57 protein-coding genes, 1 tRNA gene and 12 pseudogenes (1 of these 70 cut by a window edge) are annotated in these 57,671 nt (G+C 42.7%); 53 read left to right on the plus strand and 17 right to left on the minus strand.

Going from position 1 to position 57,671, the window contains the following annotated elements:
* Window positions 1-246 precede the first annotated feature (246 nt).
* From ACOBWA_RS03185 to ACOBWA_RS03200, 4 genes and pseudogenes are all read left to right on the plus strand, one after another.
* Window positions 247-1,076: pseudogene (locus tag ACOBWA_RS03185) on the plus strand (p-hydroxycinnamoyl CoA hydratase/lyase).
* Between the two features lie 160 nt (window positions 1,077-1,236).
* A pseudogene (locus ACOBWA_RS03190) lies at window positions 1,237-2,685 on the plus strand (aldehyde dehydrogenase).
* Window positions 2,686-2,743: 58 nt separating this feature from the next.
* A complete protein-coding gene (locus tag ACOBWA_RS03195) occupies window positions 2,744-4,639 on the plus strand; it encodes a feruloyl-CoA synthase (protein WP_102092392.1) in 1,896 nt (631 codons plus the stop codon).
* 99 nt (window positions 4,640-4,738) lie between these two features.
* Window positions 4,739-5,194: a MarR family winged helix-turn-helix transcriptional regulator gene (locus ACOBWA_RS03200; RefSeq protein ID WP_102092393.1), complete on the plus strand. Its 456-nt coding sequence runs from the start codon at window positions 4,739-4,741 to the stop codon at window positions 5,192-5,194.
* Window positions 5,195-5,394: 200 nt separating this feature from the next.
* Here ACOBWA_RS03200 and ACOBWA_RS03205 read toward each other — a convergent pair whose 3' ends face one another.
* Window positions 5,395-6,444, minus strand: a complete 1,050-nt coding sequence (locus ACOBWA_RS03205; protein WP_102092394.1) for a hypothetical protein — start codon at window positions 6,442-6,444, stop codon at window positions 5,395-5,397.
* A 688-nt stretch (window positions 6,445-7,132) separates the two neighbouring features.
* Here ACOBWA_RS03205 and ACOBWA_RS03210 point away from each other — a divergent pair.
* The 6 genes and pseudogenes from ACOBWA_RS03210 (at window position 7,133) to ACOBWA_RS03235 (ending at window position 16,439) form a co-directional block, all read left to right on the plus strand.
* Window positions 7,133-8,161 (plus strand): TRAP transporter substrate-binding protein, encoded by a 1,029-nt coding sequence (locus ACOBWA_RS03210; RefSeq protein ID WP_228707158.1) that lies wholly within the window; start codon window positions 7,133-7,135, stop codon window positions 8,159-8,161.
* Between the two features lie 63 nt (window positions 8,162-8,224).
* Window positions 8,225-10,025: pseudogene (locus tag ACOBWA_RS03215) on the plus strand (acyl-CoA dehydrogenase C-terminal domain-containing protein).
* A gap of 831 nt (window positions 10,026-10,856) precedes the next feature.
* Window positions 10,857-13,181 carry a hypothetical protein gene (locus tag ACOBWA_RS03220; protein ID WP_420230206.1) on the plus strand — a complete coding sequence of 775 codons (2,325 nt, stop codon included), beginning with the start codon at window positions 10,857-10,859 and terminating at the stop codon, window positions 13,179-13,181.
* On the plus strand, window positions 13,174-13,920 hold the full coding sequence (locus ACOBWA_RS03225) for a hypothetical protein (protein WP_420230207.1): 747 nt from the start codon (window positions 13,174-13,176) through the stop codon (window positions 13,918-13,920). The genes ACOBWA_RS03220 and ACOBWA_RS03225 overlap by 8 nt, the downstream gene beginning before the upstream one ends.
* Window positions 13,921-14,167: 247 nt before the next feature.
* Window positions 14,168-14,701, plus strand: coding sequence for a hypothetical protein (locus ACOBWA_RS03230; protein ID WP_420230208.1), 534 nt, complete (start codon window positions 14,168-14,170; stop codon window positions 14,699-14,701).
* A gap of 154 nt (window positions 14,702-14,855) precedes the next feature.
* Window positions 14,856-16,439, plus strand: coding sequence for a tyrosine-type recombinase/integrase (locus ACOBWA_RS03235; protein WP_420230209.1), 1,584 nt, complete (start codon window positions 14,856-14,858; stop codon window positions 16,437-16,439).
* Window positions 16,440-16,669: 230 nt separating this feature from the next.
* Here the strand turns inward: ACOBWA_RS03235 and ACOBWA_RS03240 are convergent, their stop codons facing one another.
* The 12 genes and pseudogenes from ACOBWA_RS03240 to ACOBWA_RS03295 all read right to left on the minus strand — a co-directional run bounded on the left by ACOBWA_RS03240 (window position 16,670) and on the right by ACOBWA_RS03295 (window position 24,378).
* Complete coding sequence (locus ACOBWA_RS03240; protein ID WP_102092400.1) at window positions 16,670-17,155, minus strand: aminotransferase class V-fold PLP-dependent enzyme; 486 nt, start codon at window positions 17,153-17,155, stop codon at window positions 16,670-16,672.
* Entirely contained in the window at window positions 17,156-17,569 is a 414-nt protein-coding gene (locus ACOBWA_RS03245) for a DDE-type integrase/transposase/recombinase (RefSeq protein WP_238052297.1), read from the minus strand.
* Between the two features lie 285 nt (window positions 17,570-17,854).
* Window positions 17,855-18,136 (minus strand): transposase, encoded by a 282-nt coding sequence (locus ACOBWA_RS03250; RefSeq protein WP_420230210.1) that lies wholly within the window; start codon window positions 18,134-18,136, stop codon window positions 17,855-17,857.
* A 67-nt stretch (window positions 18,137-18,203) separates the two neighbouring features.
* A pseudogene (locus tag ACOBWA_RS03255) lies at window positions 18,204-18,629 on the minus strand (transposase); the annotation flags it as partial.
* Between the two features lie 95 nt (window positions 18,630-18,724).
* The gene (locus tag ACOBWA_RS03260; protein WP_420230211.1) at window positions 18,725-19,447 is read right to left on the minus strand and encodes a tyrosine-type recombinase/integrase; all 723 of its coding nucleotides are present in this window, start codon (window positions 19,445-19,447) and stop codon (window positions 18,725-18,727) included.
* A gap of 13 nt (window positions 19,448-19,460) precedes the next feature.
* Entirely contained in the window at window positions 19,461-19,628 is a 168-nt protein-coding gene (locus ACOBWA_RS03265) for a phage integrase central domain-containing protein (protein ID WP_420230710.1), read from the minus strand.
* Window positions 19,625-19,945 carry an Arm DNA-binding domain-containing protein gene (locus ACOBWA_RS03270; RefSeq protein ID WP_420230212.1) on the minus strand — a complete coding sequence of 107 codons (321 nt, stop codon included), beginning with the start codon at window positions 19,943-19,945 and terminating at the stop codon, window positions 19,625-19,627. Before ACOBWA_RS03270 ends, ACOBWA_RS03265 begins: the two co-directional genes overlap by 4 nt.
* A gap of 169 nt (window positions 19,946-20,114) precedes the next feature.
* Window positions 20,115-20,191: transfer RNA gene (locus ACOBWA_RS03275), tRNA-Pro, on the minus strand.
* A 179-nt stretch (window positions 20,192-20,370) separates the two neighbouring features.
* Window positions 20,371-21,831: an Asp-tRNA(Asn)/Glu-tRNA(Gln) amidotransferase subunit GatB gene (gene gatB, locus ACOBWA_RS03280; protein WP_420230213.1), complete on the minus strand. Its 1,461-nt coding sequence runs from the start codon at window positions 21,829-21,831 to the stop codon at window positions 20,371-20,373.
* Window positions 21,831-23,327 (minus strand): Asp-tRNA(Asn)/Glu-tRNA(Gln) amidotransferase subunit GatA, encoded by a 1,497-nt coding sequence (gatA, locus tag ACOBWA_RS03285; RefSeq protein ID WP_420230214.1) that lies wholly within the window; start codon window positions 23,325-23,327, stop codon window positions 21,831-21,833. The genes gatB and gatA overlap by 1 nt, the downstream gene beginning before the upstream one ends.
* An 81-nt stretch (window positions 23,328-23,408) precedes the next feature.
* On the minus strand, window positions 23,409-23,723 hold the full coding sequence (gene gatC / locus ACOBWA_RS03290) for an Asp-tRNA(Asn)/Glu-tRNA(Gln) amidotransferase subunit GatC (RefSeq protein WP_057758683.1): 315 nt from the start codon (window positions 23,721-23,723) through the stop codon (window positions 23,409-23,411).
* A gap of 532 nt (window positions 23,724-24,255) precedes the next feature.
* Window positions 24,256-24,378 (minus strand): hypothetical protein, encoded by a 123-nt coding sequence (locus tag ACOBWA_RS03295; protein ID WP_420230215.1) that lies wholly within the window; start codon window positions 24,376-24,378, stop codon window positions 24,256-24,258.
* Window positions 24,379-24,412: 34 nt separating this feature from the next.
* On the opposite strand from ACOBWA_RS03295, the pseudogene ACOBWA_RS03300 reads away from it, so the two are divergent.
* From ACOBWA_RS03300 to rplQ, 33 genes and pseudogenes are all read left to right on the plus strand, one after another.
* A pseudogene (locus ACOBWA_RS03300) lies at window positions 24,413-25,440 on the plus strand (rod shape-determining protein).
* A 313-nt stretch (window positions 25,441-25,753) separates the two neighbouring features.
* Window positions 25,754-26,614, plus strand: coding sequence for a rod shape-determining protein MreC (gene mreC / locus ACOBWA_RS03305; RefSeq protein ID WP_420230216.1), 861 nt, complete (start codon window positions 25,754-25,756; stop codon window positions 26,612-26,614).
* Between the two features lie 141 nt (window positions 26,615-26,755).
* Window positions 26,756-27,241, plus strand: a complete 486-nt coding sequence (gene mreD, locus ACOBWA_RS03310; RefSeq protein ID WP_057758689.1) for a rod shape-determining protein MreD — start codon at window positions 26,756-26,758, stop codon at window positions 27,239-27,241.
* Window positions 27,242-27,346: 105 nt separating this feature from the next.
* Window positions 27,347-28,030, plus strand: a complete 684-nt coding sequence (locus ACOBWA_RS03315; protein WP_180952609.1) for a Maf family protein — start codon at window positions 27,347-27,349, stop codon at window positions 28,028-28,030.
* A 120-nt stretch (window positions 28,031-28,150) separates the two neighbouring features.
* A pseudogene (locus tag ACOBWA_RS03320) lies at window positions 28,151-29,751 on the plus strand (Rne/Rng family ribonuclease).
* Between the two features lie 409 nt (window positions 29,752-30,160).
* Entirely contained in the window at window positions 30,161-30,472 is a 312-nt protein-coding gene (rpsJ, locus tag ACOBWA_RS03325; protein ID WP_010196670.1) for a 30S ribosomal protein S10, read from the plus strand.
* 49 nt (window positions 30,473-30,521) lie between these two features.
* Entirely contained in the window at window positions 30,522-31,160 is a 639-nt protein-coding gene (gene rplC / locus ACOBWA_RS03330; protein WP_057758696.1) for a 50S ribosomal protein L3, read from the plus strand.
* Window positions 31,161-31,174: 14 nt separating this feature from the next.
* A pseudogene (gene rplD / locus ACOBWA_RS03335) lies at window positions 31,175-31,776 on the plus strand (50S ribosomal protein L4).
* Complete coding sequence (gene rplW, locus ACOBWA_RS03340; RefSeq protein ID WP_057758700.1) at window positions 31,773-32,123, plus strand: 50S ribosomal protein L23; 351 nt, start codon at window positions 31,773-31,775, stop codon at window positions 32,121-32,123. Before rplD ends, rplW begins: the two are co-directional and overlap by 4 nt.
* 11 nt (window positions 32,124-32,134) lie before the next feature.
* Complete coding sequence (rplB, locus tag ACOBWA_RS03345) at window positions 32,135-32,962, plus strand: 50S ribosomal protein L2 (protein ID WP_057758702.1); 828 nt, start codon at window positions 32,135-32,137, stop codon at window positions 32,960-32,962.
* 12 nt (window positions 32,963-32,974) lie between these two features.
* Window positions 32,975-33,249, plus strand: a pseudogene (gene rpsS / locus ACOBWA_RS03350) (30S ribosomal protein S19).
* A gap of 10 nt (window positions 33,250-33,259) precedes the next feature.
* Entirely contained in the window at window positions 33,260-33,589 is a 330-nt protein-coding gene (gene rplV / locus ACOBWA_RS03355) for a 50S ribosomal protein L22 (protein WP_021813373.1), read from the plus strand.
* 3 nt (window positions 33,590-33,592) lie between these two features.
* Window positions 33,593-34,315: a 30S ribosomal protein S3 gene (gene rpsC, locus ACOBWA_RS03360; protein WP_057758704.1), complete on the plus strand. Its 723-nt coding sequence runs from the start codon at window positions 33,593-33,595 to the stop codon at window positions 34,313-34,315.
* Window positions 34,316-34,318: 3 nt separating this feature from the next.
* Window positions 34,319-34,732, plus strand: a complete 414-nt coding sequence (gene rplP, locus ACOBWA_RS03365) for a 50S ribosomal protein L16 (RefSeq protein WP_010196693.1) — start codon at window positions 34,319-34,321, stop codon at window positions 34,730-34,732.
* On the plus strand, window positions 34,732-34,929 hold the full coding sequence (gene rpmC / locus ACOBWA_RS03370) for a 50S ribosomal protein L29 (protein ID WP_102094164.1): 198 nt from the start codon (window positions 34,732-34,734) through the stop codon (window positions 34,927-34,929). Before rplP ends, rpmC begins: the two co-directional genes overlap by 1 nt.
* Window positions 34,926-35,201, plus strand: a complete 276-nt coding sequence (rpsQ, locus tag ACOBWA_RS03375; protein WP_102094163.1) for a 30S ribosomal protein S17 — start codon at window positions 34,926-34,928, stop codon at window positions 35,199-35,201. The genes rpmC and rpsQ overlap by 4 nt, the downstream gene beginning before the upstream one ends.
* A gap of 183 nt (window positions 35,202-35,384) precedes the next feature.
* A pseudogene (rplN, locus tag ACOBWA_RS03380) lies at window positions 35,385-35,752 on the plus strand (50S ribosomal protein L14).
* Between the two features lie 8 nt (window positions 35,753-35,760).
* Window positions 35,761-36,078, plus strand: a complete 318-nt coding sequence (gene rplX, locus ACOBWA_RS03385) for a 50S ribosomal protein L24 (protein WP_101204866.1) — start codon at window positions 35,761-35,763, stop codon at window positions 36,076-36,078.
* Between the two features lie 21 nt (window positions 36,079-36,099).
* Entirely contained in the window at window positions 36,100-36,636 is a 537-nt protein-coding gene (gene rplE / locus ACOBWA_RS03390; protein ID WP_101204865.1) for a 50S ribosomal protein L5, read from the plus strand.
* A gap of 12 nt (window positions 36,637-36,648) precedes the next feature.
* The gene (gene rpsN, locus ACOBWA_RS03395; RefSeq protein ID WP_010196705.1) at window positions 36,649-36,954 is read left to right on the plus strand and encodes a 30S ribosomal protein S14; all 306 of its coding nucleotides are present in this window, start codon (window positions 36,649-36,651) and stop codon (window positions 36,952-36,954) included.
* 11 nt (window positions 36,955-36,965) lie between these two features.
* A complete protein-coding gene (gene rpsH / locus ACOBWA_RS03400; protein ID WP_101204864.1) occupies window positions 36,966-37,364 on the plus strand; it encodes a 30S ribosomal protein S8 in 399 nt (132 codons plus the stop codon).
* Between the two features lie 175 nt (window positions 37,365-37,539).
* On the plus strand, window positions 37,540-38,073 hold the full coding sequence (gene rplF / locus ACOBWA_RS03405) for a 50S ribosomal protein L6 (protein ID WP_057758710.1): 534 nt from the start codon (window positions 37,540-37,542) through the stop codon (window positions 38,071-38,073).
* 11 nt (window positions 38,074-38,084) lie between these two features.
* Window positions 38,085-38,435, plus strand: coding sequence for a 50S ribosomal protein L18 (gene rplR / locus ACOBWA_RS03410; RefSeq protein WP_057758713.1), 351 nt, complete (start codon window positions 38,085-38,087; stop codon window positions 38,433-38,435).
* Window positions 38,436-38,437: 2 nt separating this feature from the next.
* Window positions 38,438-38,953: a 30S ribosomal protein S5 gene (gene rpsE / locus ACOBWA_RS03415; protein WP_057758716.1), complete on the plus strand. Its 516-nt coding sequence runs from the start codon at window positions 38,438-38,440 to the stop codon at window positions 38,951-38,953.
* Window positions 38,954-38,981: 28 nt separating this feature from the next.
* Window positions 38,982-39,152: a 50S ribosomal protein L30 gene (gene rpmD, locus ACOBWA_RS03420; RefSeq protein ID WP_420230217.1), complete on the plus strand. Its 171-nt coding sequence runs from the start codon at window positions 38,982-38,984 to the stop codon at window positions 39,150-39,152.
* Complete coding sequence (gene rplO / locus ACOBWA_RS03425) at window positions 39,152-39,592, plus strand: 50S ribosomal protein L15 (RefSeq protein WP_057758719.1); 441 nt, start codon at window positions 39,152-39,154, stop codon at window positions 39,590-39,592. Before rpmD ends, rplO begins: the two co-directional genes overlap by 1 nt.
* A 19-nt stretch (window positions 39,593-39,611) precedes the next feature.
* Window positions 39,612-40,942, plus strand: a pseudogene (gene secY, locus ACOBWA_RS03430) (preprotein translocase subunit SecY).
* A 31-nt stretch (window positions 40,943-40,973) separates the two neighbouring features.
* Window positions 40,974-41,090, plus strand: coding sequence for a 50S ribosomal protein L36 (rpmJ, locus tag ACOBWA_RS03435; protein WP_010196721.1), 117 nt, complete (start codon window positions 40,974-40,976; stop codon window positions 41,088-41,090).
* Window positions 41,091-41,337: 247 nt separating this feature from the next.
* On the plus strand, window positions 41,338-41,694 hold the full coding sequence (gene rpsM / locus ACOBWA_RS03440; protein ID WP_021813384.1) for a 30S ribosomal protein S13: 357 nt from the start codon (window positions 41,338-41,340) through the stop codon (window positions 41,692-41,694).
* A gap of 20 nt (window positions 41,695-41,714) precedes the next feature.
* Window positions 41,715-42,104: a 30S ribosomal protein S11 gene (gene rpsK / locus ACOBWA_RS03445; protein WP_010196728.1), complete on the plus strand. Its 390-nt coding sequence runs from the start codon at window positions 41,715-41,717 to the stop codon at window positions 42,102-42,104.
* 48 nt (window positions 42,105-42,152) lie between these two features.
* Window positions 42,153-42,793, plus strand: a pseudogene (rpsD, locus tag ACOBWA_RS03450) (30S ribosomal protein S4).
* A gap of 80 nt (window positions 42,794-42,873) precedes the next feature.
* Window positions 42,874-43,881 carry a DNA-directed RNA polymerase subunit alpha gene (locus ACOBWA_RS03455; protein WP_021813386.1) on the plus strand — a complete coding sequence of 336 codons (1,008 nt, stop codon included), beginning with the start codon at window positions 42,874-42,876 and terminating at the stop codon, window positions 43,879-43,881.
* A 19-nt stretch (window positions 43,882-43,900) separates the two neighbouring features.
* Complete coding sequence (gene rplQ, locus ACOBWA_RS03460; RefSeq protein ID WP_021813387.1) at window positions 43,901-44,260, plus strand: 50S ribosomal protein L17; 360 nt, start codon at window positions 43,901-43,903, stop codon at window positions 44,258-44,260.
* A 128-nt stretch (window positions 44,261-44,388) separates the two neighbouring features.
* Here the strand turns inward: rplQ and ACOBWA_RS03465 are convergent, their stop codons facing one another.
* Both ACOBWA_RS03465 and ACOBWA_RS03470 read right to left on the minus strand, forming a co-directional pair.
* On the minus strand, window positions 44,389-45,009 hold the full coding sequence (locus ACOBWA_RS03465) for an L-threonylcarbamoyladenylate synthase (RefSeq protein ID WP_420230218.1): 621 nt from the start codon (window positions 45,007-45,009) through the stop codon (window positions 44,389-44,391).
* A gap of 232 nt (window positions 45,010-45,241) precedes the next feature.
* Entirely contained in the window at window positions 45,242-45,985 is a 744-nt protein-coding gene (locus ACOBWA_RS03470; protein WP_420230219.1) for an elongation factor P hydroxylase, read from the minus strand.
* 180 nt (window positions 45,986-46,165) lie between these two features.
* On the opposite strand from ACOBWA_RS03470, the gene ACOBWA_RS03475 reads away from it, so the two are divergent.
* The 6 genes from ACOBWA_RS03475 (at window position 46,166) to lysM (ending at window position 50,676) form a co-directional block, all read left to right on the plus strand.
* Window positions 46,166-46,759, plus strand: a complete 594-nt coding sequence (locus ACOBWA_RS03475; RefSeq protein WP_420230220.1) for a YceD family protein — start codon at window positions 46,166-46,168, stop codon at window positions 46,757-46,759.
* Between the two features lie 318 nt (window positions 46,760-47,077).
* Window positions 47,078-47,260 carry a 50S ribosomal protein L32 gene (gene rpmF, locus ACOBWA_RS03480; protein ID WP_057758809.1) on the plus strand — a complete coding sequence of 61 codons (183 nt, stop codon included), beginning with the start codon at window positions 47,078-47,080 and terminating at the stop codon, window positions 47,258-47,260.
* 507 nt (window positions 47,261-47,767) lie between these two features.
* Window positions 47,768-48,652, plus strand: a complete 885-nt coding sequence (fabD, locus tag ACOBWA_RS03485) for an ACP S-malonyltransferase (protein ID WP_420230221.1) — start codon at window positions 47,768-47,770, stop codon at window positions 48,650-48,652.
* Window positions 48,649-49,377: a 3-oxoacyl-ACP reductase FabG gene (gene fabG / locus ACOBWA_RS03490; protein ID WP_057758813.1), complete on the plus strand. Its 729-nt coding sequence runs from the start codon at window positions 48,649-48,651 to the stop codon at window positions 49,375-49,377. The genes fabD and fabG overlap by 4 nt, the downstream gene beginning before the upstream one ends.
* 270 nt (window positions 49,378-49,647) lie before the next feature.
* Window positions 49,648-49,884, plus strand: a complete 237-nt coding sequence (acpP, locus tag ACOBWA_RS03495) for an acyl carrier protein (protein ID WP_057758815.1) — start codon at window positions 49,648-49,650, stop codon at window positions 49,882-49,884.
* A 282-nt stretch (window positions 49,885-50,166) separates the two neighbouring features.
* Window positions 50,167-50,676: a peptidoglycan-binding protein LysM gene (lysM, locus tag ACOBWA_RS03500; RefSeq protein WP_057758817.1), complete on the plus strand. Its 510-nt coding sequence runs from the start codon at window positions 50,167-50,169 to the stop codon at window positions 50,674-50,676.
* Between the two features lie 153 nt (window positions 50,677-50,829).
* Here the strand turns inward: lysM and queG are convergent.
* A pseudogene (gene queG / locus ACOBWA_RS03505) lies at window positions 50,830-51,986 on the minus strand (tRNA epoxyqueuosine(34) reductase QueG).
* 244 nt (window positions 51,987-52,230) lie between these two features.
* Here queG and ACOBWA_RS03510 point away from each other — a divergent pair.
* Together ACOBWA_RS03510 and ACOBWA_RS03515 are read left to right on the plus strand one after the other, a co-directional pair.
* Window positions 52,231-53,139, plus strand: coding sequence for an NAD(P)H-hydrate epimerase (locus tag ACOBWA_RS03510; protein ID WP_420230222.1), 909 nt, complete (start codon window positions 52,231-52,233; stop codon window positions 53,137-53,139).
* Window positions 53,140-53,153: 14 nt separating this feature from the next.
* The gene (locus ACOBWA_RS03515) at window positions 53,154-54,053 is read left to right on the plus strand and encodes an NAD(P)H-hydrate dehydratase (protein ID WP_420230223.1); all 900 of its coding nucleotides are present in this window, start codon (window positions 53,154-53,156) and stop codon (window positions 54,051-54,053) included.
* Window positions 54,054-54,075: 22 nt separating this feature from the next.
* On the opposite strand, the gene ACOBWA_RS03520 is transcribed toward ACOBWA_RS03515, so the two are convergent.
* Entirely contained in the window at window positions 54,076-54,573 is a 498-nt protein-coding gene (locus tag ACOBWA_RS03520) for a DUF4124 domain-containing protein (RefSeq protein WP_420230224.1), read from the minus strand.
* 974 nt (window positions 54,574-55,547) lie between these two features.
* Here ACOBWA_RS03520 and ACOBWA_RS03525 point away from each other — a divergent pair.
* Together ACOBWA_RS03525 and ilvN are read left to right on the plus strand one after the other, a co-directional pair.
* Entirely contained in the window at window positions 55,548-57,260 is a 1,713-nt protein-coding gene (locus ACOBWA_RS03525; RefSeq protein WP_197411831.1) for an acetolactate synthase 3 large subunit, read from the plus strand.
* Window positions 57,260-57,671, plus strand: the 5' portion of a protein-coding gene (gene ilvN / locus ACOBWA_RS03530; RefSeq protein WP_057758828.1) for an acetolactate synthase small subunit. It continues 86 nt past the right edge of the window; the window shows 412 of its 498 coding nt (coding positions 1-412); its start codon is at window positions 57,260-57,262; the stop codon falls past the right edge of the window. The genes ACOBWA_RS03525 and ilvN overlap by 1 nt, the downstream gene beginning before the upstream one ends.

Consider the following 57,671-nt stretch of genomic DNA (forward strand, 5'->3'; position numbering starts at 1 on the left):
GTGATAAGTATTATCGCTTCATATAGATATTTATCAAAAATAAAGTATTCAAACATCAAATTCCTGTTAGAAATAGCTTTACATGTTATCAACTTTATTGATAATATTGAGTCGAGATCAGCAGCACGTTATCAGTGACTATCTAAGCTAGTCTTAGTTGCCTGCTCAAGAATTGACGTTGATTCTTTGAATAATATTTATCTATATACCATCAGGAAAGTAACAATACACATCATGGAGCACACTATGTCAGATTATAAAAACCGCTGGACAACCGTCAAAGTAGAAGTGACCGAAAATATTGCTTGGGTGACTTTCAATCGTCCAGATCAGCGCAACTGCATGAGCCCAACGCTCAACCGAGAAATGATCGACATACTAGAAACGCTAGAGCAAGACCCAGAAGCAGGGGTGGTAGTAATCACCGGCGAAGGCAGTGCATGGACCGCTGGGATGGATCTAAAGAATACTTCCGTGAGACAGATGGCCAGCCTGAGATTGTGCAAGAAAGAACGCGCAGAGACGCTTGCCGCTGGCAGTGGCAACTGCTGCGCATGTACAGCAAACCGACCATTGCTATGGTTAATGGCTGGTGTTTCGGTGGTGCTTTCTCGCCGCTGGTGGCCTGTGATCTGGCCTATTGTGCTGATGAAGCGACCTTTGGTCTGTCAGAGGTGAACTGGGGTATTCCACCGGGTAATCTAGTCAGTAAAGCGATGGCGGATACGGTGGGCCACCGCGAATCGTTGTATTACATTATGACGGGCGAACCGTTTAAAGGTAAAAAAGCGGCAGAGATGGGTCTGGTTAATAAAAGTGTCCCACTTGACGAGCTAAAGGCCGAAGTAGAGAAAGTAGCAAAAGTGCTACTCGCAAAAAACCCAGTCGTGCTGCGCTATGCAAAAAATGGCTTTAAGCGCTGTCGTGAGCTGACATGGGATCAAAATGAAGACTATCTCTACGCCAAGATTGATCAGTGCGCTATGCGTGATCCAGAAAATGGACGCGCTGAAGGTATGCGTCAGTTCCTTGACGAAAAAAGCATTAAGCCTGGGCTACAAACGTACAAGCGGTAAGCGTCTTGCAGTTATAGACTTGTGAAATAACCGATTAAAAATACAATAGTTTTTTTGCTGTAAAGCCCTTCTATAACAGGGCTTTCAGTATTTTATTAAATAAAAAATGAAAGATAAAATCTAAATAGCGTCTACTTCTATCTGGAAAAGGAACTCCAATATGTATCACGTCCAAATGATTATTAATGGTAAATCATGCCCCGCAACCGACAACAGTACCTTTGACCATATTGGCTCAACTACTGGTGACGTTGTCACCAAAGCAGCTGCTGGAAAGGCTGATGATGCAAATAAAGCGATTGAGGCCGCCGCCGCCTGCTTTTCCAATGTGGTCAGCGCTACCACCGAGTGAAAAAGAATACGGTTACTAAAAGCTGCCGATTTACTTGCCTCACGGGCAGAGGAGTTTATCGATATCGGCATGACTGAAATGGGGTCAAGTGGTGCATGGTACGATTTCAATGTGCAGGTAGCTGCCAATATGCTGCGTGATGCAGCAGGAATGGTCACTCAAATTCAAGGTGATATTATTCCGAGCGATGCCGAAGGCCGTATGGCGATGGCTTGGCGTGTACCTTGCGGCGTAGTGGTAGGAATGGCGCCTTGGAACGCGCCTATCATATTGGCGACGCGGGCTCTTGCCATGCCGTTGGCTTGTGGAAATACAGTAGTGCTTAAAGCCTCTGAAAACTGTCCTGCTACCCATGAGCTATTGATCCAAACGCTAAATGAGGCAGGTTTGGGTGAAGGGGTTGTTAATTTGGTGACGCATAGTAGCGAAGATGCACCAAGCGTTGTGACGGCTCTGATCGCCCACCCAGCCGTCAAGCGTATCAACTTCACAGGTTCAACGCATGTCGGAAAAATCATTGCCAAACAATGTGCCGAGTATCTAAAACCAGTCATCCTAGAGTTGGGAGGAAAAGCGCCCGTTATTGTCTGTGAAGATGCAGATCTCGAAGAAGCCGCCAATGCTATTGCTTTTGGTGCTTTTTTTAATCAAGGTCAAATCTGTATGAGTACAGAGCGTGTTTTGGTCAATGAGAAAGTTGCGGACAAACTGATTGAGTATCTTAAATTAAAGATTGATGGTTTTGTTACTGGTTTGCCAACAGACCAAGTACATATTGCCCATGTGATAAGTCAGCAAGCCGCTGATCGTATCAAGGCTCTGGTAAAAGACGCAGAAGATAAAGGCGCTAATGCCATTACTGATTACACTTTTAACGGTACGGCTGTTAGCCCAATCCTGTTAGAGCATATCTCTCCAGAAATGCAGCTTTATACGGAAGAGTCTTTTGGTCCTGTCTGTACCTTAGAGCGAGTAGCAGACGATGATGAAGCAATCATGAAAGCCAATGCCTCAGAGTTTGGGCTGTCTGCTGCTATCTTTAGCAAAGATATTGGACGCGCTATGAATCTTGCCAAACGCATTGAAAGCGGCATATGTCATATCAATTCTGCCACTGTAGACGATGAAGCACCTATGCCATTCGGCGGTGTCAAATCTAGCGGCTATGGGCGTTTTGGTAGCAAAGCTTCAATCAGCGAATTTACTGAACTTCGCTGGGTTACCATGCGTAGTACGCCAAAACATTATCCGATTTGATGTAAGGAAAAACAAAGTACGAAAAGGAAGCAAATAATTAGAAATAAAGGAATATTTCATGACCCAATTTACCTATCACAGCTATCCAGAACGTGCCGTTGCTGTCGGTAGCAGCGATGCTGTCGTTCATCAAAAGTATGATTCAGAAGGCGATATTCACTACATAAACGCTACAACACCGCTGGACGATTATCCCGATTTTTTATTTGATAAATTATACGAATATGCCAAAAAATATCCCGATAGAGTACTGATTGCACGACGTGAGCTAAATGTCGCCACCAATGAGCGTGGCGATTGGGTCAAACTGACCTACAGCGATGTGTTAAAAAAGGCGCGTAGCATTGCTCAGGCATTACTTGAATATGATCTCTCAGAAGAGCGCCCATTGATGATCTTATCTGAGAACTCAATTGAGGTGTTCTTACTCATGTGCGGTGCGATGCTGGCAAATGTGCCTTATGCCTTGGTCGTACCTGCCTATTCATTGGTGGCCAAAAACCCCGATAAGTTGCAGTACGTGATCGACAAGCTCACGCCAGCTCTGTTTTATGCGGGTGATGGCAAAGGGTTTTTGCGTCAGCTCAAGGCTTGTGGTCAGATGGACAAACCGATCATCACATCGACGGGCAATATTGATGGCGAGCCGTGCCTGAATCTGAATGATTTGCTAGCAACTGAGGCGACGGATGCGGTTGAGCAAACCCATAAGCAAATGTCAGCAGACAGCATTGTCAAGTTCCTCTTTACCTCAGGCTCCACAGGCAACCCAAAAGTTGTGCCCACGACCCACCGTATGCTGTGCAGTAATCAGCAAATGCTCAAGCAAGGACTATGTCTGACAGAAGAAGATCCGCTGGTATTAGTCGATTGGCTCAGCTGGCATCATACCTTTGGTGGCAGTCACAACCTTGGCATTGCATTATATAATGGCGGGACGTTTTATATTGATGATGGTCGTCCTGTTGCCGGTAAGTTTGATGAGACCATTCGCAATCTTAAAGAAATCTCTCCCAGTAAGTACTTTAACGTACCCGTTGGGTGGTCGATGCTTGCCAATGCCTTAGAAGAAGATGAGGCACTGCGCGATAACTTTTTCAAAAAGGTCGATTTGTACTTTTTTGGCGGTGCCAGTTTATCGGCAGAGCTGTGGCAACAGCTGGGCGATATCAGCTATCAACACTGCGGCGAAAGAATCCGCATTATGTCGGGCATCGGTATGACAGAGACCTCACCGTCTTGTACCTTTACCACGGGTCTATCAAACGACACGCCAAGCTTTTTGGGCGTGCCTGCAGCAGGTGTTGAAATCAAACTGGTACCGATAAAGGACAAAATAGAGCTGCGTATCAAAGGCCCCCATGTGATGCCAGGGTATTGGCGGCATGATACTGGCACATCCAAGGCAGCAGACAGTTTTGATGACGAAGGATTTTACTGCAGCGGTGATGGCGTACTGCCTTACAACCCTAACGATCTTTCAGAGGGTTTGGTCTATGATGGCCGTATCGCTGAGGATTTTAAATTAACCACAGGAACTTTTGTCAACGTGGGCGAACTGCGTAACCGTATGGTATTAAAAGGTATGGAGCTGATCGAAGATGTGGTATTGACGGGTGAAGGAAAAAGTGAAATTGGGGCTTTTGTGTTTGTAAAAGAAAAAGTGGCACGTAAATTAACCGAGCTGCATGATACTGAACTTAAGCAGGTGCTAGAGCATGATCGATTGCAGGCATGGTTTAGCGACTTCATGAGTACCATCAATGACGGCTATGAAGCCAGCTCAAAAATAATTGCCCGTATCTATTTGATGGAAACTCCGCCCAATGTGGTTGAAGGTGAGAAAACCGACAAAGGCACTCTCAATCAACGAAAACTGCGCAATAATAGAGTGAAAGAAACGGATAAATTATACGGAGACAAAGCAGATAAATTGAGGTTTTTGGCCAAATAGCTTAACATGACACGCTAGAGTGTGCCTTCAATCTGAACGAAAGTGCCTAAATGAGGACACGCTCTAGAGTACCTAATACTGTCGAGCAAGGAAAATCCATTGAATAACATACAGTCAAGCAAGCCTACTGGCAATGCGCCAACCGTTAGCTATAGCGTTGGTAAGCTCGACAAGCTCGTTAGTCAACAGCTCAGTGAATTACTCTCAGAGTTGGATGTCAGTTTGCCCCAATTCACCATGCTATCAAACCTTCATCTGCATGGTGAAATGGCAAATGCCAAACTGGCTTCACGATCATTTATCAGTCCGCAAGCCTCTAATCAAATCATCAAAACGATGGAAGAGAAGGGGTGGATCAGTAAAAGTGACGATCCCAATCATGGACGTATTTTACTGATCGGTCTCACGCTAGATGGGCAAGCAGTGTACGAGCGATGTAAGGCAAAAGCGATGGGTTTTGAAAATAAGATGCTCGCGGGGCTGCCTGCTGAGAATGTTATGATGCTAAAAGCCACCATACAGAGATTGATTGCGAACTTAAAACAAGACGCCTAGAGCGTGTCCCTAATTCAAACGTTTATCACCATTTTTAAATAGGGATACCTCTCAAAACAAACTCAAAAGTATAAGCAAACCTATAAATAAAACCGATACGTTTATGACAACGTATCGGTTTTATTTTGGGCTAATAACTATGTGGCTAATAACTATGTGGCTATGCGGTTTAGCAGCGTGTGGTTTAAAAGAATGACCGCTTAGAATTTATATTTGGCCATCACCTCGACTTCTTGACCTTTTAAGCGCCATGGTAGGGTGGTATCGCTGCGATCGCGCCATTCAATACCAACATCAAGATCCGGTAAGTAGGTATAAATAAGGTTGGCACTTTTTATATCGATTGAGTTGTCCGCCTCATCATCCACATTGACCTCACCATAGCGCATGTTACCGCGCAATTTTGGCGTAAAAGTATGGCTATAGCCGACGCTAAATCCCGTTTGCGAGACCAGCTTACCATTCTCGGCATCACAGTTGACACTGACTGGGGTGAGCGCCCCTGTCGTACACACGCCTGAGTATACTCCCATACCTTTGCCAGTATAGACACTACCATGTAGCGCCCCATTGCCTATCTTGTACTTACCTGCTAATGACGCACCAATACCGATGTCTGAATCCGACTCATCTTCAATACTCGTACCCGCTTCACGGCCAGTCACGGCGGCAGTGTAGCCAAAATCAGCAATATTGTCGCTATAGCTGACCACCATATCGGGTAAGTTGGCATCGTCATAGATAGGATCTTGCGCGGTCACTCGTAGTCCGTCATTCACATAATGAAATGTCAGGTCTGGACGAACATAAAGCCCACTACCCGCGATGGTACCAAAGCCTGTGCCATAGAAATCAAGCTGTTCTGTGAGGCGCGGGGCAACAGCAAAAAACTGACCGCTCCAGGTCTTACCTACCGTAAATTTGTCATATTGCATAAAAGCATGGCGTAGCCTTAATTCAGGCGTACCGCTATCATAGCCTGTAAAATCGCCATAAAAATCGCCTTCAATAAAGCCGGTCAGTTTTTTGTCATCCACGAGTGTAGTGGCTTTGAGATTGATCCTTGATTCTCTGATATTGCCTTCAAAATCAGAATCTTTGTCATCAGGCGAAATAAACATCCCTTCGGCTTTAACATAACCGCCGATGCTTAGCGTGGTATCACCTGTCGTGACAACATCTATTGCTTGTACGTGGTTACATAGGGATAAGGTGGATACCGCAAACAATACCGTTTTTAGATTACGCATATACTTCACACTCCGTGTTTATTTTAAAACCAAAGTCACGCGTGCCAAAAATCACGCGCGCTATTCGCTACTGCTTAGTGCTTATAGCGACTTTAGCCTATAAAAAATAGTGCAGATCATGTCATCTGGCACTAACCAATTCCTTTTGTTTTCTGCCTTTATGCGCTAACCACAGCTCTTCAACGCTCGCTCATATGACATCACGACAGGAAACAAAACCTTATTGTTCGCCGTATGATGATAGCGGTGTATGACACGTACTACTGAGCGCGTAGTAAACCTCCTTATGACTGATAAGAACAATGCAGCTGTTTACCAGTTATTAAGTTTGTGTTAACTCGTATTACAATATAGCAACTTATCTGAATAATTGTCAAGCTTCTTTATAAAATTGTTTGACATATTTATACGTTAAACCGTATTATGTACCAATAATAAAGGATTTATAAGTTTTTAGATTAATTATTAAAATTATATTATAAAGAAGGTTTATAATATTATGAGTGGTTACGTAGTAATTAAGGCTCAAATGAGAGGGTAGATTTGGGTTATCCGCTTTGTAATACAAGAAACAAATATGATGTCGCCCTCACTCTATTAATCAAAGGATTTGATCATGTCTAGCGATAACGCGCATTTCAGAAATACTCGTACTAAGGCTACTCTCAATTTACGCCACGGCCTTTCTATGTTGGCATTATCACTGGTATTACCACTGAGTCTGACGGCGTGCAGCAGTGGCTCAGAAGCCAAAAATGGCGGCGCGGATGAGGTGGTAGTCTTGCGTATGTCACATTTCATGCCTGCACCATCGGCCATGAATGCGGAGATATTTGAACCTTGGGCCAAAAAAATCGAAGAAGAATCCAATGGTCGTATCAAAATCGAGAATTTTCCTGGATCTACACTCACCAAACCCTCTGATACGTATGAGGCTGTGGTAAACGGTAGGGTAGATATCGGCATACAGTTGCAGGGTTACACTAGTGGCCGCTTTCCATTGTCACAAATCGCTGAATTACCAGGTCTATCAAACTCAGGGTCTCAGATGAGCTGTCTGATGCAGACGTTGTATGACAACGGGACTATCGCAAGCGAGTATGAAGATTCTCATGTCATATCGCTTTACGGTCTTGGACCTGGCGTACTTCATAGCACTAAATTGATTGCCAAACCTGACGACATGAAAGGCCTACGTATACGCCGCCCCTCTGCCGTGGCTGGTGACATCATAGAAAGTATGGGCGCCGCGCCAGTCGGGTTACCTGCGACCGATATCTATACCTCTTTACAGCGTGGGGTCATCGATGGGTTGAGCTTGCCTTGGGATGGCGTACCCATATTTCGTGTGAATGAGCTGGTCGACAATCACACCAATATTCCGCTTTATTCCTCTAGCGTGGTCATCAATATGAATAAAGACAAGTACGATTCACTATCACCTGACTTGCAAAAAGTTATTGATGATAACTCTGGCATGGTATTTGCGAAAAAAGTGGGGGACATGCTGACTGAAGACGATAGGGAAGCTCTGCAAGCTGCCAAAGATGCGGGTAATACTATTGTTGATATTCCTGATCCACTCAATGACCCAGCATGGTCAGGTCTTTTAAAGCAAGGCACGCAAAAATACCTCAATTCTGTAAATCAAAATGGGGTCGATGCCGATGCAGTATATGAGAAGGTAAAAGCGGCTAGTGAAGCCTGTAAGGTGTAAAAATGCTTGAGTAGATCATTACGCCCCATTATTTGATGTTAGGTTTTATCAGAAGGAATATTTATGCATATCTATAATGCCCCGCTACAAGACATACGTTTTTTATTGACGGATGTTTTTGATGCCCCATCATTTTGGCAGGTCAACAAAAGCCTGAACCATATTGAGATGGATACTGTGGATATCGTGCTTGAAGCATTGTCCAAGTTCACCAAAAATGTATTGCTGCCTTTGAATCGCAGCGGCGATGAAGAAGGGGTTAGTTTTTCGTATGATGAAGAAGGCTATGGCGCAGTCAGTACGCCGACGGGTTTTAAACAGGCTTATGATCAGTATAAAGAGGCCGGCTGGGTTGGCCTAGGGGCAACGCCAGAGTATGGCGGGCAAGGGTTTCCTAAAATGGTATCGATGTTTCAAGAAGAGATGATGTTTAGTACTAATCAAGCGTTCGCGCTTTACCCCAACCTTGCGTTGGGTGCAGGCCTGTGCTTACTGAAGTCAGCTTCCGAGGTACAAAAAGACATGTATCTGGAGAAAATATACGCTGGCGAATGGGCAGGCACGATGTGTTTAACGGAAGCACATGCGGGGACCGATTTGGGACTGATCAAAACCAAAGCGGTTCCTAATGAAGATGGCAGCTACGACATCACTGGCAGCAAGATTTTTGTGACCGGTGGTGATCATGACTTGACAGAAAACATCATTCATTTGGTATTGGCAAAAACACCCAATGCCCCTGCAGGCTCGAAGGGTATTTCTTTATTTATTGTACCCAAATATTTGCTTGAAGAAGATGGTTGTGGTGACTATCAAATTGGGGCACGAAACGCCGCTTCGGTTGGTGCTGTCGAGCATAAAATGGGCGTCAAAGGCTCAGCAACGTGCGTGCTCAATTTTGATCAGGCCAAAGGCTGGATGGTCGGTGAAGAATATACAGGACTTGCCTCTATGTTTCTGGTGATGAACTACGAGCGTCTAGCTATCGGTATGCAAGGCATTGCCGTCACAGAATTGGCGTATCAAAATGCAGCGGCCTACGCCAACGATCGACTGCAGTCACGTAGTGATTCAGGGATAAAAACCCTGATAAATCAGCAGACGCCTTGATCCATCACGCCGATATACGCCGCATGCTGCTCAATGCTAAATCTCATGCTGAAGTGTCGCGCTGCTTTGCGATGTATGTTGCCAAACAATTGGACATTGCAAAATACAGTCATGATAAGCAACTGATCGACACGGCCAATGCGCGTGTTGCATTATTGACCCCGATTACCAAAGCCTTTTTAAGTGATAAAGGATTTGAGGCAACGGTTGACTGCCAGCAAGTATTTGGCGGGCATGGTTATATCTGTGATTGGGGGATGGAGCAAATCGTACGCGATGCGCGCATTGCTCAAATTTACGAAGGGGCAAACGGTATTCAGGGGTTAGACTTACTGGGGCGCAAAGTTGCCAAAGATGGTGGTGCCATGCTGTTTGATTTTTAACTGAAATACGCCGTTTTATTGCCAATATGTCAGGGGAACATGGCATAAAGCAAGCCACACTGACGGCGGCTGATGACCTTGAGCGCATGACCAATACATTATTAGGTAATATGGATGAGCGGAGCGATGATGTGAATGGCTGTGCGGTCAATTATCTACACGCCACTGGGTATCTGTGTTTTGCCTATATGTATGCCATGATGGTGGCGTCCAGCCAGTATAAGAAAGAGGTATTTTATGCCAATAAGCTTAAATTGGCAGACTATTTTATCGACCATGTTTTACCGCGAATGCAAACGCATATAGAGATGGCTCAATCAGGTAGCCAATCTATGATGGCGTTTGATCTAGAATATTTTAGTCATGCATAAATAAAATATTAGGGCGTGTCCCTAATCTGAAAAAGCAAACTTAAAGTATTCAAACCCCGAGTTTAACCTTCGCACCTAACAAAAACATAAAATGTAATAACCTCTTAAAGCTATATTTTTTATAGTATTAAGGGGTTTTTTGTGTCTTAAATTATATTAACTATTTAATAATATTGATTATTTTACGATATTAAGCACCACAACACTAAAGCGTTTGACACCTAAGTGATTATTGGCTAACATGAATTATATTCACTATTATTATAAATATAATGAAAAATAATAAACTTAAGGTTGGGCAAAAACTTGCTAATCCTAGTAAGGATGATTTGTATGTACATCCGTATGCTAGATCCGCTTTATGTGTTTGGCAGAGATTGAGACCTAAAACGACTTATATCAATATGAAGTTTTTGGATAATTTCTACCGTCCACCACTGCGCTTGGTTGATGGAGGGGCAGTGCTTTTTATTTCTTTAATGATTTCCAAAGAGTCGATCAGGTCTTAAGGCTTGAGAATAATAGTGATTACCCATGTTTAATAATCCCTGAAAGTATTAAAGATCTTCAAAATCTCGCATGGATGGAAGTTATAGACTTGATATTCCTGAAAGATATTCACCATCCTGATTTGTTTGAAGCGCTTAAAAGTATTGCACCTCAAAGTGTTATATTTCAGCTAATGGGAATTAGACATCTGACTGTAAAGGAATATTGCCATTTTGCAGGTATTAGCCAGAGTAGTTATGAATATCGCCAATGTAAGTTTGCGATAGAAGAGCGAGTTCTAGGTATACCCCAAAGTATGAGCTGGTTGGGTGGTGCGCCCTAATGAATATCAAGCAGTTTGATAACAGTGAATTACAGAGGGTTTTAGATCATCTAGTGCCACTAGATTCACCGTATTGTATAAAAGTACAAAACCTGATTATTAATATTTTTTATATTAATCCAGGCTTTTGCCTACATATTGGTGAGCAGGCCAACATAGATATGCCAGTATTTGCATTATCTGAATGTGAAGCTATTGTCGCTATGGTAATCAAAGAGAAAAAGATTGAAGATTGGGCAGTCACTTATATGCTGATCTTGTTTTACCAGAGGTATGGCCAAGTACCTCCTGGTAATGAAGCATGGCAGTTTATGAGTGCATATCTGCAAATAATCATTATGATTGCTATACGTAAGGATGAGCACTCTGCCAAAGTTAATCAGCTAAGTGTGCGTCTAAGGATGGGCTTAAAAGATAATAATCCACAATCTGAGATTGTTAAAAAACTGATTAACATCCATGCTCAACATGTTTCACTGACGAAGGCGCTAGCGCTGTTACGTCAATATGAAGCACAGATAAGGAATGATGAAGAGTCAGGCAAAGTGGTTAATCAAAAGTTGGCTGGAAAAATTGGTCAAATAAGACTTGCCTATGAAGTGGTTGCAGAGAACAAAGCGTTTGTAGGTAAAACCTATACCAACTCACAAAACAATGAGCTTAGTAAAGCACATTCTAATAAGCGATACCTTGATAGTACTGATGAACCATTAAGAGCAACATTATTTGGCAGACCCCATAAAAATGATAACGTGGCGGACGCTGAAAATATTACTGATGATGACCCGCCTGCGCTTTTAGATAATGATTTTAAACCTTCTAGGACAACCGCTAAATCTTCAGAGTTGCAGCAATGGAAGCTAAAAAACAATTATCGACATGCCCGCTGTAATCAGTTTCATTTTCCTACCAATCTACGTCAACTAAGTCTACTGAGCTATCAGATGCTATTTGCTCGGGTGTGGCAGCTTTTTATTATTGTCAGTTATAGGCAGCGTCAGGTTTATGCCGTTATATTGCTATCAATTCTAAGTGGTCGGAAGATCCAAGACGTGATTTATGAGCTAGAGCTGGATAAAAGTCAGCGCAAGTGGTTGGGTTATGAGAGCGGTTTGGCTGCTGATAGTTATGCTATGAGTAACACTATTAATGTAACTTCGAATCGTAGAAGTCACTTATTGCCGCATCGTCAGAGTCATGATAATGAATTTAAATTACCTCTGCCAGCTAGACTGCAAGCAGTTATTGAAAATAGATTTTTGATAGATAGCAATGAGGTCTCTGAAGTGCTGGCAAGTTTAAAAATGCAACTGGACTTACCAGCATTATCGAATCAGCATATTGATGCTTGTTTATATACAGTCATAAAGAATGAGCTCCACGAGCCATTACATGCGGACATGATTACTGGGGTTGATGTTAAACACAGCTCGCCTTTGTATTACACCAGTATTGAAACGAGAAGCTTAGAGAAGACCTACTACAGCGCTATACAGCTATTGACCGAATACTGTACTGCGGACAGCCAAGGTGAGCTGCGACAGCTTAGTATGTCTAGCACGAAAAGTAATCGGTATAAAAAATATGTCGGTAGTGACATGACTTTAAATACTGATATCTGTCAAAAGTTTTTTGATGAGCTTGCTGAAGCAGTTGAGAGCTTTAACGGTCGATTAAAGCGGAATATCAACATACGGCAGGACCGTTATATTGAGCAGTTTAATGCTTATGGCGTCTGGCTATGGCACATCATCTTTATTCAGACTGGGATTAGACCTGTAAAGCATGCGCCTGGGCTTTTAAATCAGTTTGATTTTGGGCAGGGGCTGTTATGGGTGTCGGATAAAGAAGAGCGTCATGGACAAGGGCAGGGAAGGCTTATTCCTCTTAGTGATTTCTTAATCACAGCGATTCAGAATTATATTGAATATATCAAGCAATTTGCGGTCATGCATAATTCTATATATCCCAATGATCAATTTCCTATAAATAAAATTTCGAACTCTAGTCAGCCACTTATTCAGCTATTTAGTCAAAACCCCAAAGGGTTTACTGGTATTACGCCTAGTAAAATTCGCTACCAGATAAAATATTTTTTTAGTCATCAAGATAACTGGCTAAGACATCAATTACGCTCACTACTCACGAATAGGGCTCCTGAGCATTTGATCTGCGCCTTATATGGTCATGAACATCCGGATCAAGAGGCTATGCATCCAATGTCGTCATTATCTATTAATGAGCTAAAAGAATTATCCGCTGACTTAGATAAAGTTGCAGTTGAGCTCAACCTACGACAAGTTGAGGTGAATATATATGGATAATACCGTTGCTCATCAGTTAAGAGAAGAAAACAGAAGCAAGAGTCATGAAGCTATCAAAAATGAGGCAAAATTTTTGATAGCTTCGTATGTTAATGACAATCAGATACCCACAGGAACAGACCTAACTGAATACTATCAAACCATTGGTAGCATACTTGAGGTGCGTTTTGATACGGCACATAGCTATTACTTAGCCAGACAAAGGTTTTTAGAATACATAAGGACTTACAACAAAGCTCATGAACTGAGTTTGGATGAACCAGTTGTGCCAGTCATATCAGAGCGTGATTATTTAACAATATCTTATGATTGGATGATAAATGGTGCTCAAGTAAGCCTTGCTAGCCAGCAAATGATTGAAGTGTGGCAACGAAAAAGAAGGTTCTCAAACAATGATTTGATTGAGTCAGTGCTCTACTGTAGCGTGATGTATGGGGGATTGAATGACATAGATGTGTTAAAAGCACTGTATCAATGGCTCTTAGGCGAACGTGAGATATATCAATTGCAGCTACCAGCAACTGATGAATTACCAGATTCAGGTATCAGCAGTGAGAGTTTGGCGCTAATCTTGCTAAGTATTAATGATGATAATTACGGTTGTTCTTACACGCAAGGATATACCTCAGAGGATATGTCTGCTACAAGCTTACAGCGCTATGTAGAGTACATACCTGATGATATGACACTTTGCTTTTTATATGCGCTAAAAGATAAAAACTTAAAAAAGAAGGTGTGAAATCGTTTGAAATCATTGTTGATGATATTTGTAAGAAGCTAAAACTACAGAATAAAGATAAAAGTAAACCACATTTATCACACTTAATAAAATATGCTGACTATCATTGGCGGCAGATGAAGGGAGGCGATATAGATACTGCGCTGGCTATGGTTAGACAAGGCAAGATTAAAACGACGGGCTTAACCACAAATAAGCTTATTAGTTATAATCAAGAGGTGTTCAAATCAAACCCACAGCCGCTTACTTGGTCAGAGTTATTTATAGCAAGTTATCCAGAATCAGACAAAAAAGTACCAATAGTAGGGAGTATCCAAGCTTTAGCAAGAATCTCATTAAAGAGGTTCAAGACGCCCTTAAAGGCAGTAAAGTATCCGCTATTATACAAGTAGAGCTGTTACAGCAGGAGTTAACCCAACCCAACGCCATGCGTCTTTTAGGATGGGTAAAGGGCTTATTGAAAGATAGCAATAACAGGTTAGATACCATCAGTAAATATTTGGGATGTATTGGCCGTGATTGGCTAATGCTAACAATGGATGAGAATCTTGATGAATGGTCTGGTGAGGACTTTGAAGCTTTATATGAGGAAATCATTCAAAGTAAGATTAAGGATGGAAGAAAGCAATCTATCTTGCACAAGGATACAGACTTTAATGAAGACAACCTAGATAAAGATGATGATTTAGGTAGTCTTTTAGACGATGAGTTAAATAAAAGTATTATCAACGGCTCAACTAGTGAGCCTGTACAGAAAAAACAAAGTTTCATGTTTATATAAGCTTAAAGATACTCAAAAATTTACTTACGGCAGACTACGAGCTTTCCATGATTATCAGCGAGAGCGCTATAATGCGCCATTTGTGTATTTTCCATGGGGTAATAAACGCCAAGTGGTAAATGCGAACATGATATCACCTCGGATATATCATGCAATGAAAGAGTATCTGATCAACTCGGATTTAGACGATGAACAGAAAAACCTTTGCTTAGTAGTGTTAAGTCTTGCGTATCGAACAGGGTTGCGAATTAAAGAACTTATCGGTGTTAAAGTTCGTGATATAGCTGACATCTATATTGATGAGCATGGACAACGAATAGATCAGCCACAAATATGGTTAAGACCAAATCGCTATCGGAGATTGAAAAGTAGTAGTGCAAACCGGCTTATACCGGTTGATTGCTTACTTAAGCAAGACGAGCTGGAGCAATTTATTCAGCTATATCATCAGCAGAAAAGACTGAAGCGACGTTACTTGTTTTCTCAAGGATCAGGTGATCAGCCGTTACCCAGTGTATTTTTTAGCAATCTCATGAAGTTAATTTGGGATAGGTTGCTAGGAGAGCACGACTTCACATTTCATAGCTTTAGACATACTGCTATTAGTCAGCTGGCATTAGTACTACGTGAATCTCCATTGGCACAGGTGATGACGGATTATAATAATGACCAGTGCGAAAAAATAGTGAAAGGAATTCTTGGTTATCGCAAAGAGCAGGGCGCGTGGTTTGGGTTGGCAAGTTTTTCAGGGCATTTAACATGTGACACGACATTTGAGCATTACATTCATACTGCTCACTTGCTGGCAGGGGAACAGCTCAGCAGAGCGTGCTTGCAGCTACCTATAACTGTTTTAGAGTTAATAACAGATCTAGATTACTCTGCTATCTATAGACAAGACAAAACTGCTTATGATGCAACGACAAAGACGGTGCATCTAAATAAAATAAGACCATATTTACTTAAGAGGATAGCTTCCAATAAAGTACCATTACTCAATAATATAGATGAATCTGAAAACAATGCTAGCCAGCAACTGTTAAACGATAATTTGAATGGATTTAAAGAGTCAAATACGAATTCAATTTTTATTCACCCCAAATATGCGGACGTCATAGGTTGTTTAGAGGAGTTGCAAAAATTAAGTATCAACTCTCGAGATGAGCTGTTACCTGAGATTGCTATTAGACATGGTATAAGTCTAAATGAATCTAAATCTTTATATCAGCTTGCTAGCGAGCTGTTTGATGATGACAGATTATTACTAGGTAGGCCTAAAGGTAGTAAAAATCAAGAAGTAATAATTAGAGCATTAGATAGAGCTTATCAGATGTCTATAAAGGATCCTGAGAAGTTGAGAGTGTTTATTGAGATATTTGCACATAAACATAACTTAAATAACTCATCGATTCATTTTGGTATTAAGGAGGCCCAGCTGGAGATGCTACAGAGTTTTATGCTAGTAGGGTGTCAGCTTATTGATTCATCACATTGGCAGGTTAGGGCATATAGCGAGCAAGCTGTAAGCGATGTTAAAAAAGACTTGAGTCTGAACAGCTCAATACTTGTCGGTGCTCGTGAGAGTTTTCATGGCTATGAGGTAAGGGTAGTACAGAAAAAACGTAAACACTCTGACAAAAACTTGGCTACCACTGATCACTATTATGCATCATCGGGGGTGCTCAAGTACTTAGGATATTTGTTGATGGTGTTAGTAACTAACCTGAATTCGGGATAAGCTAGTTTTTAAGTTATTGATATTATTTGCATAATCGATATCTGAGCTTAGAAAGTCATGCTTATGACAGTTGTTTATAGGGAAGCTTGCCTTCAAAGAGTTAGCTGATCTTCAAGAGTGATAGGAAGTATCAATACTATCAGTAGCTTAATGGATCTCTTATCCCGAACTGGGGTTAACTAACTAAGAGGAGGAGCCCATCTCAGATTCTGGTAGAACCCCAACATTAATTATAAAGTCATTTTATTTACTTTATGCGCAGTACTAACAATCATATTTGCTGCTTGTGTAATTTCTGCTTCAGTAGTCATACGACCCACACAAATTCGTAATGTCGTTTCAGCTTTTTCTTTATTTATACCTATTGCTTTTAAAAGTGGAGGGTATTCCCGATTCAGCCCATCACAAGCTGAGCTAAGAGAAAAGGCAAGATGGGGTTGTAGGTTGTTCAATAACTGAACACTATCTACACCTGATATTGCAAGATACAAGTTTCCTGGATGGCGGCTCTCAGCATCTCCAATAACTTCAACATCAAGTTTCTTGCTTAAGTTTTCGAGGAGTATTTGGCGTAGCTGCTTGAGCGACTCAGCTTCTACCTCTTTATTCTCGCACATTATCTCAGCCGCTTTTTGAAAGCCGACTATTAAAGGAGTAGCCAGAGTTCCAGCTCGTAGTCCATCTTGCTGTCCGCCACCCACAATTGTAGTGGTCAACTAATTTAGGACACCTGAACGGCTCATACTTTGCGTCATGCCCTCACAACTGGCAACGGATTCAGCAAATGTCTTACTGGTGTAATGGGTTCCCTGATCGGAATGAAACAGCACGCCACTGGGTTTGAGCCTAGTGTGATACGCCATCTGTAGGGCTTTAGCGGTCAGCACGCTATCAGGGGAATCTGATACAGCAAAGCCCACCACACGCCGAGCATATAAATCTAAAACAACGGCTAGGTAGCACCAGCCACCCTTGATACGAATGTAAGTCACATCCCCCGTCCAGACTTGATTGGGCGCTGTTGGGCTAAAGTTGCGAGCTAGGATATTGTCATGCGTTTTATGCGCCTCGTCAGCGTGCTTGTATTTGTGCGTCTTCAATTGACAGCTTTTAAGCCTCATCTGCGCCATAAGTTTACCTACCATATAGCGTGATAGCGTGATAGCTTGATGTTATGTTCATTCATTATTATGGCGGCAATGCTGCGAGCGCCTGCTGAGCGCTTTGAGTCGTTAAATATTTGACGAATTAATGCCTTGTGCTTGACGGTTTCAAGACTGATGGGCTTGGGCTGCATGCCATAGTAGTAACTGCTTTTTATCACGCCAAACAGTTTGCACAGAAGACTTTTATTAACATGCTTGTCTTGCTCTGCAAGCTGACTGATTAGCGATAGCCGTTCAGGCTGTCCAAGGCTAGCAGAGCGGAAGCCTTTTTAAGATGTTACGCTCCATAGTCAGCCGCTTAACTTGTTTGCGCAATTCTTGAAGCTCGCGCTGCTCATCCGTTAAGGCGTTGCCGACTTTAGGTGCTTGGCCAGTCATTTCTTGACGGTACTGACTCAGCCATTTCTGTAGAGTGGATTTACCTATTCCTAAAGAATCGGCCACGTCAGGTATTTTACGCTTATGATCAACGACTAAGCTGATGGCTTCTAATTTGAATTCTCGGGTATATTGATTGCGTTTGGTGGTCATACTATTTTCCTTCTTTGGGTTAGTATAAACCTCTTATGCGCTGTCCAAGTTTATTATGCCACTACACAGTGACTCTTGAGACAAGAGAGCTTGATATATCAACGTCGTAGATGTCTTTGATGGTTTCAACAATTTCAGTGGTGGTTTGACCCTTGGCATAAAACATGATTATTTTATCATCAAGGCCACTAATACGGGTTTGATGCTTACGCCCTAATGCAGGCTCAAAGCTGCTATCGCGGTCTCTTGGGGTAGATATCTCAAGATCGCCTGTGTCACTGCGGACGGTCTTTTTAGTGTGCCCATTGCGCTTATTGGGTTTATCAGCTTTCTCATGCTTAGGATAGCCAAGATGATCTTCCATCTCAGCTTCGAGAGCGGTATCTATAAAGGATTGTATGAGTTGCTTTTGGAAGTCTTTGATGTCATCGAAGCTGCTCATGCTGCTGGCCATTTGCTCGGCCAGTTTTTTAATGTCAGATTGAGTAGTCATTGCTTATTCTCCTGTTGGGAGATTATAAGCTGTTACACAGTTTTTAGGAAAGGCTCAATATTTTTGTTTACTTAAACACATATGTCTCAACCATCTTACACTTTTGAACAATCTATCCTATCTTCAGTCTTGCCAGCAAACGCATCATCAATATAATTAGCCCATTGATGCATCATGTCGGTACGATAAGGCAAGTGTTGAGCTCCATTGTAGGCTTTGCTTATTTTGTTTTCTTTTTCATGTGCCAGCTGTAGCTCTATAGCTTCGTGCATAAACTCTTGTTCATGTAAGGTAGTGCTGGCAAGTCCGCGAAATCCGTGCCCTGTCATTCTGCCTTTATAGCCCATGCGCCATAGGGCAGTAATAAAAGCATTGGTACTGTATGGCTTACGCGTCGATGGATTAAAGAAGACATACTTGTCCGAAAAGCCTAGCGTCTTGATTTGCTCTAAGATCGCCATTGTTTGCGGTGTAAGCGGCACTAAATGCGGTCTATCCATTTTCATTTTATCGGCAGGTATGCGCCATAACTTGTCTTTATAGTCTATTTCGCTCCATTCCATAAAGCGTAATTCCTGCGTTCTCACAAACGTATAGCACATAAACCATAGGCCTAGCTTTACCAGTACATCACCATCATAGGCGTTAATGTCTTGTAATAGCTTTGGTAATTGCTGGCTGGTGATGCGACTATGGTGCTTTACCTTATGCGGTTTTAGTGCTTCAGTTAGGTCGTCGGCTGGGTTGAGGTTGGTTAAGCCCTCACGTATGGCTTGTTTAAAGATTTGCCCTGTTTGACGTATTGCGCGTCTTGCCATATCACTAGCGCCCCTAGCTTCGATAGCTTTTACCAATAGCCAAAACATCAGGCGCAGTTATCTCATTTATATTCATATGACCAATGACGGGCTTAATGTCGCGCTGATATTGTGAGTAGTCACGGCTATGGGTAGTAGGTGCTATATGTGCTTTACGGTCATTATGCCAACACTGAGCTATCGTATCGAAAGCCTTTGATCCGTCATTTTCTGCTCGTGTTTTTTCTTATCGTCTTTTGGGTTAATGCCATCAACTATTAATCTTTTGATCTCAAGATTGCGCTGGCGTGCACTTTGTAGGCTCATTACTGGATAAGTACCGATAGTAAGGGTTTGCTGTTTGCCTTGCCAGCGGTAGGCGCTGATCCATGACTTAACGCCTGTATAACGCACCCATAATTGTAACCCTTGACCATCACTATGTTTATCAGGTCGTTTTGAGTCTATCGCTTTTTGGGTAGGCTTAAGATTTTTTATCTGTGTATTATTTAGACTCATGTTGGTATTATCGTTGGTATCGTATGACACCAACGATAATACCAACATTTTAGACGGATTACCACGTTCTATAACGGATAACAAATGCCTTTAAAAAAGGCTGATTCAGCTAAATGGCTTGCAAATAAAAGGGCAGACGGTCAATGACGGTCTGCCCTAATATTGTGTTTGGTCGGAACGGCAGGATTTGAACCTGCGACCACTACACCCCCAGTGTAGTGCGCTACCAGACTGCGCTACGCCCCGAGTGACTGACTATTTTACGCAAAATTATGTATATTGCAAGGGCTATTTATAGCAGCCAAACTCTACAATATTATTCTGCATAGCATAGTCAGTATAATCGCTTAGCAGCCAATATTAACCCAATAATTCTTTTAGAATTTGGTTCACTTGCTGTGGGTTAGCACTACCGCGACTGGCTTTCATGACCTGACCGACCAGACCGTTAAAGGCTTTTTCTTTACCGCCGCGATATTCTTCGACCATCGATTCATTTTTTGCGATGACTTCTTCGACCATCGCTTTGATAGCGCCAGTATCGGTTTCTTGCTTGAGGCCTTTGTCTTTGATGATTTTATCTGCTGCATCATCGCCATCGCCGCCTTCGCGCTCATATAGGGCACTAAAGACTTTTTGGCCAATTTGCCAGATAGCGTGTCATCTTTGATACGCTTGAGCATGCCAGCCAATTGTTTGGCGCTGATAGGAGAGTCGATGATATCTGTGTCATCTTTGTTTAGCGCGCCGAGCAAGTCACCCATGACCCAGTTACCAGCCATTTTAGCATCTTGTTGACCGATTTCAGCCACTACATCTTCGAAGTAATCAGCAATTTGACGACTACCAGTCAAGATACGAGCGTCGTATTCTGACAGACCAAGCGCTTCTTCAAAGCGTGCACGACGAGCGACTGGTAGCTCTGGCATCGCTGCTTTGATCGCATCAACCGTATGCTGCTCGATACGGACAGGCAGCAGGTCAGGATCAGGGAAGTAGCGATAGTCGTTGGCGTCTTCTTTGGTACGCATGGTACGCGTTTCATCACGCTCTGGATCATATAGCATCGTTGCTTGTACGACTTTGCCACCGTCCTCTAAGATATCGATTTGACGTTCGATTTCACGATTGATAGCACGTTCGATAAAGCGGAACGAGTTTAGGTTCTTTAGCTCAGTACGCGTACCGAGATCAGCGCCTGGTTTGCGCACAGAGACGTTACAGTCACAGCGGAATGAGCCTTCAGCCATTACTGCGTCTGAGATACCTAGCCAAGTGACTAGCTGGTGGATGGCTTTGATGTAGGCAAGAGCTTCGTGGGCTGAGCGCATATCCGGCTCAGAGACGATTTCGATTAGTGGCGTACCTGCACGGTTAAGATCTACACCCGTCATACCATCGACAGCATCGTGGACAGATTTACCTGCATCTTCTTCTAGGTGCGCGCGGGTGATGCCCATACGTTTAGGGTATTCGTTCTTTTCGCCTTCGTTGACCACGACATCGATATAGCCAACGCCTACGATAGGATTGGCCATCTGGGTGATTTGATAGCCTTTAGGCAAATCAGGGTAAAAGTAGTTTTTACGATCAAACGTATTAAACAGACCCAGCTCAGCATTGACACCGATACCGAATTTTAGCGCGCGATCGACCACACCAGCATTTAGTACGGGTAATACGCCAGGCAAACCTAGATCGACGATACTTGCTTGGCTGTTTGGCTCATGACCAAAGTCAGTCGGCGCACTTGAGAAAATCTTACTTTCCGTATTTAGCTGGCAGTGAATCTCGATACCGATGACCACTTCATAGCCATCGACAAATAGCTCTTTACGCACGGCGTGCTCGCGAACGGCATTATTATCAGTAGTAGCTGTACTCATTATACCGTCTCCTTTGCGATGGTAGAGTGTTGTAGGTGATGGTCGGTATGCTGCTGGAACAGGTGCGCAGTCGTGAGCAATTGACTCTCTTGCCAGTGTTTACCAATTAATTGCAGACCAATAGGTAGGCCTTCAGTCGTCAAACCTACTGGCTGACTGAGCGCAGGTAGACCCGCTAGGTTGACCGCGATGGTATAAACGTCGCCTAAATACATCGTCGCAGGATCAAGGTTATCAGTAAGCTTGTAAGCCGCGGTCGGTGCGGTTGGGCTAGCAATCACATCACAGCTAGCAAAGGCTTCATCGAAGTCTTTGACGATTAGGCGGCGGATTTTTTGTGCTTTAGTATAGTAAGCATCGAAGTAACCAGCAGATAACGCATAAGTCCCTGTCAAGATACGGCGCTGTACTTCAGGGCCAAAGCCTTCAGAACGTGAGCGTGTATATAGATCAATCAGGTCGGTTGGGTTTTCACAGCGATAGCCAAAGCGTACGCCATCGAAACGTGATAGGTTCGATGACGCTTCAGCAGGTGCTAGCATGTAGTAAGTGGCAAGCGTGATCTCAGGATCAGTGATGTTCACTTCTACAATCGTTGCGCCCAGCTCTTCGTATTTCTTGAGCGCGGCACGTGCTGCTTGCTCGACTTCGCTATCAAGCCCTGCACCGAAGTATTCTTTGGCAACACCGATACGCAAGCCCGCAAATGGCTTATCACCAGCAGCAGCTTGGGCATCATTGATGTCTTGTACGTAGTCAGGCATCTCGTATTTGATAGAAGTTGCATCGCGTGGATCGTGACCAATCATTGGTTGGAGCAGATAGGCGCAATCTTTAGCGCTGCGTCCCATGCTACCAGCTTGATCCAAACTTGAAGCGTAGGCAATCATACCAAAACGTGACACACGGCCATAAGTAGGTTTGATACCTGTTAGGCCACAGAATGAGGCAGGCTGACGAATAGAGCCACCCGTATCACTACCGGTAGCAACAGGGACAAAACCAGCGGCAACGGCGGCAGCACTACCACCTGACGAGCCACCAGGGACGCGCTCTAGGTTCCAAGGGTTCTGTACCGTACCGTAGTAAGAGCTACTGTTGTCTGAGCCCATCGCAAACTCATCCATATTGAGTTTACCTAAGCTAATCATGCCAGCTTTGTCGATGTTAGAAACGATAGTCGCGTCATATGGTGAGACAAAGTTATGTAGCATCTTTGAGCCACAAGTGGTCAGTACGCCTTGGGTACAAAAGATGTCTTTGTGCGCCATCGGTACACCGAGTAGTGGACGCTGATCGCCTTGTGCGCGCATCTCGTCTGCCGCTTTAGCTTGTGCGCGTGCTGTCTCAGAGGTATGAGTGATAAAGCTGTTGATCTTGCTGTCTAGCGCATCGATACGCTTGATGTAGTGTTCGGTTAATTCCGCGCTGCTAAATTGTTTGTTTTGCAAGCCAGTAATGAGCTGCTCGGTACTTAATAAATGAAGTTCAGACATAAGGTGTCGTCCGTCAAAATGTTAATAGCATAAAATAAAATGAGATAATGGCAAATGCGTGATTGTATTATTCAGCCACTATTATTCAATCACCTGAGGCACTAGATATAAGCCTTCTTCTACGGCAGGCGCGACTGACTGATTGCGCTCACGATTGATGTCGTGTTTTGCCACATCAGCACGCAGTTCTTGGCAAGCCTCGTGGATGTTGGCTAATGGCTTGATGTCTGTCGTATCAACGTTAGATAGCGTATTCATCAGTTTTAATACTTTACTGATATCATCAGCATAGCTATCGGCTGTACTTTCATCGACACCTAAGCGGGCAAGGTTGGCAACTTCTAAGATTTCTTCACGGCTGACGTTGCTGTCAGACGTTGCTGGCTGCTGAGACATAGTTTCTCCAGTTAAGGACAGTTTTTGTTAGAGTAGTTGATTACGAAAAGGAAAATACGTAAGCGTTAAAATAGAAACAATTAAAATAGAAACAAATAGTAAGTGGGCTTATTATAAAGCATCTGACTCAAGTTTACAGAGTATGACGCTTGATTGATGCACAATCTCAACCAAGAGGCTGAATTGATAAAGACGTAATATTAAATAAGATATGGTGCTAGCCGAGCCATAATGCCAATTAAGACACAATGATTTACAGAGAATTGCAAAACTGACCCCCTAATTCATCATTGTTCCTCAATTGCTCTCCAATTAGCTTCTAAAATACGTTACAGTATGCATCTGCTATTAAGCAAAACATTCATCTGCCTGTAGAGCCTTGTTAGTTATCAGATTAAATGATGTTTCATTGAGTTGAATGATAGTCACTACTATTTCAAACTTTGTAACAACTTTTGGCGTCTAAGACAAAAATCCTTACTTACTGATGCAAATATCTATGTTTTTTTGAGCTAAATCGGTATAATTTAGCTCAGTTTTTCATTTCATCATTATTGTTTGGATTTTGACTTGTTGGGATGATTAACTGTTGCCACAAGTAATGTTTAACGACGACCTGCTCAACACTGACGAGTAACACCTCAGTCAATCTCATTCGCCTCATTCGTAAGACGCTGGATATATTAGTCATGAACCTGTTTGGATTTTTATCAAATAATATCGCTATCGACCTCGGTACTGCGAACACCCTAATTTTTATTCCTAATAAAGGCGTCGTGCTTGACGAGCCTACGGTGGTCGCGTTACGAAGCAATCGTACTCAGAACCCGACCGTCGCCGCTGCTGGTATCGATGCCAAGCAGATGCTAGGTCGTACGCCTGCGAACATCACAGCGATTCGCCCGTTGAAAGACGGTGTGATTGCTGATTTTGAAGTGACGCAAAAATGCTTAAGCACTTTATCGCTAAAGTAAAAGCCAAGCGTTTTATGGCACAGCCTAACGTCGTGGTTTGTGTACCATGCAAGTCTACTTTAGTTGAGCGTAAGGCGATTCGTGAGGCAGTATCATCAGCAGGCGCGAGCAAAGTACTATTGCTAGAAGAGCCGATGGCTGCGGCTATCGGTGCTGGTATGCCAGTTCATGAAGCCAGTGGTTCTATGGTTGTGGATATCGGTGGTGGTACAACTGAGATTGCTGTTATCGCGCTGTCTGGCTGCGTATATGCTGAGTCGATTCGTATCGGTGGCGATATGTTTGATGAAGCGATCATCACTCATGTACGCCGTACGCATGGCTGTGTCATCGGTGAGACGACCGCTGAGCGCATCAAAAAAGAAGTCGGTTCTGCATTGAATGAAGACAGCCAACTAGAAGTAGAAGTTCGTGGTCGTAGCATGGCAGAAGGTGTACCAAAGACCTTTACTGTTAATTCAGAAGAAGTGCAAAAAGCATTGACTGATCCATTGAGCGGTATTGTTAGCGCTGTAAAAGTAGCACTTGAGCAGACTCCGCCAGAGTTGTCATCAGATATCGCTGAGCGTGGTATTGTATTGACAGGTGGCGGCGCGCTATTACGTGACTTAGACAAACTTATCTCGCAAGAGACCGGTTTGCCAGTGACGGTAGCAGAAGACCCACTAACCTGCGTTAGTCGTGGCGGTGGTATCGCGCTTGATTTCATCAATAACAAAAGTTTAAACATGATTTTTGTTTAAGTCATCTTTATCCTTAATTGCCTTGTAGCCTTGGCAATATATGATGATGTATGTGAATGATGAAACTATAAATATAGTCGGTTCAATATAATTTGGATATAAGGAAGCCGAGCGAAAGTACTATAAGTAGTAGGCTGAGCGAGACTGACACCGTATCCAATTTATAGAAAATTGACTATATATAAAATTAAAGGTAGCCGATTGTGCTACCTTTAATTGCATTCATTCGTGCTAGAACCCAATATCCTCGATAAACACTCATGCTGTAAATAAGTGCTATTGTTCATTTTAGAATCCTTAAATCAGACGACTTATGACTCCAAGTATTTTTGCGCGCCAGCCGTTATCACTTCGTAAGACTGTTATTGTATTGATAGCAGCCTTAATTTTGATGTGGTTTGATAGCAAAAACTCTGATTGGTTTAAGCCTGTACGTAGCACCAGTCATGCCGCCATGCAGCCAATCTATGAGCTGTCTTTATTACCAAGCTATGCCAAGCATTGGGCTAGTGGTAGTTTGCAATCAAAAGAAGCACTGCGTCGCGAAAACATGCAGCTAAAGTCGCAATTGATACACGCGCATGCCAAACTACAACAGCAAGATTATATCTTGGCACAGAATGCACGTCTGCAAGGTATCTTATCTACCACCAAGCCCGAGCAGTTCGATCTTAATTTGGCGCAAGTCATCGGTACAGATACCAATTTGCTCAGACAAATTGTCGTGCTTAATAAAGGTGAGCAAGATGGCGTTCAAGTTGGGCAAACGGTCATCGATGAAGACGGTGTATTAGGACAGATTATCAATGTCTATCCGAATACTAGCCGTCTGTTGTTGATTACAGATGAGCAGCAGTCAGTTGCGGTCACTGTTAAACGTACCGGTCAGCGTGCTATCGTCACAGGCCAAGGTATCCCATCCTCATTAAGTCTCAATTACGTCTTCAAAACATCAGATGTGCGAGTAGGTGATGAGCTAGTGTCGTCAGGACTCGGCGGTCGTATTCCGGCAGGTTATCGAGTAGGGCGTATCGCGCATGTCAAAGACGAGCAAACCGATAACTTTAGAACGATCGAAGTTACTCCAGCAGCTAACTTTATCGATAATGCCTATGTCTTAATACTTCAAGACAAGCTGCTAAACGAGAACAATGCTGCTGCTATGGCTCCGTAGATAACGACGTAAGCCATGGTATTGACGGCTAATGAGCTGGTTTATTAACGTTTTAAAGCTTTCCATTTAGGGTATTCACCTTGCCAATATCCAATCAACAATATCACAGCAACCATCAAACACTCGCTAAGGTAAGTACCCATGTCGTATCCTGATTCTGAGAATGCCACGGTACTATTGATAGTTGTGATTGTTCTGAGTTTCATCGCTGCATCATCACTCAATGTCTATCCATTAAGCCCAAGTATGGCCACACTGCGTCCCATGGTCATGATCATGGTGTTGATCTATTGGTTACTGTTTCAGCCGCGCTATGTGGGTATTTTTACCGCATTTACGGTTGGACTGATTGCTGATTTATTGATGGATACCCATTTAGGACAGCAAGCGTTCGCCGCTGTTGTGGTTGCACTGGTTATCAAAATTACCAGTATCTACGTCAGACAGTTGAATACCGTTAGTGCGTGGTTAATTGCTAGTCTAGGGCTGATTGTCTTTCAGTTAAATCTATGGATACTACAGATGTTTATTCAAAACGTCTTTGTCGCCCAGTCTGCTTTGTCATTATTTATGAGTATCATTAGCTGGCCACTCGTACTGTTTGCTTTGCGCAAGTTTTCGCGTTAATGAGTCACTAGCTATAGCTATTACTCTGATTGATAGATTAGTTTGCTCGGCCCACAATGCTGTATGACTACATACATCATAAATTTATAAATGAAGAGAATATCGATGGATATCGTTTTGGCATCTGGCTCTCCGCGTCGTCGTGAGCTACTAGAAAGAGCGCAATTAGATTTTACTATCTTAAGTATAGATATCGACGAGACGCCGTTAGATAATGAGTCGCCAACAGACTATATCGAACGCATGGTCGCAACCAAAGCCGATGCCGCGATACAACAATTAAGCGACACCTCTCAAGCAAATCACGATAGCCTTACATCACCGTTTATTATTTTGACTTCTGATACCATCGGTGTACTGTCGGATGGTAAGACAGTATTGGTCAAACCCGTCGATCGCGAGCACGCATATAGTATGTGGCAGCGTATGTCTGATAACGTCCACGAAGTATGGACTGCCGTTCAAGCGACTCAAGTACAGCTATTGCCCAAAGTAGAACGAAGCCCCTCGGAACCTACACAGTGCTTGCAAATTATCAACCAACAGCGAATTACTGAGCGTACGGAAGTGACTTTTATACCTCTGACGACACAGATGATGAGCGACTATTGGGACAGTGGCGAACCCGCTGATAAAGCTGGTGGATATGGCATTCAAGGACTGGGTGCTGCGTGGGTCAGTCGTATCAACGGTAGCTACACCAATGTTGTTGGTCTGCCACTGGCGCAAACACTGGCACTAATCAAAGAAATGACAGAAGGCAGTATGGACACAGTCAACCCGTTATAATGGGATATGCACATAATGACACGGTAGGGTAATGGGCAAGAGCAAGTCGCATTTGTTACACTGTCAATCTAATAGGCGATGACCGTCTAATAAGAAAGCTGAGAGATAAGAGAAAAAACTATGTCCGAAGAGCTGCTGATTAATATTAGTCCAATGGAATCCCGTGTTGCGGTTTTAGACAATGGTATTTTGGGCGAGATTTATATTGAACGACATCACAAACTGGGATTGGTCGGCAATATCTATCTAGGGACGGTCGTACGTGTCCTTCCTGGTATGCAGGCAGCCTTCGTGGATATTGGTCAATCACGAACCGCATTTCTACATGTCAATGATATGCAGCGCGAACCACGTCCTGTTGCAGAAAAAACAAAGCGGCTAAGGCCACTAAGCACGAGATAAATGAGGACGATGCAACTACCAATGCTTCTGCTGATAGTTTGGCTGTGACACCGCCTATTGTCAGTGCGCAAAGCACAGAGATCGTACCAGCGTCTAAAACATTGATTCAGCATCGTCTGCATGAAAGTCAACGTATTCTAGTACAGGTAACCAAAGACCAGTTGGGGAGCAAAGGTGCTCGTCTAACGACCAACATCTCACTACCATCACGTTATTTAGTATATTTACCATCGAGTGATCATATTGGCATATCGCAGCGTATCGATGGTGAAGAAGAGCGTAGCCGATTAAAGACCGAACTTAGCAGCCTAATGCAAACGGTCAATTTAAAAGGTGGACTGATTGCCCGTACTGCAGCCGAACGTGTCCCTGTCGATAAGCTAGAAGAGGATATCTATTATCTATTGCAGCTGTGGCGTACTATCTGTGCTCGTCGTCAAGAGATTAATCATCATCAGAGCTCAGAGCTGATCTATCAAGAACTGTCATTACCATTACGTTCTATCCGTGATTTGGTTCACGCTGATACCGAAAAAGTCATTATTGATAATACGCAGATTTATGAGCAAGTCAGATACTTTGCCAAAGAGTTTGTTCCCTTCGTCTATGATCGTATCGTGCATTACACCGCTGAGCAGTCGTTGTTTGATGTACACCGTGTCGAAGACGACTTACGTGATGCATTAAAGCGCCGTGTCGATCTAAAGTCTGGCGGCTATCTGATCATCGATCAGACCGAAGCTATGACGACGATTGATGTTAATACAGGTTCTTTTGTAGGCGGTCGCTCATTAGAGGATACAGTCTATAAGACTAATCTAGAAGCCACACATGCTATCGCTCGTCAGCTACGACTACGTAATTTAGGCGGCATTATAATTCTAGATTTTATTGATATGCTTGAGCAACAGCATAAAGATGACGTGCTTGAGAGCTTACAGGCGCAGCTTACTCAAGATTATGCAAAAACTAAGATTACGCAGGTCAGTGAGCTTGGACTGGTAGAGATGACACGCAAGCGCACGCGTGAATCATTGGGTCAGCAACTTTGTGAACCATGCTCAACCTGTCAAGGTCGCGGGTTCGTAAAAACGGCAGAGACCGTTTGTTTTGAGATTTTCCGCGAGATTATGCGCTGCGCCCGCACTTATAACTCTCCTAAGAAGTTTACCGTAGTGGCTCATGCGGCAGTTATTGATTTATTGCTGACATCAGAGTCAGACACAGTGGCAGATTTAGAGTACTTATTGGGTAGAGTGATTACTTTTGATGTAGAGAATTTATATACTCAAGAGCAGTATGATATTGTTTTAGATTAATATCATTTAAAACAAATAATAGTTCTAGATGAAAATATTTATTTAACTAAAGGCTAGTCTAAGAAAGAGCATCTCTAATCACAATAGAGATTGCTCTTGCAATACCTAAAATACTATGTATAATATACACCACTGAATTATATATGCGCAGCTGAATAAAAAAGCTGGCGCTATGACAGCTAGAGCATCGTTTCTAGCACTATTTCATTATGCCTTTGCTACTTTCCAATTAATAGGAGGGTTGGCGGGGCTTTAAACTATTTTGCTTTTGGCACGCTATAAGTTCGGATAAAGAACTCATTCTGGTTAAGAACAGAAGGCCGCTTTAAGTGAATATTTAACCAAACTGCTTTTGATCATGGTCTTGCGACGCAAGAATGACAAAGGCACATATTAGGAGCTTGCTGGCATGGCTAACCAGAGAATCCGTATCCGTCTTAAGTCTTTTGATCATCGTCTGATTGATCAATCTGCACAAGAGATTGTTGATACTGCAAAGCGCACCGGTGCGCAAGTTTGTGGTCCTGTACCGTTGCCGACTCGCATTGAGCGCTTCAACGTTCTAACCTCACCACACGTTAACAAAGATGCTCGTGACCAGTACGAAATCCGTACTCATAAGCGTATGGTTGATATCGTTCAGCCAACTGACAAAACTGTGGATGCGCTAATGAAATTAGATTTAGCGGCGGGTGTTGACGTTCAAATTGCTTTGGGTTAATGCACATTAAACACCCAACCCATTAATATAAGATATAAAGAGGTCTAAAATGGCGATCGGTTTAGTCGGTAAAAAGTGCGGCATGACCCGTGTCTTCACTGAAACAGGCGCATCTATCCCTGTAACAGTTGTTGAGGTCGATGCAAACCGCATTACTCAAGTAAAAAATACTGATGTAGATGGTTATCAAGCAATCCAAATTACCACAGGTACTCGTCGTGACAGCCGCGTAACAGCTGCACAAAAGGGTCACTTCGCTAAAGCTGGTGTTAAAGCTGGCCGTGGTGTTTGGGAATTCCGTGCCAACGAAAGCGATCTTGAAGGTCGTGAGATTGGCGGCGAGATTCTAGCTGACTTGTTCGAACAAGGTCAGATGGTTGATGTGACAGGACAGAGCAAAGGTAAAGGTTTCCAAGGCCCTGTTAAGCGTCACAACTTTAGTATGCAAGATGCTACTCATGGTAACTCAGTGTCTCATCGTGCGCATGGTTCAACTGGTCAAAACCAGTCACCAGGTAAAGTATTCAAAGGCAAGAAGATGGCGGGTCAGATGGGTAACAAACGTGTTACCGTTCAGGGCCTAGAAGTGATTTCGGTTGATGCCGAAAAAGGGTTACTTGTCATCAAGGGTGCTATCCCAGGTGCCACCGGTGGCGATGTTATCGTACGTCCGTCAGTCAAAGCCTAAGCAAGGGGATTAACGTGGATTTAAAAACAGTTACAGGTGCGGCGGTTGAGCTTTCTGATACGGCATTTGGTCGTGAATTCAACGAAGCACTAGTGCATCAAGTCGTCACCGCTTATTTAGCTGGTGCTCGCCAAGGTACACGCGCACAAAAACACGTGCCGAAGTTTCTGGCGGTGGTATTAAGCCATGGCGCCAAAAAGGTACTGGTCGCGCTCGTGCGGGTTCTATTCGTAGCCCAATCTGGCGTTCAGGTGGTCGTGCATTCGCTGCAAAACCACAAGATTGGTCACAGAAAGTAAACCGTAAAATGTATCGCGGTGCGATGCAGTGCATCCTAGCAGAATTGATTCGTCAAGAGCGTCTGATTTTGGTAGAAGAGTTGAGCGTTTCTGGGCCGAAAACCAAAGAACTGATTGCTAAGTTAAATGATTTAAATGCACCTCGTGCACTAATCGTTACTAAAGAAGTTGATGAAAACTTATACTTAGCTGCTCGCAACATTCCACATGTCAATGTACTTGGTACAAATGAAGTGGACCCAGTGAGCTTGATCGCATTTGATAAAGTGATCATGTCAGTTGAAGCTGCGAAACAATTTGAGGAAGCACTAGCATGAATAACGCAAGACTTTATCAGGTCTTAAGAGGGCCTGTATTCTCAGAAAAATCTCAAATGCTTGGCGACTCACTTGGTGTGCAGGTATTTAAAATTGATTCTAATGCTACTAAGCTTGAAGTCAAGAAAGCAGTTGAGTTGATGTTTGAAGGTGTTGAAGTTACTAAAGTAAACACTTTGAATGTTAAAGGTAAGACAAAGCGTTTTGGTAAAAGCATCGGCCGTCGTAACGACTACAAAAAAGCCTATGTTACCTTAAAAGCTGGTCAAGATGTACAAATGGCTGATGCTGGTGAAGAAGTAGCGAATACTACTGATTCTACTAGTGAAACAGCGAATAACGAATAAGGATTACACTCATGCCTATCGTAAGAGCAAAGCCAACATCACCAGGCCGTCGTTTTGTTGAAAAAGTAGTGCATCCACACCTGTACAAAGGTCGTCCGTTTGCAGCACTTCTAGAATCAAAAAGCAAGTCAGGTGGTCGTAACAATAATGGCCGCATTACTACTCGTCACATTGGCGGTGGTCATAAGCAACATTATCGCATTATCGATTTCAAACGTACTAAAGACAATATCCCAGCAACGGTAGAGCGTATCGAATACGATCCTAACCGTACCGCTCATATTGCTCTACTTAAGTATGCTGATGGCGAACGTCGTTACATTATCGCTGCTAAGAAACAAGTAGTTGGTGATACAGTAATGTCAGGCGAGACTTCTCCAATTCGTCCAGGTAACTGCTTACCGCTAAAAAATATCCCATTGGGTACTGTGATTCACAATATCGAGCTTAAAATCGGTAAAGGTGCACAGATGGCTCGTTCTGCGGGTGCTAGCGTTCAGTTACTAGGTCGTGACGGTGTTTATGCTATTCTACGTATGCGTTCTGGCGAAACTCGCCGTGTACACGTAAATTGCCGCGCTGTTATTGGTGAAGTTTCTAACACTGAAAACAACTTGAAATCACTTGGTAAAGCCGGTGCTTCACGTTGGCGTGGTGTTCGTCCTTCTGTTCGTGGTGTCGCTATGAACCCGGTTGATCACCCACACGGTGGTGGTGAAGGTCGTAACAAAGGTCGCCATCCAACCAGCCCTTGGGGTCAGAAGTCTAAAGGACTTAAAACGCGTCACAATAAGCGTACTGACAACATGATCATCCGCCGTCGCGCCAAGAAGAAATAAAGGAAGAATTTCATGCCTCGTTCATTGAAAAAGGTCCATTCATAGACGCGCACTTGTTTGCTAAAGTTGAGAATGCATTAGACACCAACTCACGCAAGCCAATTAAGACTTGGTCGCGCCGCTCGATGATTCTGCCACAAATGGTTGGCCTAACTTTATCTGTTCACAACGGCCGTACTCATGTACCGGTTATCGTGAGCGAGCAGATGGTTGGTCATAAACTAGGTGAATTTGCCCCGACTCGTACGTATCGTGGTCACGGCATTGACAAAAAAGCTAAGAGATAAGGTGCTTACCATGGAAGTAACTGCAAAATTACGCGGTGCCGCCATATCGGCACAAAAAGTTAGACTCGTTGCTGATGAAGTTCGTGGCAAATCTATTGAGCGTGCTTTGGATATCCTAACGTATAGCAATAAAAAAGGCGCTGTGTTTGTTAAGAAATGCCTTAACTCAGCCATCGCCAATGCCGAACATAATCACGGCTTAGATATTGACGACCTAAAAGTCGCTACTATCTATGTTGATGAAGGCATTACGCTAAAACGTATCCTACCACGTGCCAAAGGCCGTGCTGATCGTATCAGCAAGCGTACTTGTCACATCACTATAAAGGTAGGAGAATAAGTTATGGGTCAAAAAGTACATCCAATCGGAATTCGTCTTGGTGTTGTAAAAAAGCATAACGCAAACTGGTATGCTAACCCTAAACAATACTCAGAATACCTAATCAACGACATTCAAGTTCGTGAATATCTACGCAAAAAGCTAGATAACGCTATGATCAGCAACATCATGATCGAGCGTCCTACTGGCGCCGCTAAGATTACCATCGCCACTGCGCGTCCTGGTATTGTTATCGGTAAGAAAGGCGAAGATATCGAGAGACTTCAAAAAGAATTGACCAAAATTATGGGCGTACCTGCTCAGGTCAACATTGAAGAAATCACGTCACCTGACCTTGATGCACGTTTGGTAGCAGACGGCATCGGTAGCCAGCTTGAGCGTCGTGTTATGTTCCGTCGTGCGATGAAACGCGCGGTACAGAACAGTATGCGTTCTGGTGCTAAAGGTATCAAGGTTGAGCTGTCTGGCCGTCTAGGCGGTGCTGAGATTGCTCGTAGTGAATGGTACCGTGAAGGTCGTGTGCCATTGCATACACTCCGTGCTGATATTGACTACTCGTCAATTCGTGCAGAGACAACTTACGGCACCATCGGTGTTAAAGTTTGGATTTTCCGTGGCGAAATCCTTGACGGTATGAACAGTGTATATAATCCCGTCAAAGAAGAGCAGACTCGTGCGCCAAAACGCCGTGGTCGTGGAAACCGTCGAAACTCAGACAGAGGTTAAACTATGTTACAGCCAAAACGTACCAAGTTTCGTAAAATGCACAAAGGTCGTAACACTGGGCTAGCTCATCGTGGAAGCACCGTTGCATTCGGACAAATTGGTCTAAAATCATTGACGCGTGGTCGTATGACAGCTCGTCAAATCGAAGCAGCACGTCGTACCATCACTCGTAAAATTAAGCGTGGCGGTAAGATTTGGATTCGTGTATTCCCTGACAAACCGATTACTAATAAACCATTAGAAGTACGTATGGGTAAAGGTAAAGGTCCAGTAGAATATTGGGTATGCGAAATCAAACCTGGTAAAGTGCTATATGAAATTGAAGGGGTACCAGAAGAGCTTGCACGTGAAGCTTTCACGCTTGCTGCAGCAAAACTGCCCTTTAAAACTACCATTGTTAAGCGGACGATAATGTAATGAAGATCAGTGAATTACGTGATAAATCATTAGAAGAACTGACCCAGTTACTTGATGAAAAGCAACTTGATGCTTTCCGTATTCGTATGGCTAAAGCAACTGGTCAGTTGGGTAATACCCATGAAGTACGTGACAATCGTCGCACGATTGCTCAGCTTCAGACTTTGATTAACGAGAAACAACGAGGCGACTCATGAGCGATAACAATCAAACAACTACCAATGCTAGCGTATTGACAGGTCGAGTTGTTAGCGACAAGATGGATAAGTCCATCACAGTTTTGATTGAGCGTCTGGTTCGTCATCCTTTGTATGGCAAGCAGCTTCGTCGTTCTACGAAAATCAAAGCTCATGATGAGAATAACGTTTGCCAACAAGGCGACCTTGTCCGCATCAAAGAAACGCGTCCAATCTCAAAAACTAAGTCTTGGACTTTAGTTGATGTGGTTGAAAAAGTAGAAAAAATCTAAGTAAATTGCATTAAAAGCCAGAAGCTGTTAAAATAGCCGCCTTTTTAAGGATGCTGATTGCGCCGAGCGTATATCACTCACATTAAGAGTAAGTCGCGGTTATTTATATTAAAATGCCGTCCTACTCATTCTGTGCTAGCGGCAGCAACTGGTTTTTATTGCTCATACGTGTGGAGTAACGCTATGATTCAGGTTGAGTCAATGCTGGAAGTTGCAGACAATAGCGGTGCAAGGCGAGTTCAGTGCATTAAAGTACTGGGTGGTTCTCATCGTCGTTATGCATCAGTTGGCGACATTATTAAAGTAACGGTTAAAGAAGCCATTCCGCGTGGTCGTGTTAAAAAAGGCGACGTGATGAATGCAGTAGTTGTACGTACCAAAAAGGCGTTCGTCGTCCAGATGGTTCTGTGTTACGTTTTGATGACAATGCTGCGGTATTGTTGAACCAAAACAAAGCGCCGATTGCAACTCGTATTTTTGGACCGGTAACTCGTGAACTACGTGGTGATCAGTTTATGAAAATTGTATCACTAGCACCAGAAGTATTGTGAGGTAATCCATGTCAAAATTACGTAAAGGCGATACAGTTATCGTGATTGCTGGGAAAGACAAAGGCAAGCAAGGTACTGTACAAGCTGTAAAAAACGATCGTATTAAAGTTGAAGGCATTAATATTGTTACTAAACATCAGAAGCCAAATCAGGCAACTGGCGTTGAAGGTGGCATTCTTAAGCAAGAAGCTTTTCTGCATATCTCAAATGTCGCAATCTTAAATGCGCAAACCCAAAAAGCAGACCGTATTACTTATCAGTTTGGCGAAGACGGCAAGAAACAACGCGTCTATCGTTCAAGCGGTGAAGTAGTGGCGACTGCGTAAGACACTAAGGGTGTAATGGTAATGGCAAGATTAAAATCTTTATATAACGATGAACTAAAGCAGCAAATCAAAGAAGAGCTTGGTTTGGCAAATGTGATGCAAGTGCCTAAAATCACTAAAATCACACTTAACATGGGTGTAGGCGGCGCGTCTCAAGACAAGAAATTGTTGGAAGGTGCTGTAGCTGATATGACCGCGATTGCTGGTCAAAAACCTGTTGTCACCAAAGCGCGTAAATCAGTTGCTGGCTTTAAGATTCGTGAAGAATGGCCAATTGGCTGTAAAGTAACGCTACGCGGTGAGCAAATGTACGAATTTTTAGATCGTCTCGTTGCCATTGCAATTCCTCGTATTCGTGATTTCCGCGGTTTTTCACCTAAAGCCTTTGACGGACGTGGTAACTACTCATTGGGTATCAAAGAACAAATCGTATTCCCAGAAGTAGATTTTGACAAGATTGATCGTATCCGCGGTATGGATGTGACAATCACCACGTCAGCTCAATCTGATGAAGAAGGTCGTGCGTTGCTTAAAGCATTCGGCTTCCCATTTAAATAAGGTAAAGACGTTATGGCAAAGAAGAGCATGATTAACCGCGAATTAAAGCGCGAAAAAATGGTTGCTAAATATGCTGAAAAGCGTATCAAGCTAAAAGAAACTATCAGTGATATGACTGCAAGTGACGAAACTCGTATGGAAGCGATGTTAGAGCTACAAGCTCTTCCACGTAACTCATCACCAGTACGTCTGCGTAATCGTTGTGCTATCACCGGTCGTCCTCACGGTTACTTCCGCAAGTTTGGCTTGTCACGCAATATGCTGCGTGAGCGTGTCATGCAAGGCGATGTGCCTGGTGTTCGTAAAGCAAGCTGGTAAGGAGTAACTATATGAGTATGCAAGATACCGTTGGGGATATGCTAACCCGTATTCGTAACGCACAAATGGCTAACAAAGTATCGGTAGCAATGCCGAGCTCTAAACTACGTAAATCAATTGCTGATTTGCTAGTTAGCGAAGGTTATGTGGCTAGCGCTGTTGTTGCTGAAGAAGAAAACAACAAAGCAACCCTTACTATTGAATTGAAATATTTCGAAGGCCGTGCTGTCATCGAAACTATCCAACGTTATAGCCGTCCTGGTTTACGCCAGTTCCGCGGTAAAGACGCTATCCCTACTGTTAAGCAAGGTATGGGTGTTGCTATCGTATCTACTAGCCAAGGTATCATGAGCGATCGTGCTGCACGCGCTGCTGGTATCGGTGGTGAAATCGTCGCATTTGTAGCGTAAGCTATACGACGATGAAGTCTATTTGATGGTTGTTAGGCTTCTATCGGTTGAGTAATATTAAATTATTTTGAATTGATAGATGTCTAACACAGTCAACTATGCTAAACTAACACGCTTTTTAGCCTGTTAGTTTTTTCGCTAATATAAAGAAGTTAAATTTTTAAGGAATATTCCTATGTCTCGTGTGGCTAAAGCCCCAGTGACGCTGCCAAACGGCGTAAGCGTTACTTTGAACGATCGGCAGGTCGAAGTTAAAGGCAAGAACGGTTCTATGTCTTTACGCCTGCATGAATTGGTCGAGCTGAAACAGGAAGATGATGCTATCATTTTCTCACCTACAGTCGATTCAAAAGAAGCTATGATGCACACTGGCACCATGCGCGCTCTTGTTAACAACTATGTTACTGGCGTAAACGAAGGCTTCGAAAGACGTCTTCAATTAATTGGTGTTGGTTATCGCGCGCAAGTTACTGGTAACAAGGTAACCTTGAACGTTGGTTATTCTCATCCAGTAGAATATACGTTACCTGAAGGTGTATCAGCTGAAACGCCAACGCAAACTGAAATTGTTTTGAAATCAAACAATAAACAGCAGCTTGGTCAAGCAGCCGCCAACATCCGTGGTTTCCGCCCACCTGAGCCTTATAAAGGTAAAGGTATTCGTTATAGTGACGAGCATGTGATTCGCAAAGAAGCTAAGAAAAAATAAGGTGAGTTGAAATGTTTGATAAAAAAGCAGCTCGTCTGCGTCGAGCTAAGAAAACACGCGCGCATATCCGTTTCTTAGGCGTTCATCGCTTAACGGTTAACCGCACGTCAAAACATATTTATGCCCAGATTATCTCTCCAAATGGTGGTGAAGTGATTGCTCAGGCATCTACCTTAGACAGCAGCTTGCGTTCAGGCGCGACTGGTAATGCTGATTCAGCAACGTCTGTAGGCCAAATGATCGCAGAACGCGCAAAAGCAGCTGGCATTACTAAAGTTGCCTTTGACCGTAGTGGTTTCAAATATCATGGTCGAGTTAAAGCTTTAGCAGAAGCTGCTCGCGAAAACGGATTGGAGTTTTAATCATGGCTAGAAATGATAAAAATGATAAAAATGAACAGACTGACGGTCTAGTAGAACGCTTAGTTACCGTTGATCGCGTAGCGAAAGTTGTTAAAGGTGGTCGTATTTTCTCTTTCACTGCATTGACTGTAGTGGGCGATGGCAATGGTCGTGTTGGTTTTGGTCGTGGTAAAGCACGTGAAGTGCCAGCTGCTATCCAAAAAGCACTAGAAGCTGCCAAACGTAATATGATTACTGTTGAGCTAAATGATGCAACTTTGCATCATCCAATCAAAGCACGTCATGGTGCTAGTAAAGTCTATATGCAACCTGCATCTGAAGGTACTGGCGTAATCGCTGGTGGCGCAATGCGTGCTGTATTAGAAGTTGCTGGTGTCAAAGATGTTTTGACTAAATGTTATGGTTCTACCAATACTGCTAACGTTGTTCGCGCAACGTTTAACGGTTTACGTGATATGTCAACTCCAGAGAAGATGGCAGCTAAACGTGGTAAATCTGTAGACGAAATCTTGGGTTAACTTAGACTAGGTGAGTTACGATGAAAAAATGAAAGTCACTCAATTTAAATCGGGTGCCCATCGCCTAAAGAGCCACAAAGCGAGCTTGAAAGGATTGGGTTTACGCCGTATTAATCATACTGTAGTAGTAGAAGATACTCCTTCGACTCGTGGTATGGTCAATCGCGTTAACTACATGGTAAAAGTGGAGGAAGCGTAATGGGTCTTAGATTAAATGAATTATCACCAGGTGTTGGCGCAAAGAAAACTGCCCAACGTCGTGGTCGTGGTATCGGTTCAGGTCTTGGTAAGACTGGTGGTCGTGGTGTAAAAGGTCAGAAATCTCGTTCAGGTTCTAGCATTCGCTCAGGATTTGAAGGTGGTCAGATGCCTCTATATCGCCGTCTACCAAAATTTGGTTTTACCAGTAAACTGGCTATGAAGACTGCTGAAGTACGTCTTTCTGAACTGAATAAAATTGAAGGCGATGTAGTTAGCCTTGAAACACTTAAAGCTGCTAACCTTATCCGTCACGATATGAAACGTGCTCGTGTAATGCTATCAGGCGAAGTCACTAAAGCTTATACTTTCAAAGGTATTAAAGTGACTAAAGGTGCTAAGCAAGCTATCGAAGCTGCTGGTGGTAGCATCGAGGAGTAGTAACGTGTCAAAACAATCAATGTCATCGGCTGGTATACCGCTTAATCCATTCGCATTTATACGTAAGTATGATGAGCTATGGACGCGTTTATTATTTTTAATCGGCGCATTGATTGTTTATCGTTTAGGGTCACATATTCCAGTTCCGGGTATTAACCCAGTTAACTTGGCTGATCTGTTTTCGCGCAACGAAAACACCATTCTGAGCATGTTTAATATGTTTTCAGGTGGTGCGCTAGAGCGTATGTCTATCATGGCACTTGGCATTATGCCATATATCTCAGCATCGATTATCGTACAGATGATGTCTGCAGTATTGCCATCGCTTGAAGCCCTCAAAAAGAAGGTGAAGCGGGACGACGCAAGCTAAACAAGTATACCCGTCAGGGAACGCTTGCTTTAGCCCTAGTACAGTCATTAGGAATGTGTGCCGGCTTAATCAGTCAAAACCTTACTTTATCTACTGGTCTTACCTTTTATATTCCAGCTGTTACTTCTTTAGTAGCAGGCGCAATGTTCTTAATGTGGCTTGGTGAGCAGATTACTGAACGTGGCGTAGGTAATGGTATTTCAATGCTCATTTTTGCGAGTATTGTGGCTGGTACGCCAGGTATGATTTCGCAGTCTATTGAACAGGTCAATCAAGGTCAGATGAATTTGATTGTACTATTTATTTTTGTACTGCTAGGTATCGCGGTTACTGCGGGTATCGTTTATATTGAACGTGCTCAACGCCGTGTTCCTGTGAACTATGCACAGAAACAGCAACAAGGCCGCAAAATTTATGCTCAGCAGCAATCACATTTGCCGTTGAAACTAAATATGGCAGGGGTTATCCCCGCTATTTTTGCCAGTTCTTTGTTATTGTTTCCTGCAAGTTTAGGGCAGTGGGTTGGTCAATCGACTGATCCTACCTTTGTACAGAAAATACTTCAAAATATGGCATTGGTGTTGTCTCCAGGGCAGCCGCTATATTTAGTACTGTTTGGCGCAATGATTATTTTCTTCTGTTATTTTTATACGGCGTTGGTATTTAGTCCGCGTGAAGTAGCAGAGAACCTTAAACGTAGTGGTGCGTATATCCCAGGTATTCGCCCAGGACAACAAACTCAGCGTTACCTCGATCATGTATTAAACCGACTGACCTTTATTGGCGCGATGTATATGACGGTTATTTGTTTAATGCCAATGGTCGTCCAGTCATCGTTTGGTGTGCCGTTTCAACTCGGTGGTACGTCTTTACTGATTATGGTGGTTGTGGTAATGGACTTCATCTCGCAGATTCAAGCGCATTTGATGACCCATCAATATCATGATCAGACGTTAATTCAATCGCCCACTCAACCTTAAATGAGCGGTACGATATTTCAAGGAGCATGCTATGAAAGTTCAAGCATCAGTTAAAAAGATTTGTGGTAGCTGTAAAGTTGTGCGCCGTAAAGGCCGTGTACATATTATTTGTACAGCAGAACCTCGCCACAAGCAACGTCAAGGTTAATCTTTAGTATTAGAAAACATCTAGTTTTCGCTACTAATTAAATTAATACTTGAAAAATAACGGCGGATGCGATATCATCCGCCACTTGCCGTGTTTATACAAAATCTTTTATAATAGAATCGATGAGCAGACTTATAGTCAAAACATCGATAATGACTATAAAAGCTCTAGTATTAACAGCAACAAATCTGAAGAGTAAAGCCTTATCGCTAGATAACGCTTATTTTTCTTTAATGGAGAGAAATCAATGGCTCGTATTGCCGGCGTAAACATTCCGGATAATAAGCATGCTGTTATTTCACTAACTTACATCTTTGGTGTAGGTCGTACCACTGCTCAGAAAATCTTAGAAGCAGTTGGCATCGCCCCTACTACTAAAGTCAGTCAGTTAGATGATACACAGTTAGATGCTATCCGTGCACAAGTTGCAAACTACATGACTGAAGGTGACCTTCGTCGTGAAGTTTCAATGAACATCAAGCGTTTAGTTGATCTTGGTTGTTACCGTGGCATCCGTCATCGTCGTAACCTACCAGTTAGAGGTCAGAACACCAAGAACAACGCTCGTACTCGTAAGGGTCCGACACGCCCTCTCAAAAGATAATTAACTTAGGAAGCTAAAAGATGGCAAAAGACACTCGCAGTCGCAAAAAGGTGGCTCGTCGTTCAGTATCGGAGGGCATTGCCCATATCCATGCGTCTTTTAATAACACCATTGTTACGATTACCGATCGTCAAGGTAATGCATTGGCTTGGGCCACTTCAGGTGGACAAGGCTTCCGTGGTTCACGTAAATCTACACCATTTGCAGCTCAGGTTGCAGCTGAAGTCGCTGGTAAAGCGGCCCAAGAATATGGTGTTAAGAATATCGATGTTTTGGTCAAAGGACCAGGACCGGGTCGTGAGTCTGCGGTAAGAGCACTAGGTGCATTGGGTTATAAAGTTAACAGCATCTCTGATGTAACCCCAATCCCACACAATGGTTGCCGTGCGCCGAAAAAGCGCCGCGTCTAATATTAAAGACGAAGCTTTTTACATTAAAAGCTTATAGGAGACATAACAATGGCCCGCTATATTGGACCAAAACTGAAATTATCACGTCGTGAAGGTACGGATTTAGGCCTTAAGTCTGGCGTTAAACCGTATGACGTAAAAACGAAGAAAGCTGGTCGTCCACCAGGTCAGCATGGCGTAAGCCGTAACAAGACCTCAGAATATGCTCTACAGTTGCGTGAAAAGCAAAAAGTTAAGCGTATTTATGGTGTACTAGAGCGTCAATTCGCGAACTACTATAAAGAAGCTGCTCGTAAGCGTGGCGCTACTGGTGAAAACTTGCTAGCAATGCTTGAGAGCCGTCTAGATAACGTTGTATATCGCATGGGCTTTGGCTCAACTCGCGCAGAAGCACGTCAGCTAGTCAGTCATCGTACTGTTATGGTAAAAAAGCTGGCCGTGATGAGTTTGTTCGTGTGAACATTCCTTCAATTCAGCTTCAAGATGGTGATGTCATCGCTATCCAAGAGAAATCTCGCGAACAGCTACGTATTAAAAACGCTATCGAATTAGCGACACAACGTGGTATTCCAGAATGGCTTGATGTTGACCACAGCAAACTACAAGGCACGTTTAAACATGCGCCTGATCGTATTGATCTACCTGCTGAAATCAACGAAAGCTTGATCGTTGAGCTATACTCTAAGTAATGACGTAATGCTCAATGTTATGAAAATGGCATTGAGCAATTAACGTTAATTAAACCAGTTTAATAAATCGAGGTGACATCATGATGCTAAATGCAACTGAGTTTCTAACGCCGAATGCCATTAATGTGGATACGGTTAACGAAACGATTGCGAAAGTCACGCTCGAACCGTTAGAACGCGGCTTTGGGCATACCCTAGGTAATGCTCTGCGTCGCATCTTGTTATCTTCATTACCTGGTGCTGCAGTCATTGAAGCTGAGATTGATGGTGTTGACCATGAATACTCAACGCTTGAAGGCCTGCAAGAAGACGTACTTGATTTGCTTTTGAACCTAAAAGGCTTAGCAATTACGCTTCATGACCAAAATGAAGTATTTTTGACCTTGGATAAACAAGGTCCAGGCACTATTACTGCTGCAGACATCGCGTTGCCGCACAATGTTGACATCATCAATCCAGAATTGGTCTTGGGTACATTGAGCGATCGTGGTCATCTTAAGATGCGTTTGCGTGTAGTGATGGGTCGTGGATATGAGCCAGCAAACCAGCGCCGTGAAGATGGTGATACTAAAGCAATTGGACGCTTAAAGCTTGATGCAAGTTTTAGTCCTGTGCTTCGTGTTGCTTATCAGGTTGAGAACGCTCGTGTAGAGCAGCGTACTGATCTTGATCGTCTTATCATTGAGCTTGAAACTAATGGCACTATAGATCCAGAAGAAGCAATTCGTAAAGCAGCCACTATTTTACAACAACAGATTTCTATCTTTGTTGACCTAGAAGCTGAAGAAGCGCCTGAGCCTGTGAAAGAGAAAGAAGAGGTTGATCCGGTGCTATTACGCCCTGTGGACGATCTTGAACTAACGGTTCGCTCAGCCAACTGCTTGAAAGCTGAAAACATTTACTATATCGGTGATTTGGTACAGCGTTCAGAGACTGAACTTCTAAAAACCCCAAATCTTGGTAAGAAATCATTGACAGAAATCAAGGACGTATTAGCGTCTAAAGATTTAGAGCTCGGTATGCGCCTAGATAACTGGCCACCAGCTGATTTACGTGTTGATGATCGCTTTTCTTATCGTAGCCGTTAAACTTTAAGGATTTTTGACTATGCGCCATCGTAAGAGTGGAGTCAAGCTGGGTCGTACCGGCAGTCATCGTAAGGCAATGTTTCAGAACATGACTAACTCATTATTTGAGCATGAACTGATCAAAACAACTTTACCAAAAGCTAAAGAACTACGTCGCGTTGCCGAGCCATTGATCACTATGGCTAAAGAAGACAGCGTTGCTAACCGTCGTTTAGCATTCAGCCGTATGCGTAGCAAGGCTATGGTAGGCAAATTATTTGGCACGTTAGGTCCTCGTTACCAGACGCGTCCAGGTGGTTATTTGCGTATCGTAAAATGCGGTTACCGTGATGGTGACAATGCGCCAATGGCTTATGTAGAATTGGTTGATCGCGACTAGTTTTACACCAAGACATATTTCATAAAAAAGCTCCAATGCAATTGGAGCTTTTTTTGTCTTAAATTTGACTAAATATACTATTACTTGTTTAGAGCAATAACTGGCTATTTAGAACAATAACTAGTTGTTTAGAGTAATAACGAATCGACATTGGCCGCACCTTGTCTGATAACTTCAGGAACGCTGCTAGTCATATCCACGATAGTAGTAAGCTTAGTTGTCTTTATACCTGCATTGATGAGACCGTCGATTTGATTGCCTAGCAAATCTTCAATCTCAAATGGGTCATCCAAAATATCGTCTCGATTAGGCAAAATCAGTGAGCTGGTTAAGATAGGTTCATCCATCGCTTCTAATAATGCTTGAGCAATGGGGTTACTAGGTACACGGATACCAATGGTTTTTTTCTTTGCATGCGCCAGTTTTTTCGGTACGTCTTTGGTGGCAGTAAGAATAAAAGTAATTGGGGCAGGGGTGTGGGCTTTTAGCTGTTTAAATTGCACATTATCAACTGTTGCATAGTTGGCAATTTCGCTCAAGTCGCGGCATAGCAAGGTAAATTGATGCTTATCATCGAGTTCACGGATTTGCTTAAGCTTAGATAGGGCATCCTTTGCACCCAAACGGCAACCAAAAGCATAACTGGTATCAGTTGGGTAAATAATTAACTGATCTCTGCGCAATAGGTCAGCGGCTTGCTCAATGAGACGTGGCTGCGGATTATCGGGATGAATGTAGAAAACTTCCATAATGGTTCCTTATTTTATAATTATTGGTTTTTAATTGAGACAAATTTTTCATTAGTTAGATATGGTTCAATCACTGGATATATTAGAAGAACTATTCTAGAACTAAAGCAGATCGATATCTTCAAAATACCACTTTAGTTATCAGTATAGCTTAAAGCAAATATAAGTTTAGTGGCAAGGCGTTACCAACCGTAGAAAATCGTTAATAAGTAGGAACACTTAGTAATTTGAATTAAGCGTTGATTTCAGATAAAGAAGTACAAACGCTAAGTAAAGCAGTCAGTAAAGTCTTGGCGTCACGCGGCAGAGTATGAGGTTTGGCTATATAGCTTTCTACTTGCTGATAGACATCACTGGCAAAGGTGCTATTACTAGTGTCGAAGTCGGCAAACAAATTATCTTGTGAGACTTGGAAATGTCGCCCACACGCCAGAGTAAATAGACACTCTAGTGCTTGAGGTTTGATTTCTACACGCTCAAATGCTTGCTGCTGAGCCTCTGTCCGACCATCTGGGGCATACCAGTAGCCGAAGTCAGGTAATTGTCTACGAGCGTCACCAGCCATGCACCAATGACTTAATTCGTGCAGGGCACTGGCAAAAAATCCATGAGCGAATTCAATTCTGGCAGGCTTATTATTTTGAGCTGGAAAATATTCGGGTTCATCATTGCTACGAACCAATATCACTTGCTGGTTAATAAATAAAGTATTAAACAGCTGTATGAGCCAATCAGTAGCTAATCGTTCGCCATCAACTACCAATTCTGCTGTATAAGTATCGTCAGATTGAGTACTAGACAATTCTTGCCACTGACTTCTCCATTCTTTTAAATACTCATCTTTATCAAAATGCAGTTTGTTGTTGGCTGAATTTTCAGTATAGCTCCCTAATTGAGTAAGATGTTGTAGCAACGAACTTGCTTCAGTAGAAGAAAGTAAATCAGAAAAATTAATTTTATTATCGGATAGATTCATAGAGAAGACATTGACTTAATAAATACTAAAGACAAAAAACTTTAGGTAAAAGATAAGTAGTAAAAGAGCTTAAACAAATTTACTATCAAAAATCTTAACATACTAGCGCTAGCAGAATATGGCACTTTCCGTTAGTATGGCAGGCAATATTATACACCGTTTTTATGAATGAGGCCGCGCATGTCAAGCACTCCAGAAACTAAACCGTCAGCACCTCACGCTGACAATAAAAAAGCGCCTGTATCTACTGGCATGCCTGAGCACATCTCCTTAGATAAGTGGGCAGACACTGGTTACGAATGGTCAGGAGAGGTCAAACCAAACTCGTTTGATCGTCTTGCTACTACTCTGAGCACTGAACATGAGCAGTCAGACATACAGCTCAACGCTAACTTGTATCGTCGCAACAACGTCTTGCATTTAGCATTTACTTTGACAGGTGATGTTTGGCTAACTTGTCAGCGCTGTTTACAACCAATCGCTATAGACTTGTCTGATGATTATGACATCGCGCTACTCGAAAACGATAGTCAGGTTCGTTTAGTTAAAGATGAACAGGATTATTTATTACTGGAGGAAATCGTCACCGAGCAGTCGCCAGAGCGTCTATTACCATTTAAGAAGTTGGTAGAAGACGAGATCTTGCTCAAAACGCCTATGGCACCAAAGCATGACGATTGTGAGATGTCTGTTGAGCAGTTTGGCGAAATACCAGAAGAAGAGGAAGGTGAAAATCCTTTTGCTGCTTTAGCCTCGCTAAAAGGCAAACTATAAGCGTCAAAATTATCTACTCGATGCATTTAAAAAACCTTTTATCAGCTTTGTACAGAAGAGTGCGAGGCAGGGCTTTATTAATTTAATAAACATGCGTATAATGTCCGGTTTATTGCATTCGAGCAACCTGTTGCTTGCTGATAGAAACTGACTGGGTAAATTTTTTATAGAATTCAGCCTTGGTCAGTGCTTTATGTGAGTGGCAATCTATTTAACTAATGATGCTTAAGACTTAGGTTGTTGTGATTATATAGCCTCTGTCAGTATCGACTTAAGCTGAATTTCAAGCTTATCCCTTTTAAGTATAGGAGCTATATCATGGCTGTTCAAAAAAGTCGTAAAAGCCGTTCTCGTCGTGACATGCGCCGTTCACATCACCGTATGGAAATTGCTGAACTAAGCGTAGATGCTACTACTGGTGAAAAACATCGTCGTCATCACATGACTAAAGATGGTTTCTACCGTGGTCGTCAACTGTTCAAAGTCAGCCAAGACGCCTAAGACATTGGCTCTATGATAGCTTAGGCGAAGATAATAATAGTACTGGTGACTATTATTGTTTTTGCCTAGTTATTATTAGTCAATAAGCTTTGAGCTAAAAAAGCCAAGTTATTTCGCTATCATATATTATGTGGCTGGATAACTTGGCTTTTTGTTATTTATAACTAGACTTATTGCTTAATGCGCTTGTTATTTTTAGTAGATTTAAAAATGTGCTGATATAATCCGCTCCTTTAATTTGGGCAGCGTTACTATTGCTGTTTGGTTTGCATCCGCTATGATAATCGTGTCTGTCAGTGTATAGTTTACTGACAATCCGTTTTCTTGCATAAATACTTGAAGTAGCGGCCTTGTATAACATCTAATAATATAATACACCCCATTGTTTTTAGGGATATTTCTAATCAGATAAGGAATATTGGTTATGGCTTCTGTACCCGATATGGTAAAAAGCAACCCGCTCGTATCGCGGTTATTTTTCCTGGACAAGGATCTCAAGCAGTCGCAATGACGAGCGAGCTTGCTGAAATCTATCCAGAGATACGTGATACATTTACCGAAGCGAGTGATGCGCTTGGCGAGGATTTGTGGGCAATCTGTCAGGACGAAGAAAAACTCAATCAAACCCAATATACTCAGCCTGCGCTTTTGACAGCTAGTATTGCTATTTGGCGTGTCTTACAACAAAAAATAGAAGATACGCCTTGTTATTTAGCTGGTCACTCTTTGGGCGAGTACAGTGCCCTGTGTGCTGCCAATGTGATATCGCTGGGTGATGCCGTTACTTTAGTACATAAGCGCGGTCAGTTGATGCAAGAGGCCGTTGTAGGAGTTGATACTGCTATGGCTGCAGTATTAGGACTAGAAGACAACCGAGTCGAAAACTTGTGTGAGCAAGCAACCGAACATGTCGAAGATGCAGTAGTCGGTGCAGCCAATTTCAATAGTCCAGGACAAGTGGTTATCTCGGGTAACGCTGCTGGTGTTAATGCTGTTATTGATAAAGTCAAAAATACTGGCAAAAAATCTGTTCCTCTAAAAGTGAGTGTGCCGTCTCATTGTGCCCTTATGGAACCTGCCAGCAATGCATTGGCTGAGATACTAGCGGGTATCAAGTTTGATCAGGCAACCATTCCTGTTATACAAAATCGCTATGCACGCGTTGAAACCAGTGCGGTCGGTATCAAGCAAGCATTGACTGAACAGCTGAGCGAGCCAGTACTGTGGTCAAAAACCATGCAAGAGCTAGCTGATAAGCAAATTAATATCTTAATCGAATGCGGCAGTGGTAATGTACTGAGCAATTTGGCGAAGCGTCAGGCGCAGCCAATCGCAAGCTATCCTACTGACAAGCCTGCCCGTCTAGAAAAATTATTAGAGGTGTTATCATGAGCCGTACGATTACATTAGTGACTGGCGCTAGCCGAGGTATTGGCAAAGCAGTGGCCAAACGTTTTGCCAAAGAAGGACATTTTGTTATTGGAACTGCGACCACTGAAAAGGGCGCTGAGCTTATCGATGACTACCTTCATGATACTGGTGGTATTGGTCGTGTTTTAGACGTACGTGATACTGCTCAAATTGACAAACTGTTTGAAGAGATTGAAAGCGTCTATGGTGCGGTACAAGTATTGGTTAACAATGCAGGTATCACTCAAGATGGCCTACTGATGCGCATGAAAGATGAAGATTGGGAAAATGTCATCGATACCAATCTGACATCGGTATATCGCATGAGCAAACGTGCTGTACGCGGTATGATGAAAGCACGCCGTGGCCGTATTATCAACATTACCTCTGTCGTCGCTCAAATGGGCAATGCAGGTCAATCTAACTATGCGGCGACCAAAGCTGGCGTAGAAGGGTTTAGCCGTACGCTTGCACGTGAGATTGGTTCACGCCAAGTGACCATCAACTGCGTGGCACCAGGCTTGATCGAAACGGATATGACAGATGAGCTTGATGAGCGCCTATTGAACTCTATGTTAGATGCTGTACCTATTAGCCGTCTTGGTCAGCCAGAAGATATCGCTGCAGCGGTACACTTCTTGGCTAGCGACGAGGCCAGCTATATCACAGGCGCTGTCATTCCTGTCAATGGCGGCATGTATATGTAGTCAATATACGAGCGTTACATAGTTATAATAAAAAACTGTGTGAACGAGTGTAAACTATAATAAAGGGTGCTATAATGACGGATACTTTTGAGTCAAAGCCCTGTATGATAACAGGGCTTTATTAGACATCAGACAAACTGTATAACATGTCATAGAGTACTCAGACAGCATTGCTGGTCTGGCAAACGCATTTTATATACCATGCTATAGCGTTAAATAAGGCGATATAGCAGTTTATTAAAAATAATAGATGATAACGGAGTGATCTACATGAGTAATGATATCGAGCTAAGAGTAAAAGCAGCAGTGGCTGAGCAACTAGGTATGAACGTTGAAGACATCAACAACGATGCTTCATTCATGGAAGACCTAGGTGCAGATTCTTTAGACCTAGTTGAATTGGTTATGTCATTTGAAAGTGATTTTGGTATCACTATTCCTGATGAAGATTCTGCAGAACTGACTACTGTTCAAAAAGCAATCGATTACGTACAAGCCCAACTATAATTTGCTACTTATTTAGCAGATTTATAATGCCGCTTATCTGATTAGATAGGCGGTTTTTTTATGGGCGCGTGATTGTTATTTTTAAATGCAGTAATCGAATTTAACATTGACTACGTCAATTCAACATTATTCAACATACTATTACTATCTACATCGACTCACTTTATCTATACTCGTAATGGTAAGTCGTAGAAAAAGATGCCAGTTAGACATTCAAAATATTGTTTGATTGCGCATTTCATTAAAAGAATGACAAATAATAATATTTCAAGGAGTAGATATATGGGTATGTTTAGCTTTGCAAAAGATATCGGTGATAAGATTTTTAATCGTGATGACGAAAAGCATGATGCTAAGACAGAAACGAAAGCAGATGCTAATACACCAGTACAAAGCAGTGAGCCTAGTGCACAATCAGTTGCTAATATTTTGTTGCGCCGTATTCAGCAGCAAAACCTCAATATCAGTAACCTAAAAATCAAATATAATGGTTCTACAGATACTGCAGAAATCAGTGGTAATGCTAAAACTCAAGCTGATCGTGAAAAAGCAATTATCGCTATCGGTAACGTGCAAAACGTTGCAAAAGTTATTGATAACATCGATATTGAAGAAGATGCACCTGAATCTACGATGTATACGGTAAAGTCTGGTGACAGTTTGTCTAAAATCGCTAAAGAAGTATATGGTTCATCTGGTGACTATATGAAGATATTTGAAGCGAACAAGCCAATGTTGTCTGATCCAGATAAAATCTATCCAGGTCAAGTATTACGCATTCCTAAGCCGTAATGTTCGAAGTAGTGTATAAAGACACGTTATTTTAGATATAGTATTTTCAGTAAAAAAGCCTCTTATTGTTAAGAGGCTTTTTTATGTTGTACACTTCAAATAAACACTTTATCTCAGGAATATTTGATAGTCATAAAATAATTCGTTAATTGGTTAATTGGTTAATTCTAGCTTATTGTGCTGCTCAATTAGAGCCCATTCAATATGCTCATCTAGCATGTCATTATGTAAGGTCAATTTAGATTTTAACTGTTCGACTACTTCTAAGCTGGCATTAGCATTGCCAAGGCCGATAGCGATATTACGTAAAAATTCACATAGCCCGTGCGTCTTAGCGGACTACCTTGAGTGTTCTTCATAAAGTCGGCTTCTTGCCACTGCCATAGTTCAAGCAAGCTACTATTGTCTAATCCATGTCTTGGTGCGAAGTCATCAACGGTCGTAAGATTGGCATAACGATTCCATGGACAGATTAACTGGCAATCATCACAGCCAAAGACCCGGTTACCAATTGCGCGTCGATATTTGGTATCGATGACGCCATCATGTTCGATAGTCAAATAAGAGATACAAGCAGAAGCGTTGAGCTCATGGGGCGCTACAATTGCTTGAGTAGGGCATATGTCAATACAAGCGCTACAACTACCGCAATGCTCCTTGACTGGTTTATCGTCGGGTAGCTCAAGGCTCAAAAACAGCTCACCGAGTACAAAAAATGAGCCAGCTTGCTTATTTATAAGTAGTGTATGTTTACCTGTCCAACCAAGACCTGCTGCATCTGCAATCGGCCGCTCAAAGATAGGCGCCGAATCACTAAAAGGTCTAAACACAAATTCTTTTTCTGAACCGATATCCAAATGTTGCCATTCAGGCAGCATTGTTTCTATCTTTAAAGCCAATTGCTTTAAACGGCTACGCATTGTCTTATGGTAGTCGCGCCCTCTGGCATAACGCGCAATGATGCCTTTATTAGGATGGTCGTTATCACTGACAGCACGCGGTGTGGGTGCTTGAGTTAGATAGTCCATACGTACGCTGATGATGGTCTTTGCGCCCTCGACTAACTGATCAGGATGAGCGCGCAGATCATGATTATTATGCATAAACTGCAGCTGGCCCTCATAGCCTTTATCTAGCCACTTCTGTAGTTGTTCAATCTGCTGAGTAAACAAAGGATGATGCACAGATAGAAAACCACAATCAGCAAATCCTAGTGCCTGTGCTTGTGTTGTAATCCACTGCTTAACATCAGCTGTGGTTGCAAATACAGTTGGATTGGTAATGGTGATTTTGTTTTTATCAGTAGGCATAGAGAGTAGGTGCTCATTAGATGTTTTCTCATTTGTTTTAATCAGATTATTCATATCTGACAATCAGAGATAATGTAAATACGGCTATGATAAGCCAGTGAGCAATGAGTGCAAGTATAAAAGAAAATAAACTCACATTCATATTGATACATAAGTCGAGGTAAGCTTTTGCTAAGCTAATATGAGAAATGAGCAACCAAATTTAAATAAAATAAAAAATAAGTAGAAACACCAAGGATAAGTTATGAGAAATATTACCAATTTAACATCTATACCCAATACAAAACCTATTGCGCTATATAATAGTGAGCAGGTTTATGCGATGGAACAGGCTTGGTTTGCAGAGGGGTACGATAGTTTTGATTTGATGAAACAAGCCGCTTGGCAAATGACACAGCAAATAGAGCAGATTTATGAGCAAAGAAACGTCAGTACTAGCTATTCTGCCAATACTAATGTTTATCACCGTAGTGCTCATCCACGTCGAGCAAGTATCTGGGTAGGGAAGGGTAATAATGGTGGTGATGGTTGGCTTATCGCTCATTATTTGCAGCAAGCTGGCTGGCAAGTAGAAGTAATGACGGTTGGCTTTAGTAAAGATGATTTTGATCTCCATGATCAATCAGTAACTTCTAAAACTCCTAACAATGGAGACAGCGACAGTGAAAATATAGCGGACGCGACAAGGGCGTTACGAATAGCCCTAGCTAGCAGTTGTCACTATCAACTGTTTGAAGATATTATTAGTCACGATGATGCGGATAAAAAAGTTTTGCCAGCTGATATCTATATCGATGCATTATTTGGTATTGGCTTAGATCGTGCACCAGAGGGAGCCTATAAAGCAGCTATTAAAGCTTTTAATAACTTTACTCAGAAAAATAACACACTAGCAATAGCAGTTGATATTCCAAGTGGTTTAGTGGCTTCTACTGGTGAAGTGTTCGAGCGCATAGCAATACAAGCTGACGTGACTCTATGTTTGATTGCGCGTAAGTTTGGTCTGCATACTAAAGATGGTACAGATTATAGCGGAGATATAGTCGATATACCGTTGATACCTTATCAAATGGCGCTTCAGCAAACAGCCAGCAATCACACGATACCTGAAAAAATGCTAGCCAAGCATTTACGCCAGTTGCTACGCTGCTGACGGCTGCACATAGTATGAAGCCACGTCGCCAAAACAGCTACAAAGGTAGTTATGGTCATGTATTAATCATTGGCGGAAATCGCGTCGATGGCTCTCAAGGTATGGGCGGAGCTGCCATACTGTCTGCGGCCAGTACGATGGCGACAGGTGCTGGTAAAATAACGGTTGCCTGCCATGAGGCTTTTCATGGGTCACTATTGACTCCATTACCAGATGCGATGACCATTAATCTACATGACGCAAGCGGCGTAAAAGATTTAATCAAGCAGGCCAGTGTCGTTGCTATTGGGATGGGACTTGGCCGTGACGAAAAAGCCAAAGTATTATTTATTGATTATGTACAGGCTGCTATAGAGAATGAAAAATCAATAGTGATTGATGCAGATGGTCTTTATCACTTGGCATCACTGCACATGGGTAATCATGAGCTAATAACAAAGCTACGAGAATACAGTGCTAATCATCGGGTTTGCTTGACACCGCATAGTGGGGAAGCAGCTAGACTACTTGATCAAAAGATAAGTAAGATTGAGTCCAATAGACTACAAGCTATAAAACAGTGCGCTGCAACATATGGCGGTAACTGGATATTAAAAGGGGCAGGATCGCTAGTGCTAGAGCAAGAAGAGGGACAAGAGCAAATATACGTCTGTGATGTGGGTAATGCTGGCATGGCAACCGCTGGCATGGGTGATGTGCTATCTGGGGTGACTGCTGGACTATTGGCACAGCAAGATTTATCAGCAGAGGCGCGTAGCTTACATCAAGCGGTTCTTATACATGGGTTTGCAGGAGATGTATTAGTCAATCAAGCGAATAGCGACACCAATACATTGCTAGTGGGCCAACGAGGGCTACAAGCTCAAGATATGCCAGCAGCCATTCGTCACGTTATGCAGCTTATGATAGTTTAATATTTGCTTTTAAGAGATTTGACTAGGTAGAAGGGTTGGAGCAATACTGTGTAATCGCTTGCTGTACGCGCTCGCGCTTAAGCTCAATCTCACGACCATCTAGATACTGACGTTTACCGTTGGCATCCATCTCATAGATACGGCCGCCTACATTTAGGTTGGTCAAGTTATTACGTAATGACTGGCAGCGTTGGGCATTAGCCTGAGCTTCTTGTTCTTTAATACGTGCTTCAAGTGCTGCTACTCGTTGTTCTTCTGCAGTTTGAGCATTGCTGCTCTGGTTAGGATCTGTTTTTCCTGCCATTTGCCCTGCGTTGTTCTGTCTACCATCACTACGAAACTCAATCAGTTCGATATTTTTACCGACTTGCGGCGCATGTTGGCTATATTTTACTTCGCCATGTGCCCCAGTGGATTTATAAACTTGAATAGCCTGACTGGCATTCATGGACAGCATTAGCATACACGCGGTACTTATCAACAGTTTGGCTGCGGTATTTATCTTAGACGTATATGCCATAATAGCAATCCTCTTATGTAATAAAAATCAAATGTATATGGGTGTAAATATAACATTTGAGCGTTTAATTAGTAGTAATAATGTATCGACTATCGATTCTAGCAAATAATACTTATCAATGTATATTATTTAATAACTAATAGTTTGGGATAGGCTTTAGAAGTTTTTCTTGACAATAACTCGTAAACCATCGAATATAATAGCAGTTGATTGGTCAGTGAGCGGCTTTTACGATGTTGCCGTGGCACTTGAGAAAGAGAACTACAAGTTACTTATCGGTAGCTTACGCAGTTTTATTTCCTTTGTGATAATGATATAGCAAGCATAGTGGCACAACGACCACTATTGATAGCGATACATTGTCTCCGGACTTATCTGTCTACAATGACTAAGATAAACTTATTATTTGAAATGTGCTAAATGTGTTTTTAGCAGTTGTATCAAACGCTATATAATATGCCGTTAAGAGATTTCCCAAAGCCTATTGTAAGTTTTAAAAATCTTATAATTTAGTATTGGCCATGAAGTTTTTTTGCTTGTATATATCGATGCATCTGTACAAATAAAATCACAATAGGTACTTGCTAGTATCAAATCTCAATAATAAGCGTCTTCTTTTATAGATGCACTCGCATCTTGTCACTGTATATCGATAAACATCCATCACAAAGCTGACCTAAAATACACTGCTATGTTTGATTAGTATTGTCCTATGAGACAGTTTTAATTAAACCTATTGGGCAGATATTCTTGATATGGACAAGAATTAGCGATCATTCAATAAGTGAAAATAACGACGGTAAGTAATTATTTTTGCTCATAGAATCCCGCAAATTCTCGCCGCAAAAAAGGTGATGACAGTGACGCAAACCACGCAAAGTCCGAACATGACGGGACATACCCAAACGGGTAATGCCGCCAAAAATTTTGAACAAAAGCAACAACGTCTTGCAGAAGGTAGTGCACAGCCTGTGATGCTATCGGGCGCTGAAATGCTGGTGCAAGCACTGACTGACGAAGGTGTCGAATACATCTTTGGCTATCCAGGTGGCGCGGTCTTACACATTTATGATGCGCTGTTTCAGCAAGAAAATATTGAGCACATCTTAGTACGTCATGAGCAAGCAGCGGGCCACATGGCCGATGCTTATTCGCGAGTGACTGGTAATACTGGTGTCGTGTTGGCCACATCAGGCCCTGGTGCGACCAATACCGTGACAGCTATTGCTACTGCCTTTATGGATTCTGTACCAATGGTTGTAATCGCAGGTCAGGTACCAAGCAGCCTAATCGGTGAAGATGCTTTCCAAGAAACAGATATGGTAGGTGTATCACGTCCTATCGTTAAGCATAGCTTTCAAGTACGCCATGCTAGCGAAATTCCAATGATTGTGAAAAAGGCATTTTATATTGCCCAGACTGGTCGCCCAGGCCCTGTCGTCATTGATGTGCCAAAAGACATGACTGCGCCTAGCGAAAAGTTTGCTTATGAATATCCAGAAGAAGTATTTATACGCTCGTATCAGCCTTCACTCAAAGGTCATAGTGGTCAAATCAAAAAAGCCATTGAAACGCTATTAGCAGCGCAGCGTCCAGTTGTATATGCAGGCGGCGGTGTGATTTGGAGCAATGCGCACGAAGAATTAACAGATCTTGCACATCGTCTGAATTTACCAGTGACCAACACCTTGATGGGTCTTGGTACGTTCCCTGGCTCTGATCGTCAGTTCTTAGGTATGCTTGGCATGCACGGTACTTACGAAGCCAATATGAGTATGCACCATGCTGATGTGATTTTGGCCGTCGGCGCGCGTTTCGATGATCGTGTGACCAACAACGTTAAAAAATTCTGCCCTAACGCAACCATCATTCATATCGATATCGATCCTGCTTCGATCTCAAAAACGATTCTTGCGCACATTCCTATCGTAGGCGATGTGAAGTCGGTCTTAACGGACATGCTAGAGATTGTTGGTCAAGACAAGCAGTTAGAGCAGCACGCATTGCTCGATTGGTGGTCACAAATTAATGAGTGGCGTAAGCGTCATGGCTTACGTTATGACACCAGCACAGATAATGGTATTAAGCCACAAAGTGTCGTACAAGCTCTAGATAAAGTGACTAACAGCAACGCTATTATCACAAGTGACGTTGGTCAGCATCAGATGTTTGCGGCACTTTACTATACTTACAATGAGCCACGTCAATGGCTGAATTCAGGTGGTCTTGGTACCATGGGGGTTGGTCTGCCGTATGCAATGGCTGCCAAACTTGCCAATCCTGAGCGTGATGTGGTTTGTATCACGGGTGAAGGCTCTATTCAGATGAATATCCAAGAGCTATCAACCTGCTTGCAATATAACTTACCAGTTAAAATTCTGAACATTAACAATGCGCAGCTAGGTATGGTGAAGCAGTGGCAAGATATGCTGTATGAAGGTCGTCATGCCCAGTCTTATATGAACTCCTTACCAGATTTTGTCAAATTGGCTGAAAGCTATGGTCATGTCGGTATCAAAATTACTGACCCTGCGACTATGGAAGCACAATTGGCTGAAGCAATGGCTATGAAAGATAAACTGGTATTTATCGATGTTTACGTCGATCGTAATGAGCATGTATATCCAATGCAAATCGCTGGACAGGCCATGCGTGATATGTGGTTAACAAAAGGGGAGCGTACCTAATGCAACAACAACATCTGATTTCGGTATTGATGGAAAACGAAGCGGGTTCGTTGTCGCGGCTAGTCGGCTTGTTCTCACAACGTGGCTACAATATCGAAACTTTGAACGTCGCACCTACTGATGACCCAAGTATTTCACGTCTAACGGTTACGACCATTACGTCACCTGAAAGAATTGAGCAGATCACCAAACAATTGCATAAATTGATTGAAGTGGTTAAAGTGCTTAATCTGACGGAGAACGTGCACGTTGAGCGTGAATTGATGCTCATTAAAGTCCGTGCAACGGGCGGTGTGCGTGAAGAGATTAAACGTAGCGCAGATATTTTCCGCGCACAAATCGTCGATGTAAATTCGAACTTATATACGATTCAAATCGTGGGCGACAAAGCCAAACTTGATGGTTTTATCG

This window comes from Psychrobacter sp. ER1, from assembly GCF_048631835.1.
Lineage (GTDB): Bacteria > Pseudomonadota > Gammaproteobacteria > Pseudomonadales > Moraxellaceae > Psychrobacter.

Coding starts and splice junctions, on each gene's coding strand:
- ACOBWA_RS03195 (WP_102092392.1), top strand. CDS start 2,744: ATGACCCAATTTACCTATCACAGCTATCCAGAACGTGCCGTTGCTGTC.
- ACOBWA_RS03205 (WP_102092394.1), bottom strand. CDS start 6,444: ATGCGTAATCTAAAAACGGTATTGTTTGCGGTATCCACCTTATCCCTA.
- ACOBWA_RS03210 (WP_228707158.1), top strand. CDS start 7,133: ATGTTGGCATTATCACTGGTATTACCACTGAGTCTGACGGCGTGCAGC.
- ACOBWA_RS03220 (WP_420230206.1), top strand. CDS start 10,857: ATGAATATCAAGCAGTTTGATAACAGTGAATTACAGAGGGTTTTAGAT.
- ACOBWA_RS03225 (WP_420230207.1), top strand. CDS start 13,174: ATGGATAATACCGTTGCTCATCAGTTAAGAGAAGAAAACAGAAGCAAG.
- ACOBWA_RS03235 (WP_420230209.1), top strand. CDS start 14,856: ATGAAAGAGTATCTGATCAACTCGGATTTAGACGATGAACAGAAAAAC.
- ACOBWA_RS03245 (WP_238052297.1), bottom strand. CDS start 17,569: ATGGCGCAGATGAGGCTTAAAAGCTGTCAATTGAAGACGCACAAATAC.
- ACOBWA_RS03250 (WP_420230210.1), bottom strand. CDS start 18,136: ATGACCACCAAACGCAATCAATATACCCGAGAATTCAAATTAGAAGCC.
- ACOBWA_RS03260 (WP_420230211.1), bottom strand. CDS start 19,447: ATGGCAAGACGCGCAATACGTCAAACAGGGCAAATCTTTAAACAAGCC.
- ACOBWA_RS03270 (WP_420230212.1), bottom strand. CDS start 19,945: ATGAGTCTAAATAATACACAGATAAAAAATCTTAAGCCTACCCAAAAA.
- gatB (WP_420230213.1), bottom strand. CDS start 21,831: ATGAGTACAGCTACTACTGATAATAATGCCGTTCGCGAGCACGCCGTG.
- gatA (WP_420230214.1), bottom strand. CDS start 23,327: ATGTCTGAACTTCATTTATTAAGTACCGAGCAGCTCATTACTGGCTTG.
- gatC (WP_057758683.1), bottom strand. CDS start 23,723: ATGTCTCAGCAGCCAGCAACGTCTGACAGCAACGTCAGCCGTGAAGAA.
- ACOBWA_RS03295 (WP_420230215.1), bottom strand. CDS start 24,378: ATGAGATTGACTGAGGTGTTACTCGTCAGTGTTGAGCAGGTCGTCGTT.
- mreC (WP_420230216.1), top strand. CDS start 25,754: ATGACTCCAAGTATTTTTGCGCGCCAGCCGTTATCACTTCGTAAGACT.
- mreD (WP_057758689.1), top strand. CDS start 26,756: ATGTCGTATCCTGATTCTGAGAATGCCACGGTACTATTGATAGTTGTG.
- ACOBWA_RS03315 (WP_180952609.1), top strand. CDS start 27,347: ATGGATATCGTTTTGGCATCTGGCTCTCCGCGTCGTCGTGAGCTACTA.
- rpsJ (WP_010196670.1), top strand. CDS start 30,161: ATGGCTAACCAGAGAATCCGTATCCGTCTTAAGTCTTTTGATCATCGT.
- rplC (WP_057758696.1), top strand. CDS start 30,522: ATGGCGATCGGTTTAGTCGGTAAAAAGTGCGGCATGACCCGTGTCTTC.
- rplW (WP_057758700.1), top strand. CDS start 31,773: ATGAATAACGCAAGACTTTATCAGGTCTTAAGAGGGCCTGTATTCTCA.
- rplB (WP_057758702.1), top strand. CDS start 32,135: ATGCCTATCGTAAGAGCAAAGCCAACATCACCAGGCCGTCGTTTTGTT.
- rplV (WP_021813373.1), top strand. CDS start 33,260: ATGGAAGTAACTGCAAAATTACGCGGTGCCGCCATATCGGCACAAAAA.
- rpsC (WP_057758704.1), top strand. CDS start 33,593: ATGGGTCAAAAAGTACATCCAATCGGAATTCGTCTTGGTGTTGTAAAA.
- rplP (WP_010196693.1), top strand. CDS start 34,319: ATGTTACAGCCAAAACGTACCAAGTTTCGTAAAATGCACAAAGGTCGT.
- rpmC (WP_102094164.1), top strand. CDS start 34,732: ATGAAGATCAGTGAATTACGTGATAAATCATTAGAAGAACTGACCCAG.
- rpsQ (WP_102094163.1), top strand. CDS start 34,926: ATGAGCGATAACAATCAAACAACTACCAATGCTAGCGTATTGACAGGT.
- rplX (WP_101204866.1), top strand. CDS start 35,761: ATGTCAAAATTACGTAAAGGCGATACAGTTATCGTGATTGCTGGGAAA.
- rplE (WP_101204865.1), top strand. CDS start 36,100: ATGGCAAGATTAAAATCTTTATATAACGATGAACTAAAGCAGCAAATC.
- rpsN (WP_010196705.1), top strand. CDS start 36,649: ATGGCAAAGAAGAGCATGATTAACCGCGAATTAAAGCGCGAAAAAATG.
- rpsH (WP_101204864.1), top strand. CDS start 36,966: ATGAGTATGCAAGATACCGTTGGGGATATGCTAACCCGTATTCGTAAC.
- rplF (WP_057758710.1), top strand. CDS start 37,540: ATGTCTCGTGTGGCTAAAGCCCCAGTGACGCTGCCAAACGGCGTAAGC.
- rplR (WP_057758713.1), top strand. CDS start 38,085: ATGTTTGATAAAAAAGCAGCTCGTCTGCGTCGAGCTAAGAAAACACGC.
- rpsE (WP_057758716.1), top strand. CDS start 38,438: ATGGCTAGAAATGATAAAAATGATAAAAATGAACAGACTGACGGTCTA.
- rpmD (WP_420230217.1), top strand. CDS start 38,982: ATGAAAGTCACTCAATTTAAATCGGGTGCCCATCGCCTAAAGAGCCAC.
- rplO (WP_057758719.1), top strand. CDS start 39,152: ATGGGTCTTAGATTAAATGAATTATCACCAGGTGTTGGCGCAAAGAAA.
- rpmJ (WP_010196721.1), top strand. CDS start 40,974: ATGAAAGTTCAAGCATCAGTTAAAAAGATTTGTGGTAGCTGTAAAGTT.
- rpsM (WP_021813384.1), top strand. CDS start 41,338: ATGGCTCGTATTGCCGGCGTAAACATTCCGGATAATAAGCATGCTGTT.
- rpsK (WP_010196728.1), top strand. CDS start 41,715: ATGGCAAAAGACACTCGCAGTCGCAAAAAGGTGGCTCGTCGTTCAGTA.
- ACOBWA_RS03455 (WP_021813386.1), top strand. CDS start 42,874: ATGATGCTAAATGCAACTGAGTTTCTAACGCCGAATGCCATTAATGTG.
- rplQ (WP_021813387.1), top strand. CDS start 43,901: ATGCGCCATCGTAAGAGTGGAGTCAAGCTGGGTCGTACCGGCAGTCAT.
- ACOBWA_RS03465 (WP_420230218.1), bottom strand. CDS start 45,009: ATGGAAGTTTTCTACATTCATCCCGATAATCCGCAGCCACGTCTCATT.
- ACOBWA_RS03470 (WP_420230219.1), bottom strand. CDS start 45,985: ATGAATCTATCCGATAATAAAATTAATTTTTCTGATTTACTTTCTTCT.
- ACOBWA_RS03475 (WP_420230220.1), top strand. CDS start 46,166: ATGTCAAGCACTCCAGAAACTAAACCGTCAGCACCTCACGCTGACAAT.
- rpmF (WP_057758809.1), top strand. CDS start 47,078: ATGGCTGTTCAAAAAAGTCGTAAAAGCCGTTCTCGTCGTGACATGCGC.
- fabD (WP_420230221.1), top strand. CDS start 47,768: ATGACGAGCGAGCTTGCTGAAATCTATCCAGAGATACGTGATACATTT.
- fabG (WP_057758813.1), top strand. CDS start 48,649: ATGAGCCGTACGATTACATTAGTGACTGGCGCTAGCCGAGGTATTGGC.
- acpP (WP_057758815.1), top strand. CDS start 49,648: ATGAGTAATGATATCGAGCTAAGAGTAAAAGCAGCAGTGGCTGAGCAA.
- lysM (WP_057758817.1), top strand. CDS start 50,167: ATGGGTATGTTTAGCTTTGCAAAAGATATCGGTGATAAGATTTTTAAT.
- ACOBWA_RS03510 (WP_420230222.1), top strand. CDS start 52,231: ATGAGAAATATTACCAATTTAACATCTATACCCAATACAAAACCTATT.
- ACOBWA_RS03515 (WP_420230223.1), top strand. CDS start 53,154: ATGAAGCCACGTCGCCAAAACAGCTACAAAGGTAGTTATGGTCATGTA.
- ACOBWA_RS03520 (WP_420230224.1), bottom strand. CDS start 54,573: ATGGCATATACGTCTAAGATAAATACCGCAGCCAAACTGTTGATAAGT.
- ACOBWA_RS03525 (WP_197411831.1), top strand. CDS start 55,548: ATGCTATCGGGCGCTGAAATGCTGGTGCAAGCACTGACTGACGAAGGT.